The sequence below is a fragment of the Streptomyces sp. NPDC059443 genome (assembly GCF_042750105.1).
GTDB lineage: Bacteria > Actinomycetota > Actinomycetes > Streptomycetales > Streptomycetaceae > Streptomyces.
Genome location: NZ_JBHYVM010000015.1, coordinates 119,984 through 167,417, shown reverse-complemented (window position 1 = coordinate 167,417; position 47,434 = coordinate 119,984). Strand labels below are relative to the sequence as shown.

General features: G+C 70.4%; 44 protein-coding genes (1 of these 44 only partly in view). 31 read left to right on the top strand and 13 right to left on the bottom strand.

What is annotated here, in order from left to right:
• Positions 1-551: 551 nt before the first annotated feature.
• Both ACFXDJ_RS17355 and ACFXDJ_RS17350 read left to right on the top strand, forming a co-directional pair.
• Positions 552-2,156, top strand: coding sequence for an ABC transporter substrate-binding protein (locus ACFXDJ_RS17355; protein WP_384659926.1), 1,605 nt, complete (start codon positions 552-554; stop codon positions 2,154-2,156).
• 86 nt (positions 2,157-2,242) lie between these two features.
• Positions 2,243-3,820, top strand: coding sequence for an ABC transporter substrate-binding protein (locus tag ACFXDJ_RS17350; RefSeq protein WP_384659924.1), 1,578 nt, complete (start codon positions 2,243-2,245; stop codon positions 3,818-3,820).
• A gap of 88 nt (positions 3,821-3,908) precedes the next feature.
• On the opposite strand, the gene ACFXDJ_RS17345 is transcribed toward ACFXDJ_RS17350, so the two are convergent.
• Positions 3,909-4,583 (bottom strand): response regulator, encoded by a 675-nt coding sequence (locus ACFXDJ_RS17345; protein WP_384659932.1) that lies wholly within the window; start codon positions 4,581-4,583, stop codon positions 3,909-3,911.
• Between the two features lie 65 nt (positions 4,584-4,648).
• A complete protein-coding gene (locus ACFXDJ_RS17340) occupies positions 4,649-5,599 on the bottom strand; it encodes a RecB family exonuclease (protein WP_384659922.1) in 951 nt (316 codons plus the stop codon).
• Between the two features lie 176 nt (positions 5,600-5,775).
• Between ACFXDJ_RS17340 and ACFXDJ_RS17335 the strand changes: the two genes are divergently transcribed.
• The 3 genes from ACFXDJ_RS17335 (at position 5,776) to ACFXDJ_RS17325 (ending at position 8,791) form a co-directional block, all read left to right on the top strand.
• Complete coding sequence (locus ACFXDJ_RS17335; RefSeq protein WP_384659919.1) at positions 5,776-6,975, top strand: site-2 protease family protein; 1,200 nt, start codon at positions 5,776-5,778, stop codon at positions 6,973-6,975.
• An 18-nt stretch (positions 6,976-6,993) separates the two neighbouring features.
• The gene (locus tag ACFXDJ_RS17330; protein ID WP_384659916.1) at positions 6,994-7,962 is read left to right on the top strand and encodes a tRNA (adenine-N1)-methyltransferase; all 969 of its coding nucleotides are present in this window, start codon (positions 6,994-6,996) and stop codon (positions 7,960-7,962) included.
• A gap of 193 nt (positions 7,963-8,155) precedes the next feature.
• On the top strand, positions 8,156-8,791 hold the full coding sequence (locus tag ACFXDJ_RS17325) for a hypothetical protein (protein WP_384659913.1): 636 nt from the start codon (positions 8,156-8,158) through the stop codon (positions 8,789-8,791).
• Between the two features lie 4 nt (positions 8,792-8,795).
• Here ACFXDJ_RS17325 and ACFXDJ_RS17320 read toward each other — a convergent pair whose 3' ends face one another.
• Complete coding sequence (locus ACFXDJ_RS17320; protein WP_384659911.1) at positions 8,796-9,116, bottom strand: ferredoxin; 321 nt, start codon at positions 9,114-9,116, stop codon at positions 8,796-8,798.
• A 264-nt stretch (positions 9,117-9,380) separates the two neighbouring features.
• Here ACFXDJ_RS17320 and arc point away from each other — a divergent pair, with 264 nt between their 5' ends.
• The 6 genes from arc (at position 9,381) to prcA (ending at position 15,565) form a co-directional block, all read left to right on the top strand.
• On the top strand, positions 9,381-11,147 hold the full coding sequence (gene arc / locus ACFXDJ_RS17315) for a proteasome ATPase (RefSeq protein ID WP_384849421.1): 1,767 nt from the start codon (positions 9,381-9,383) through the stop codon (positions 11,145-11,147).
• Positions 11,148-11,398: 251 nt separating this feature from the next.
• Positions 11,399-12,910: a depupylase/deamidase Dop gene (dop, locus tag ACFXDJ_RS17310; RefSeq protein WP_384651362.1), complete on the top strand. Its 1,512-nt coding sequence runs from the start codon at positions 11,399-11,401 to the stop codon at positions 12,908-12,910.
• 193 nt (positions 12,911-13,103) lie between these two features.
• Positions 13,104-13,316, top strand: coding sequence for a ubiquitin-like protein Pup (locus tag ACFXDJ_RS17305; protein WP_030016348.1), 213 nt, complete (start codon positions 13,104-13,106; stop codon positions 13,314-13,316).
• A gap of 71 nt (positions 13,317-13,387) precedes the next feature.
• On the top strand, positions 13,388-13,963 hold the full coding sequence (locus tag ACFXDJ_RS17300; protein ID WP_384651372.1) for an endonuclease VII domain-containing protein: 576 nt from the start codon (positions 13,388-13,390) through the stop codon (positions 13,961-13,963).
• On the top strand, positions 13,915-14,754 hold the full coding sequence (gene prcB / locus ACFXDJ_RS17295) for a proteasome subunit beta (protein ID WP_328297773.1): 840 nt from the start codon (positions 13,915-13,917) through the stop codon (positions 14,752-14,754). Before ACFXDJ_RS17300 ends, prcB begins: the two co-directional genes overlap by 49 nt.
• 46 nt (positions 14,755-14,800) lie before the next feature.
• Entirely contained in the window at positions 14,801-15,565 is a 765-nt protein-coding gene (gene prcA, locus ACFXDJ_RS17290) for a proteasome subunit alpha (protein WP_214948085.1), read from the top strand.
• Positions 15,566-15,665: 100 nt separating this feature from the next.
• On the opposite strand, the gene ACFXDJ_RS17285 is transcribed toward prcA, so the two are convergent.
• On the bottom strand, positions 15,666-16,664 hold the full coding sequence (locus ACFXDJ_RS17285) for a LacI family DNA-binding transcriptional regulator (protein ID WP_384651359.1): 999 nt from the start codon (positions 16,662-16,664) through the stop codon (positions 15,666-15,668).
• Positions 16,665-16,809: 145 nt separating this feature from the next.
• On the opposite strand from ACFXDJ_RS17285, the gene ACFXDJ_RS17280 reads away from it, so the two are divergent.
• From ACFXDJ_RS17280 to ACFXDJ_RS17220, 13 genes are all read left to right on the top strand, one after another.
• Positions 16,810-18,084: an MFS transporter gene (locus ACFXDJ_RS17280; RefSeq protein ID WP_384849418.1), complete on the top strand. Its 1,275-nt coding sequence runs from the start codon at positions 16,810-16,812 to the stop codon at positions 18,082-18,084.
• 9 nt (positions 18,085-18,093) lie between these two features.
• The gene (gene pafA, locus ACFXDJ_RS17275) at positions 18,094-19,455 is read left to right on the top strand and encodes a Pup--protein ligase (RefSeq protein ID WP_371615091.1); all 1,362 of its coding nucleotides are present in this window, start codon (positions 18,094-18,096) and stop codon (positions 19,453-19,455) included.
• A gap of 137 nt (positions 19,456-19,592) precedes the next feature.
• Positions 19,593-20,522 (top strand): FKBP-type peptidyl-prolyl cis-trans isomerase, encoded by a 930-nt coding sequence (locus tag ACFXDJ_RS17270; RefSeq protein WP_384651355.1) that lies wholly within the window; start codon positions 19,593-19,595, stop codon positions 20,520-20,522.
• A gap of 46 nt (positions 20,523-20,568) precedes the next feature.
• Entirely contained in the window at positions 20,569-20,946 is a 378-nt protein-coding gene (locus ACFXDJ_RS17265) for an FKBP-type peptidyl-prolyl cis-trans isomerase (protein WP_384651353.1), read from the top strand.
• A gap of 151 nt (positions 20,947-21,097) precedes the next feature.
• Positions 21,098-22,060, top strand: a complete 963-nt coding sequence (locus ACFXDJ_RS17260; protein WP_384651351.1) for a helix-turn-helix transcriptional regulator — start codon at positions 21,098-21,100, stop codon at positions 22,058-22,060.
• A 114-nt stretch (positions 22,061-22,174) separates the two neighbouring features.
• Positions 22,175-23,179: a helix-turn-helix transcriptional regulator gene (locus ACFXDJ_RS17255; RefSeq protein ID WP_384651349.1), complete on the top strand. Its 1,005-nt coding sequence runs from the start codon at positions 22,175-22,177 to the stop codon at positions 23,177-23,179.
• A gap of 14 nt (positions 23,180-23,193) precedes the next feature.
• Positions 23,194-23,457 (top strand): hypothetical protein, encoded by a 264-nt coding sequence (locus tag ACFXDJ_RS17250; protein WP_384849415.1) that lies wholly within the window; start codon positions 23,194-23,196, stop codon positions 23,455-23,457.
• Positions 23,458-23,483: 26 nt separating this feature from the next.
• On the top strand, positions 23,484-23,684 hold the full coding sequence (locus ACFXDJ_RS17245) for a hypothetical protein (protein ID WP_384849412.1): 201 nt from the start codon (positions 23,484-23,486) through the stop codon (positions 23,682-23,684).
• Positions 23,685-23,902: 218 nt separating this feature from the next.
• Positions 23,903-24,199 carry a Sec-independent protein translocase subunit TatA gene (tatA, locus tag ACFXDJ_RS17240; protein WP_330295549.1) on the top strand — a complete coding sequence of 99 codons (297 nt, stop codon included), beginning with the start codon at positions 23,903-23,905 and terminating at the stop codon, positions 24,197-24,199.
• 53 nt (positions 24,200-24,252) lie between these two features.
• Entirely contained in the window at positions 24,253-25,218 is a 966-nt protein-coding gene (gene tatC / locus ACFXDJ_RS17235; RefSeq protein WP_384849409.1) for a twin-arginine translocase subunit TatC, read from the top strand.
• 36 nt (positions 25,219-25,254) lie between these two features.
• Positions 25,255-26,154 carry a diacylglycerol kinase gene (locus tag ACFXDJ_RS17230; RefSeq protein ID WP_384849406.1) on the top strand — a complete coding sequence of 300 codons (900 nt, stop codon included), beginning with the start codon at positions 25,255-25,257 and terminating at the stop codon, positions 26,152-26,154.
• 80 nt (positions 26,155-26,234) lie between these two features.
• Positions 26,235-29,087: a DEAD/DEAH box helicase gene (locus ACFXDJ_RS17225; protein WP_384651338.1), complete on the top strand. Its 2,853-nt coding sequence runs from the start codon at positions 26,235-26,237 to the stop codon at positions 29,085-29,087.
• A 90-nt stretch (positions 29,088-29,177) separates the two neighbouring features.
• Complete coding sequence (locus tag ACFXDJ_RS17220) at positions 29,178-29,828, top strand: helix-turn-helix domain-containing protein (RefSeq protein ID WP_384849403.1); 651 nt, start codon at positions 29,178-29,180, stop codon at positions 29,826-29,828.
• Positions 29,829-29,835: 7 nt separating this feature from the next.
• On the opposite strand, the gene ACFXDJ_RS17215 is transcribed toward ACFXDJ_RS17220, so the two are convergent.
• From ACFXDJ_RS17215 to ACFXDJ_RS17200, 4 genes are all read right to left on the bottom strand, one after another.
• Positions 29,836-30,810, bottom strand: coding sequence for a pseudouridine synthase (locus tag ACFXDJ_RS17215; RefSeq protein WP_384849400.1), 975 nt, complete (start codon positions 30,808-30,810; stop codon positions 29,836-29,838).
• Between the two features lie 20 nt (positions 30,811-30,830).
• Positions 30,831-32,372 carry a serine hydrolase gene (locus tag ACFXDJ_RS17210; RefSeq protein ID WP_384849397.1) on the bottom strand — a complete coding sequence of 514 codons (1,542 nt, stop codon included), beginning with the start codon at positions 32,370-32,372 and terminating at the stop codon, positions 30,831-30,833.
• Between the two features lie 48 nt (positions 32,373-32,420).
• The gene (locus ACFXDJ_RS17205) at positions 32,421-33,263 is read right to left on the bottom strand and encodes a siderophore-interacting protein (protein ID WP_384651330.1); all 843 of its coding nucleotides are present in this window, start codon (positions 33,261-33,263) and stop codon (positions 32,421-32,423) included.
• Between the two features lie 62 nt (positions 33,264-33,325).
• Entirely contained in the window at positions 33,326-34,231 is a 906-nt protein-coding gene (locus ACFXDJ_RS17200; RefSeq protein WP_384849434.1) for a 5'-3' exonuclease H3TH domain-containing protein, read from the bottom strand.
• Positions 34,232-34,460: 229 nt separating this feature from the next.
• Between ACFXDJ_RS17200 and ACFXDJ_RS17195 the strand changes: the two genes are divergently transcribed.
• Together ACFXDJ_RS17195 and ACFXDJ_RS17190 are read left to right on the top strand one after the other, a co-directional pair.
• A complete protein-coding gene (locus ACFXDJ_RS17195) occupies positions 34,461-35,084 on the top strand; it encodes a helix-turn-helix domain-containing protein (protein WP_384849431.1) in 624 nt (207 codons plus the stop codon).
• 17 nt (positions 35,085-35,101) lie between these two features.
• Positions 35,102-35,833, top strand: a complete 732-nt coding sequence (locus ACFXDJ_RS17190) for a helical backbone metal receptor (protein ID WP_384849428.1) — start codon at positions 35,102-35,104, stop codon at positions 35,831-35,833.
• Between the two features lie 16 nt (positions 35,834-35,849).
• Here the strand turns inward: ACFXDJ_RS17190 and ACFXDJ_RS17185 are convergent, their stop codons facing one another.
• Complete coding sequence (locus ACFXDJ_RS17185) at positions 35,850-36,974, bottom strand: TDT family transporter (protein ID WP_384849394.1); 1,125 nt, start codon at positions 36,972-36,974, stop codon at positions 35,850-35,852.
• A 70-nt stretch (positions 36,975-37,044) separates the two neighbouring features.
• On the opposite strand from ACFXDJ_RS17185, the gene ACFXDJ_RS17180 reads away from it, so the two are divergent.
• Positions 37,045-37,974, top strand: coding sequence for a LysR family transcriptional regulator (locus ACFXDJ_RS17180; RefSeq protein WP_384651325.1), 930 nt, complete (start codon positions 37,045-37,047; stop codon positions 37,972-37,974).
• 173 nt (positions 37,975-38,147) lie between these two features.
• Here the strand turns inward: ACFXDJ_RS17180 and ACFXDJ_RS17175 are convergent, their stop codons facing one another.
• From ACFXDJ_RS17175 to ACFXDJ_RS17165, 3 genes are all read right to left on the bottom strand, one after another.
• Positions 38,148-38,852, bottom strand: coding sequence for a gamma-glutamyl-gamma-aminobutyrate hydrolase family protein (locus ACFXDJ_RS17175; protein WP_384849391.1), 705 nt, complete (start codon positions 38,850-38,852; stop codon positions 38,148-38,150).
• Positions 38,853-38,896: 44 nt separating this feature from the next.
• A complete protein-coding gene (gene eat / locus ACFXDJ_RS17170; RefSeq protein ID WP_384651321.1) occupies positions 38,897-40,384 on the bottom strand; it encodes an ethanolamine permease in 1,488 nt (495 codons plus the stop codon).
• Positions 40,385-40,523: 139 nt separating this feature from the next.
• A complete protein-coding gene (locus ACFXDJ_RS17165; protein ID WP_384849388.1) occupies positions 40,524-41,270 on the bottom strand; it encodes a FadR/GntR family transcriptional regulator in 747 nt (248 codons plus the stop codon).
• A gap of 77 nt (positions 41,271-41,347) precedes the next feature.
• Here ACFXDJ_RS17165 and ACFXDJ_RS17160 point away from each other — a divergent pair, with 77 nt between their 5' ends.
• From ACFXDJ_RS17160 to ACFXDJ_RS17145, 4 genes are all read left to right on the top strand, one after another.
• Positions 41,348-42,727, top strand: coding sequence for a glutamine synthetase family protein (locus ACFXDJ_RS17160; protein WP_384849385.1), 1,380 nt, complete (start codon positions 41,348-41,350; stop codon positions 42,725-42,727).
• A gap of 34 nt (positions 42,728-42,761) precedes the next feature.
• Positions 42,762-44,132, top strand: coding sequence for an aldehyde dehydrogenase family protein (locus tag ACFXDJ_RS17155; RefSeq protein ID WP_384849382.1), 1,371 nt, complete (start codon positions 42,762-42,764; stop codon positions 44,130-44,132).
• A gap of 4 nt (positions 44,133-44,136) precedes the next feature.
• Positions 44,137-44,931: a 3-oxoacyl-ACP reductase gene (locus tag ACFXDJ_RS17150; protein WP_384651313.1), complete on the top strand. Its 795-nt coding sequence runs from the start codon at positions 44,137-44,139 to the stop codon at positions 44,929-44,931.
• 156 nt (positions 44,932-45,087) lie between these two features.
• Positions 45,088-46,386: a haloacid dehalogenase-like hydrolase gene (locus tag ACFXDJ_RS17145; protein ID WP_384849379.1), complete on the top strand. Its 1,299-nt coding sequence runs from the start codon at positions 45,088-45,090 to the stop codon at positions 46,384-46,386.
• Between the two features lie 21 nt (positions 46,387-46,407).
• Here the strand turns inward: ACFXDJ_RS17145 and ACFXDJ_RS17140 are convergent, their stop codons facing one another.
• A protein-coding gene (locus tag ACFXDJ_RS17140) for an amino acid deaminase/aldolase (protein ID WP_384651309.1) crosses the window boundary here: on the bottom strand, positions 46,408-47,434 show its 3' portion. 176 nt of this gene lie beyond the right edge of the window; the window shows 1,027 of its 1,203 coding nt (coding positions 177-1,203); its start codon lies beyond the right edge, outside the window; the stop codon is at positions 46,408-46,410.

The following is a 47,434-nucleotide window of genomic DNA, read 5'->3' as shown; positions in this document are numbered from 1 at the left end:
CGCCATCTAGGCGTGCGCGCCGCGACTCTGCCCCCCCACCCCCCCCCCCCCCCGGCCCCCCCACCCCCCCCCCCCCCCCCCCCCCGCCCCGCCCCCCCCCCCGGGCCCCCCCGCCCCCCGCGGGCGGATCTTTCGCGCTGTACCCCGGAGGCCGAAATTCCATCCCTCCCGGGGGAGTTGTCCCGAGTGACCTTTGTCACCCACGCGTCCCCCTTCGCACCACTCCGGGCCCCTCCACCCCACCCCTTGTGTCCGCATTGATCAGCACCTGACCGAATCTGCGAACGCCCCCGCGCTCACACCCGGTCCGCTCCCATAACGGTGCGATGACGCCCCCGCTCCAACGGGTTCAAGCCACCCCTCCACAGGCCACTAATGTCGATCCGGGCATAGCGCCGCACCTCAGCCGTCCCGGACACACACCCCTGTTCCGGAACCGCGTGGACCGATCGTCACAACACCGGCCCGATCGTTCCGCCCAGAACGGGCGACCGCCGCGATGCCCTCCACGCCGCTTTGAACAAGTGCCGGGTTGAGGGAGTACTTCCAGCATGAACCGCAAGACCATGGTGCTGACGGCCGCCGCCGGACTGCTCACCCCCGCGCTGACCGCATGCGGCAGCACCAGCGGCGGAGGAGCGGGATCCGGAGCGATCATCGTCGGAACCACCGACCGGTTCGAGGCAGCCGACTACGCCCCCGCCCCGCTCGACCCCGCGTACGCCTACGACGCCGGCAGCTGGAACATCCTCCGCCAGACCGTCCAGACGCTGATGCACACCCCGCGCGGCGGCGGCCAGCCCGTCCCCGAAGCGGCCTCCGACTGCCGCTTCACCGACAGCGGCAACGAGAGCTACCGCTGCACCCTGCGCCCGGACCTCAAGTTCGCCGACGGCACCCCCCTCACCGCGCAGGACGTCAAGTTCTCCATCGAGCGCGTGCTCGCCATCAAGGACGAGAACGGCCCCTCCTCGCTGCTCTCCACCATCGACACCGTCGAAACCAAGGGCGCCGACACCGTCGTCTTCCACCTGAAGACCTCCGACGCGACGTTCCCGTACAAGCTCTCCACCCCCGCCGCGGGCATCGTCAGCGCCAAGAAGTACGAGGCGAAGAAGCTCCGCGCCGGCTTCAGCGTCGAGGGCTCCGGCCCCTACACGATGAAGGCCGAGGTCAAGGACAACCACCTCGTCCGCGCCGTCTTCACCAAGAACCCGAACTACAAGGGCGACCTGAAGCTGCAGAACGACAAGGCCGAACTGCGGACCTTCGAAGACTCCGACGCGATGGGCAAGGCCCTGGAACAGGGCTCCATCCACCTGGTCTCCCGCACCCTGTCGCCCGCGCAGATCACCGAGCTCTCCGCCCACCCGCCCAAGGGCATCAAGCTCGTCCCGATGCCCGGCCTGGAGATCCGCTACCTCGCCTTCAACACCGACGCCCCCGCGGTCAAGGACAAGGCCGTACGCCAGGCCCTCGCCGCCGCCGTCGACCGCAGCGGCCTCATCGCCAAGGTCTACGGGAAGTCCGCGCAGCCCCTGTACTCGCTGGTCCCCACCACCGTGACCGGCCACGGCACCCCGTTCTTCGACAAGTACGGCGAGGCCAACACCGCCAAGGCCGCCGACCTGCTGAAGGCCGCCGGAATCAAGACCCCGGTCAAGCTGACCCTCAACTACACCAACGACCACTACGGCGACGGCACCGCGGCCGAGTTCGAAGCCCTCAAGGCCCAGCTGAACTCCACCCACCTCTTCGACATCACCGTCCAGGGCACCGACTGGGCCGACTTCCGGCCCGCGCAGAAGAAGGGCGACTACGCCGCCTACGGGCTCGGCTGGTTCCCCGACTACCCCGACGCCGAGAACTTCCTCGCCCCGTTCCTGGAGCAGGACAACTTCCTGGGCACGCCGTACGCCAACAGCGCGGTGCGTACCAAGCTCATCCCCGAATCCCGGCGGGCGGTCGACCGCAGCGTCGCCGTCCCCGCGATCACGGAGATGCAGGACATCGTCGCCGAAGACGTACCCGTCCTGCCCCTGTGGCAGGGCAAGCAGTACGTCGCCGCGCGCGATGGGATCACCGGAGTGGAGTGGTCGGTCAACTCCATCTCCGACCTCCAGCTGTGGGAACTCGGCCGGGGCCTCAGCGGCTGACCGGCACGGCGGCCGCCCGCGGACACCGCGGGCGACAAAAGCAAATAATCAGATCACCCAGTGAGACTGTGAAGGACGTTCGCGTGATGAGACGTAACCAGTGGTTGGTGGCCCCGCTCGGTGCGGCCACCGCGGCCGCGCTGCTCAGCGGTTGCGGGTCGACGGATGGCTCGAACGCCGGCGCCGGCAAGGGCGTGGTCATGGGCATATCCGACAAGGTGAAGGCCACGGACCCCGCCTCGGGCTACGACCCCGGCTCCTGGCTGCTCTTCAACAACGTCTTCCAGTCCCTGCTGAGCTTCCCCAAGGGCGGCACCACCCCCGAGCCCGACGCGGCGCAGGCCTGCGGGTTCGAGGGCAACGACAGCAAGGTGTACAAGTGCACCCTGCGCGGCGGCCTGAAGTTCAGCAACGGCAACAGCCTCACCTCGAAGGACGTCAAGTACTCCTTCGAGCGCACGCTGAAGATCAACGACGACAACGGCCCCGCCGTCATGCTGGCGTCGATCGCCTCCATCGACACCCCTGACGACAAGACCGTCGTCTTCCACCTCAAGACCCCCGACGCGACCTTCCCGAGCAAGATCGCCTCGGGCGCCGGCTCCATCGTCGACCACGCCGAGTACCCCGCGGACAAACTCCGCACGGACGGCAAGGCCATCGGCTCCGGGGTCTACAAGCTGGACTCGATCAACGACAAGAGCGCCAGCTTCTCCGTCAACGACTCCTACAGCGGCAAGGCCAAGCCGAAGAACACCGGCGTCACCATGAAGTTCTTCAACGAGGACCAGGCCGCCCTCAAGAAGGTCCTCGAAAGCGGCGACGTCGACTTCGCCTTCCGCGGCCTGGCCGCCAAGGACATCGCCGGCCTCGCCTCCCAGAGCGGCGACCAGAAGGTCGAGGTCGTCCAGGGCGCCGGAGCCGAAGTCGAACACCTCGTCTTCAACATGAACGACCCGGTCGCCGGAAAGCTCCCCATCCGCAAGGCCATCGCCTACCTCGTCGACCGCGAAGCACTCGTCAAGCAGGTCTACGACGGAACGGCCACCCCGCTGTACTCGATCGTCCCCGCCGGCATCGCCTCGCACACCACCGCCTTCTTCGACCGCTACGGCGGCAGCCCGAACCTGGAGAAGGCCAAGGCGCTCCTGCACACCGCCGGCATCAAGGACAAGGTGAAGATCACCCTGTACTCGACGCCCTCGCGCTACGGCCCCTCCACGGACCAGGAATTCCAGCTGATCGCCAAGCAGCTGAACGACAGCGGCCTCTTCGAAGCCACCGTCAAGTCCGTCGAGTTCGAGCAGTACGAGAAGGACATCCAGGACGGCAAGTACGGCGTCTACGTGAAGGGCTGGGTGCCCGACTACCCGGACGCCGACAACTTCACCCAGCCGTTCTTCGGCCCGGACAACATCCTGCACAACAACTACGAGAACAAGGAGATCACCGGGACGATCATCCCGTCGACCTCCTCGAAGTCCGACCGCACCGCCGCCACCGCCGAATACGGCCGGCTCCAGGAGATCGTCGCCGACGAGGTCCCGATCCTCCCGCTCTGGCAGAGCAAGCAGTACGCCGTCACCCGCCCCAACGTGACCGGCCTGCAGTGGTCCCTGGACGCCTCGACCGTCTTCCGCTTCTGGGAGATCAGCAAGGGCTGAACCGGCCCGCACGCACAAGGACGCACACGCGCAAGGGCCCGCCTCCGCACCACGCGGAGGCGGGCCCTTCCCGCGGAACAAGACCCGGCTACTGGCCGGCGCCCGGACGCACCAGACCGCTCTCGTACGCGTACACCGCGGCCTGCACCCGGTCGCGCAGACCCAGCTTCGTCAGCACATGACCCACGTGCGTCTTCACCGTGGTCTCGCTCACGAACAGATCCGCGGCGATCTCCGCGTTCGACAGCCCCCGGGCCACCAGCTTCAGCACCTCGACCTCGCGCTCGGTCAGCGTCCCCAGCGCGTCGGGGACACTGTCCTCACCCGACGGCAGATGACCCGCGTACTTGTCCAGCAGCCGCCGCGTGATGCTCGGCGCGAGCATCGCCTCGCCACCCGCCACCACCCGGATCGCCTGCACCAGCTCCACGGCGGGCGCGTCCTTCAGCAGGAACCCGCTGGCCCCCGCCCGCAGCGCCTCCACCACGTACTCGTCCAGATCGAACGTGGTCAGCACCAGCACCTTCGCCGGACCGTCCCGGCCCGGACCCGTGATCTGCCGGGTCGCCTCCACCCCGTCCATCCGCGGCATCCGGATGTCCATCAGCACCACATCGGGCTGCAGCGCCCGTACCTGCTCCAGCGCCTGCAGACCGTCCCCGGCCTCGCCGACCACCGCCAGGTCCTGTTCCGCCTCCAGGATCATCCGGAAGCCGGTGCGCAGGAGCGGCTGGTCGTCGACCAGCAGTACGCGGATCGCCACGGGGTCTACCTCGTATTCGTCGGACGCCATCGGGGGACGCCGCCCATTGTGCCCTGACGCGAAGATCAGCCTTCCGCCCGGCGGTAACCGGGGGAGATCGTCAGAGGGTAGACCGGGGGAGTACCCCCGAACTCGGGACACACCGACTGATGATCACACCAGCCGCACAGCTTCGTCTGCCGCGGCAGCCACTCGCCCGTCTCCGTCGCCTCCCGGATCGCATCCCACAGCGCGAGCAGCTTGCGCTCCATCCGCTCCAGATCCTCGATCACCGGGTCGTACGTCACCACGTCCCCACTGCCCAGGTACACCAGCTGGAGCCGCCGCGGCAGCACCCCCTTCAGCCGCCACACCACCAGCGCGTAGAACTTCATCTGGAACAGCGCACCCTCGGCGTACTCCGGCCGCGGTGCCTTCCCCGTCTTGTAGTCGACGATCCGCACCTCACCCGTCGGCGCCACGTCCACCCGGTCGATGATCCCCCGCAGCCGAAGACCCGAATCCAGCTCCGTCTCCACGAAGAACTCCCGCTCCACCGGCTCCAGCCGCGTCGGGTCCTCCAACGTGAACCACCGGTCCACCAACGCCTCGGCCTCCGACAGCCACCGCGCCAGACCCGCCCCCTCATCACCCTCCGGGAACAGCTCCGTCAACTCCGGCTTCGCCTCCAGCAGCCGGTCCCACTGCCCCGGAATCAACGCCTTCGCCCGCGGAGCCGTCCGCTCCGGCGCCGGATGATCGAAGAGCCGCTCCAGCACCGCGTGCACCAACGTCCCCCGGGTCGCCGCCGCACTCGGCTTCTCCGGCAGCTTGTCGATCACCCGGAACCGGTACAGCAGCGGACACCGCATGAAATCGCTCGCCCGCGAAGGAGACAGCGAAGCGGGCGCCACGGCCACCGCCCGGCCGGGCTCGGGGCCGCACTCAAGGCCGGGCCGAGCACCGGGCTCGGTACCGGCTGCCGCGTCGTCAATGGCTGCTGCGTCGTCCGGACCGCTGCCGGGGCTCGTCGTCATACCCAAAACCCTACGACCCGCCACCGACAGCACGCGCATACCATCGACTCACAGACCCTCGCACTGCATGATCGGAGCATCACACCGCGCTACGGCGCACCCGGACACCACCGGGAAAAAGCAGAAAAACCGCCGACGCGCCCACAGCGCCGGACAGCAGCGAACGAAGGAAAACCGTGGCAGACACCGAGGAAACCGGCGAGCGCCAGGGCCGGCGCCGAGGACCGGGCGGCGGACTCCTCATGGGCCGCCCCTTCGGCGTGCCCGTCTACGTCTCGCCCAGCTGGTTCCTCGTCGCCGCCCTCATCACCTGGGTCTTCGGCAACCAGCTCGACCGGATCCTCCCCGACCTCGGACCCGCCCGCTACCTCGTCGCCCTCTTCTTCGCCGTCGCCTTCTACGCCTCGGTCCTCGTCCACGAACTCGCCCACACCATCGCCGCCCTCCGCTTCAAACTCCCCGTCCGCCGCATCCAGCTCCAGTTCTTCGGCGGCGTCTCCGAGATCGAAAAGGAATCCGAGACCCCCGGCCGCGAATTCGTCCTCGCCTTCGTCGGCCCCCTCCTCTCCCTCCTCCTCGCCGGCGCCTTCTACCTCGGCATGAAAACCGTCGAACCCGCCAGCGTCCCCGGCGTCCTCCTCGCCGGCCTGATGATCTCCAACCTCCTCGTCGCCGCCTTCAACCTCCTCCCCGGCCTCCCCCTCGACGGCGGCCGCATGCTCCGCGCCGTCATCTGGGGCATCACCGGCAAACCCATGACCGGCACCATCGCCGCCGCCTGGGTCGGCCGCGGCCTCGCCGTCACCGTCCTCCTCGGCCTGCCGCTCCTCACCCACACCGGAGTCCTCGGCAACCCCGCCCAGGAAATCGGCGGCATGGACACCGTCATGGACGCCCTCCTCGCCGCGATCCTCGCCGCCATCATCTGGACCGGAGCCGGAAACAGCCTGCGCATGGCCCGCCTGCGCGAACACCTCCCGGAACTCCAGGCCCGCAAACTCACCCGCCGCGCCATCCCCGTCGAGAACGCCACCCCCCTCTCCGAAGCCCTGCGACGGGCCAACGAAGCCGGCGCCCGCGCCCTCGTCGTCGTCGACGGACTCGGCGACCCCACCGGCATCGTCCGCGAAACCGCCATCGCCTCCGTACCCCAGCACCGCCGCCCCTGGATCGCCGTCAGCACCCTCTCCCAGGACCTCACCGACGGCATGAAGGTTTCCGCGGACCTCACCGGCGAAGAACTCCTCGACCACCTGCGCACCACCCCCGCCACCGAGTACCTCGTACTCGAACCCGACGGCGCGATCTACGGAGTCCTCTCCACCCAAGACGTCGAAAAGGCCTTCGTGAAGGCCATGGCGCGGCCCCAGTCCTGAAGCCAATACACTGGTCACATGTCCGAACCGACCGGTGCCGCCCGCCGACGCGGGCCCTTCGAGGTCGGGGACCAGGTTCAGCTCACCGACCCCAAGGGCCGCCACTACACGTTCACGCTCGAAGCCGGGAAGAACTTCCACACCCACAAGGGTGCCTTCCCGCACGACGAGCTGATCGGCTCCCCCGAGGGCAGCGTTGTCCGTACCACGGGCAACGTCGCCTATCTCGCGCTGCGTCCCCTGCTCCCCGACTATGTCCTGTCCATGCCCCGCGGTGCCGCCGTGGTCTACCCCAAGGACGCGGGCCAGATCCTGGCCTTCGCCGACATCTTCCCCGGCGCCCGAGTGGTCGAAGCAGGTGTGGGCTCCGGCTCCCTGAGCAGCTTCCTGCTGCGCGCCATCGGCGACCAGGGCATGCTCCACAGCTACGAGCGCCGCCCGGACTTCGCCGAGATCGCCACGGCCAACGTCGAGCGCTACTTCGGCGGCCCCCACCCCGCGTGGCAGCTGACCGTGGGCGACCTCCAGGACAACCTGTCCGACACGGACGTCGACCGCGTGATCCTCGACATGCTCGCCCCCTGGGAGTGCCTGGAAGCCGTCTCCAAGGCCCTGGTCCCCGGCGGCATCCTCTGCTGCTACGTGGCCACCACCACCCAGCTCTCCCGGACCGTCGAATCCATCCGCGAGTTCGGCTGCTACGCCGAACCGCAGCCCTGGGAATCGATGATCCGCAACTGGCACGTCGAGGGCCTCGCCGTCCGCCCGGACCACCGGATGATCGGCCACACCGGCTTCCTCGTCACCGCCCGCCGCCTCGCGGACGGCGTCGAGCCGCCCATGCGCCGCCGCCGCCCCTCCAAGGGCGCCTACGGCGAGGACTACGACGGGCCGGGCAGTCAGTCCGGCAGCAAGACGGCCGCCCCGGCCTCCCCGGCCGTCACCACGGGCCCGGACGCCGCCGACGACTCCGCCGACCTCGGCTGAGCCACCCAACACACAGACGCTGTGGCGCAGTTCCCCGGTAGAACCGGGAACTGCGCCACAGCGTCTTTTCGTTGTCGTACGTATACGCCCGACCACATCCGACCGGACCGGACCGGACCCACCCGTTCCACCCCGATGTGAGGTGTGGCACGATGCTGGCTCCCCGTCACCCGTCGCACAGGAGACACCCCGCGTGCCGCACAGCCCCGCCGAGCCGGCGCCGACCGAGCAGACCCCGGCGCACCACCGGGCCCGCCCCGTCCACTGGCTCACCACGGCATCGGCCCTGGCCGCCGTCATAGCCGGCGCGGGATTCCTCCAGCCCGGACAGGCCACCGGAGCCGCAGCCGGCCCGGAGCATCCCGCGCCGCCCAGCAGCACCACGAGCCCCACGCATCCCGGAACCGGGCCCGCGGCCCCCGCTCCGGACGCGCACGCAGTCACGTACCCCCTGGACTGCCGAGGCGTCCCGCAGACCGTCACCGCCACAGCCGAAGGCGACCTCGACGGCGACGGCCGCCCCGAAACCGTGGCCGCGGTCCGCTGCGACGCCGGCTCCGGAACCCCGCCGCACGCCATCTACGTACTCACCCAGGACGCGGCCAAGGGCTCGGTACCCCGCGTCGTCGCCACCCTGCTCGAAGCCGGCCGCAGACAGACCGCGACCGACCTCACCCTGCGCGACGGGCTCGTCACCGCCACGCTCCTCGGGTACTCATCGCCCGAAGTGCCCCGCTACAGCCCCGACACCAAGCAACTCGCCAAGTGGCGCTGGACCGGTGGAAAATTCCGCCAGGAGCTTACGGACTCGACCTCTGCGGGTGTTTGAACCGTCACTCGGCGTCGGGACCGAAGACCTCGACCCTGTCCGAAACGCGCCTTACATGGATGCAGTCGCCAGGACATTCCTTCGCCGAATCCACCACGTCCTGCAACAGCACCAGCGGAACCGGAGTGGTCGCCCCCGCCTCCACGAGCAGCTCGTCGGCGGGGCTCTTCACATACGCCAGACCGTCGATGTCCAGCTCGAACACCTCCGGCGCGTACTGCACACAGATGCCGTCGCCGGTGCAGAGGTCCTGGTCGATCCAGACCTCAAGCGGCTCTCCGGCCTCGCCGGCGCCGCCTGCCGGAGCCTCCTGCTGCACGGTCATATCTCCTGCCGTTCCCTGCTCTGAGTGATCCATCCCGGACACAACTCGCGACAAGTCGCACGAGCTCTGACGGGTGTTGAACACTTCGACCTTACAACCGGCTGCTTTCCGATGTTGATGGGTGGGTATTTCCTTGACGTGAGGGAGTACGCAAGGGTGAAGATCGGACACACCCCTACCGTCTTTGTGATCTAGGGGTTTCAATCACCACCAGCCCAGGTAGGGTCAGAAAGCGTCCAGCTCCCCTTGGAGGAGGTGAGGACCGTGGCAGCCCACGACGACGACATCAACCGCGGCATCCGGCCCGCGCGAGGGTCTGAGGACCCCGCCGGCCAGGTTGCCTATCTAGAGCAGGAAATCGCCGTCCTGCGACGTAAGCTCGCCGACTCTCCGCGACACACGAGGATTCTCGAAGAGCGGATCGTCGAGCTCCAGACAAACCTGGCAGGCGTCTCCGCCCAGAACGAGCGTCTGGCGAATACCCTGCGCGAGGCCCGCGACCAGATCGTGGCCCTCAAGGAAGAAGTCGACCGGCTCGCGCAGCCGCCGGCCGGCTTCGGAGTCTTCCTGCAGTCCAACGAAGACGGCACCGTCGACATCTTCACCGGCGGCCGCAAGCTCCGGGTGAACGTGAGCCCCAGCGTCGAACCGGAAGACCTCCGGCGAGGCCAGGAGGTCATGCTCAACGAGGCCCTCAACGTGGTCGAGGCCATGGCGTTCGAGCGCGCCGGGGACATCGTCACCCTCAAGGAAATCCTCGAGGACGGCGAGCGCGCCCTGGTGGTCGGGCACACCGACGAGGAAAGGGTGGTGAGGCTCGCCGAGCCGCTCCTGGACGTCACCATCCGCCCCGGCGACTCCCTGCTGCTCGAACCCCGCTCCGGCTACGTCTATGAGATCGTCCCCAAGAGCGAGGTCGAAGACCTCGTCCTCGAAGAGGTCCCGGACATCGACTACGACAAGATCGGCGGCCTGGGCGACCAGATCGAGCTGATCCGCGACGCCGTCGAGCTCCCCTACCTCTACCCCGACCTCTTCAAGGAACACGAACTGCGGCCCCCCAAGGGCATCCTGCTCTACGGCCCCCCCGGCTGCGGCAAGACGCTCATCGCCAAGGCCGTGGCCAACTCCCTTGCCAAGAAGGTCGCCGAGGTCACCGGCCAGCCCACCGGGAAGTCCTACTTCCTCAACATCAAGGGCCCCGAACTCCTCAACAAGTACGTCGGCGAGACCGAGCGGCACATCCGCCTCGTCTTCCAGCGTGCCAGGGAGAAGGCGAGCGAGGGCACCCCCGTCATCGTCTTCTTCGACGAGATGGAATCCCTCTTCCGCACCCGCGGATCAGGCGTCAGCTCGGACGTGGAGAACACCATCGTCCCCCAGCTGCTCGCCGAGATCGACGGCGTGGAAGGCCTGGAGAACGTCATCGTCATCGGCGCCTCCAACCGCGAGGACATGATCGACCCGGCCATCCTGCGCCCCGGCCGGCTCGACGTGAAGATCAAGATCGAGCGCCCCGGCGCCGAAGCCGCGAAGGACATCTTCGCGAAGTACCTCAAGGCCTCGCTGCCCCTGCACTCGGACGACCTGTCCGAACACCAGGGCTCCTCGGCCGACACCGTCCACAGCATGATCCAGACCGTCGTCGAGCAGATGTACGCCGAAACCGAGGAAAACCGCTTCCTCGAGGTCACGTACGCCAACGGCGACAAGGAAGTCCTCTACTTCAAGGACTTCAACTCGGGCGCGATGATCCAGAACATCGTTGACCGTGCCAAGAAGATGGCCATCAAGGCCTTCCTCGAACACAAGCAGCGGGGCCTTCGCGTCGCCCACCTCCTCCAGGCTTGCGTGGACGAGTTCAAGGAGAACGAAGACCTCCCCAACACCACCAACCCCGACGACTGGGCCCGAATCTCCGGAAAGAAGGGCGAGCGGATCGTATTCATCCGCACCCTCGTCACCGGAAAGCAAGGCGCGGACACCGGACGCTCCATCGACACGGTGGCCAACACCGGTCAGTACCTCTGACGAAGCGGGCCGGCTGCGGGAGCCCGCGAGGGCACCCGCAGCCGGCCGCTTTACCGACTGCTCTTTTCAGCCGGTGACAGGTCGAAATTCAATGACTGAAATGATCTCCCCACCAGCGCGGAGTGGTCCTAGGCTCTTCCGTACCGCAGGTCGCGCAGTGCGGGGACGGGCACCGCACACGACGCACCGGAGCACCAGCGGTACTTGAGCGCCGCTCCCGAACGGGAGCGCCGCCGGGCAAGGAGGGCCGCATGACCGTACGGCGAGTAATGGGGATCGAGACGGAGTACGGGATCTCCGTCCCGGGGCACCCGAACGCCAATGCCATGCTCACCTCATCCCAGATCGTCAACGCCTACGCGGCGGCGATGCACCGGGCGCGACGCGCCCGCTGGGACTTCGAGGAAGAGAACCCGCTGCGGGACGCCCGCGGCTTCGACCTCGCCCGCGAGGCCGCCGACAACAGCCAGCTCACCGACGAGGACATCGGCCTCGCCAACGTCATCCTCACCAACGGCGCACGGCTCTACGTCGACCACGCGCACCCCGAGTACAGCTCCCCGGAGATCACCAACCCGCTCGACGCCGTCCTCTGGGACAAGGCGGGCGAGCGGATCATGGCCGAGGCGGCGGTCAGGGCCGCCCAGCTCCCCGGAGCCCAGCCCATCCACCTCTACAAGAACAACACCGACAACAAGGGCGCCTCCTACGGCACGCACGAGAACTACCTGATGAAGCGGGAAACCCCCTTCTCGGACATCGTGCGCCACCTCACCCCCTTCTTCGTCTCCCGCCTCGTCTTCACCGGCGCCGGCCGCGTCGGCATCGGCCAGGACGGCCGCGAACACGGCTTCCAGATCAGCCAGCGCGCCGACTACTTCGAAGTCGAGGTCGGCCTGGAGACCACCCTCAAGCGCCCCATCATCAACACCCGGGACGAACCGCACTCGGACGCCGAGAAGTACCGCCGGCTCCACGTGATCATCGGCGACGCCAACCTCTCCGAGATCTCCACCTACCTCAAGCTCGGCACCACCGCACTCGTCCTGTCCATGATCGAAGACGGCTACATCAACGTCGACCTCGCCGTGGACCAGCCCGTACGCACCCTGCACCAGGTCTCCCACGACCCCGACCTGCACCACCTGATCACGCTGCGCAGCGGGCGGACGCTGACCGCCGTACAACTCCAGATGGAGTACTACGAGCTGGCCAGGAAGTACGTGGAGGAGCGTTTCGGCTCCGACGCGGACGAGCAGACCAAGGACGTGCTGGCCCGCTGGGAGGACGTGCTGGGCCGGCTGGAGAGCGACCCGATGAGCCTGTCGGGAGAGCTCGACTGGATCGCGAAGCGGGAGATCCTGGAAGGCTACCGGCGCCGGGACGGCCTCGGCTGGGACGCCGCCCGGCTCCACCTGGTGGACCTCCAGTACGCGGACGTACGGCCCGAGAAGGGGCTGTACAACCGCCTGGTGGCCCGCGGCAAGATGAAGCGGCTCCTGGACGAGACGGCCGTGGAGCGGGCGCAGAGCAAGCCGCCGGAGGACACCCGGGCCTATTTCCGGGGCCGGTGCCTGGAGCAGTACGCGGACGACGTGGCGGCGGCTTCGTGGGACTCGGTGATCTTCGACCTGCCGGGCCACGACTCGCTCCAGCGGGTCCCGACGCTGGAACCCCTGCGGGGTACCCGGGCCCACGTGAAGGAGCTCCTGGACCGCTGCCGCACGGCGGAGGACCTGGTGCGGGTGCTGTCGGGGCGCTGAGCCTTCCGGATCCCCGGGCGGGGGCTGAAAGGCCCCCGGTCCGGGAATCATGAAGACATCCGGACGTTATGAAAGTACCGGGACGGATGTCGGACCCTCCTTGTAGGGTCCGAAGTAGAGTCTGATCTTGAGGGATCCCGAATTCGCGGGGTCTTTCGACGTGAGCGTGCGAACCGAGCGGGGTGAGGTAGACATGGCGACCAAGGACACCGGCGGCGGACAGCAGAAGGCGACGCGCTCGACCGAGGAGGTCGAGGAGGCGGCGGTCGAGGAATCGACCGACCTCAAGGAACGACAGGAAAAGCTCTCCGACGACGTCGACTCGGTACTTGACGAGATTGACGATGTCTTGGAAGAGAACGCCGAGGATTTCGTGAGGTCGTTCGTGCAAAAGGGTGGCCAGTAAAGGTGCTTCGCTAATTCCACCTTCAAATCGAAGGCGTGGGGGGTTGGGTGGCCGAGACGGCGCCCGAAGGTATGAAGCGGTGTTCGCGTTGTAAGCGCGTTCAGCCATTCGAGGCCTTCGCGAGTAATCGCTCGATGCGGGACGGGTTCCAGGCGTACTGCCGCGAGTGCCAGGCGGATCACTACAAACAGCGGCAGGAAGCGAAGGGGCGGACGGTACGGGCGAAGGTCCCTGTGCCGTCCGGCCACAAGCGATGCCCCCAGTGCGAGGAGATCAAGCCTCATTCGCAATGGGAGCGGAACAAAACGAGTTCGGACGGTTGGGCCAGCTACTGCCGAGAGTGCCGCGCACAACGGAACCGGGCCTCGTACTTCAAGCGGCACTACGGCATTACTGAAGCCGAGCGCGAGGACATGATCGCCGCGCAGGGCGGGGTCTGCGTGATCTGCCGAGAGGCCTCGGCAGAGCATGTTGATCACGATCATCAGACGGGTAAGGTCCGAGGCGTACTGTGCTTCAGCTGTAACGCAGCCTTGGGGCAGTTCAAGGATCGGCCGGACGTCATACGGCGTGCAGCCGCTTACGTGGAAGGAAACCTGTGGAACCCAACACTCGTAGCACAGGGCGTCTACCGGCAGCCTTCCTGACGCCGGGGTCGTCGTCCTTCATGGACTTCTTGGGCGCGCACCAGCCCGAGATGCTCCCGGGCAACCGGAAGCTGCCCGACGGGGTCATCGAGGCGCCGCACGGGACGACCATCGTGGCCGCCACCTTCCCCGGCGGGGTCGTGCTCGCCGGTGACCGGCGGGCGACCATGGGGAACATGATCGCGCAGCGGGACATCGAGAAGGTGTTCCCGGCGGACGAGTACTCCGCGGTCGGGATCGCCGGCACCGCCGGTCTGGCCGTGGAGATGGTGAAGCTGTTCCAGCTGGAGCTGGAGCACTTCGAGAAGGTGGAGGGGGCGACCCTCTCCCTCGAAGGCAAGGCGAACCGGCTCTCCACCATGATCCGGAGCAATCTGGGGATGGCGATGCAGGGGCTGGCCGTCGTGCCGCTCTTCGCGGGGTACGACGAGGCCAAGGAGAAGGGCCGGATCTTCTCCTACGACGTGACCGGCGGCCGCTCCGAGGAGCACGGGTTCGCCGCGACCGGTTCCGGCTCGATCTTCGCCCGCGGGTCGATGAAGAAGCTGTACCACTCGAAGCTGACGGAGGAGGAGGCCACCACGCTGGTCGTGCAGGCGCTGTACGACGCCGCCGACGACGACTCGGCGACCGGCGGCCCGGACCTCTACCGCCACATCTACCCCATCGTCACCGTCATGACCGAAGAGGGATTCCGCAGGCTGACCGACGAGGAGTCCTCGGAGCTGGCCCGCAAGATCACGAATCGTCGGCTGGAGCAGCCCGACGGCCCGCGCGCCGCCCTGCTCTGACCATCCGTCGCCCCGTAGGAGCCCAGAAGAAAGGGACGGACAGCCGGTGTCGACTCCGTTCTACGTTTCACCGCAGCAGGCCATGGCCGACCGGGCGGAATACGCCCGGAAGGGCATCGCCCGCGGTCGCAGCCTTGTTGTGATCCAGTACGCCGACGGCATCGTGTTCGTCGGTGAGAACCCGTCCCGCGCGCTGCACAAGTTCAGCGAGATCTATGACCGGATCGGCTTCGCGGCCGCCGGCAAGTACAACGAGTACGAGAACCTGCGGATCGGCGGCGTGCGGTATGCCGATCTGCGCGGGTACACCTACGACCGTGACGATGTGACGGCGCGTGGGCTGGCGAACGTGTACGCGCAGACGCTCGGCACGATCTTCTCCTCGGCGGGCGAGAAGCCCTACGAGGTGGAGCTGGTCGTCGCCGAGGTCGGTGCGACCGCGGCCGGTGACCAGATCTACCGGCTGCCGCACGACGGTTCGATCGTGGACGAGCACGGTTCGGTCGCGGTCGGTGGCAATGCCGAGCAGATCAGTACCTTCCTCGATCAGCGGCACCAGGACGGGATGACCCTGTCGGAGGCGCTGAAGCTGGCGGTGCAGGCGCTGTCGAGCCAGGCGAACGGTGCGGACAAGTCGATTCCGGCGGAGCGGCTGGAGGTGGCGGTGCTGGACCGTACGCGGGCCCAGCAGCGCAAGTTCAAGCGGATCCGGGGCCGGCAGCTGTCGCGGCTGCTGGAGGCGGACGTTCCGGCGGCGGCTCAGGCGGATGCCGTGTCGAACGACGAGGCTCCGGACGAGGAAGCCGAGTAGCGAGTGGAGCGAGCTCGTAGCGAGTGCGCGTAGTGAGTGCGTGAGAGTGCCCCTGGCCTTCGGTCGGGGGCGCTTTCGCGTTCCGGGGGTTCCTGGGCCGTCAGGCGGTCGGTGCCGGGCCCGTGGAGTCGCGGACGACGAGTCGTACGGGGATGTCGGTGGCGGTCCAGGGGGTGCCTTCGAGTACGGCGAGGAGGGCGGTCATGCCCTGTTCGCCGACGCGTTCGGCGGGGAGGTGGACGGTGGTGAGTTCCGGTTCGACGGCGGTGGCGAGGGCGAGGTCGTCGAAGCCGGTGACGGAGAGGTCTTCGGGGATGCGCAGGCCGAGGCGGCGGGCGGCTTTGCAGGCTCCGGCGGCGAGGATGTCGTCGTCGCAGACGATGGCGGTGGGGCGGCCGTCGGGGGCCGTCAGGGCGGCTTCGGCGGCCGTACGGGCGGCGTCCACGCTGAGGGCGGACCGTACGGTGCGCAGCTCGGTGGTGGGGCCCAGGAGGGCGGCGAGGGCTTGGGCGCGGATGTCGAAGGTCCAGGAGTCGACGGCCGAGGCGAGGTGGAGGTAGCGGCGGTGGCCGAGGGTCTGGAGGTGTTCGGTGATCTGGCGCATGCCGTCGGCGATGGCGAGGTTGATGTGGGCGGCGGCGGTGTCGGCGGTGGGGTCGCTGTCGAGCATGACGAGGGGGAGTCCGTCGCCGCCGAGGGCTTCGAGGGCGCCTGCGGCCATGGAGGAGGCGATGACTCCGTCGAGGGCGGCGCGGGCGGAGGCGAAGGGGTCGCGGGCGGGTCCGGTGCCGTCGGGGGAGGGGTAGAGGACGACGCCGAAGCCGTGTTCGGCGGCGATGCGGGCGGCGCCGGTGTAGACGCGGGCGAAGAATTCGTTGGTGAGGGCGGGGACGACGAGGAGGGCGGTGCGGGTGGAGCCGAGGCGGAGGTTGCGGGCGGCGAGGTTGGGGCGGTAGCCGAGTGCGGTGGCGGTGTGGCGGACGTGGTCGGCGGTGCGTTCGGAGACGCGGCCGCGCCATTTGTTGCCGAGGACGAGGGAGACGGTGGCCTGGGAGACTCCGGCGGCGGTGGCCACGTCGCGGCTGGTGGGTCTCGTCACACGGTGCTCCTGTAGTGCGAGGTCGCGGGGGTTCTTGGGGTTCGGCGGGTGGACCGGCCGTCTGTGGCCATGGTACGTATGACCTCTCACGTTATACGTATTACTTGGGCTACTCCCGGTGGGATCCGGGCAGGAGGGGGCGGAGATGGCCGCGGGTTACGCAGAGCTGCTCAGGACCCGGCATGCCGCGAGGCTGCTGGTGGGCACGCTCATAGGCAGGTTGCCGAACGGTGTCGCGCCGATCGCGATCGTGCTGTTCACCCGGTCCGAGGGGGGCAGCTACAGCCTCGCGGGGGCGCTGGCGGCCGTGTACGGGGTGGCCAACGCGGTCGGGCAGCCGCTGCTGGGCCGGGCGGTGGACCTGTACGGGCAGCCGCGGGTGCAGTTGCCGGCGGCGGTGGTGTCGGCGCTGGGGATGGTGTGGTTGGCGTTCGCGGGCACGGGTTCGGCGGTGGCGGCGTACGGGGCCGTGGTGGTGGCGGGGTTGTTCACGCCTCCGCTGGAGGGCGGGCTGCGTGCGCTGTGGCCGGGGGTGCTCGGCGGCCGGGAGGAGCGGGTGCATGCCGCGTACGCGATGGACGCGGTGGCGCAGGAGGTCATGTTCACGGTGGGTCCGCTGCTGGTGACGCTGTGCGTGGCGTTGTGGGATCCGGCGGTGGCGCTGCTGGTGATCAATGCGGTCGGTGTGCTCGGTGCGCTGTCGGTGGTGGTGTCGGAGCCTTCGCGCACGTGGCGTTCGGAGCCGCGTGAGGCGCATTGGCTGGGGGCTCTGCGCTCGCGCGGGCTGCTGGCGCTGCTGGGTGCGTTCTTCTTCGTGGGGACGGCGCTGGGGTCGATCACGGTGGCCGGTGTGGCGTACGCGGACGACCACGGGAACCAGGCGGTGTACGGCTGGCTGATGGCGGCGCTGGGTCTGGGTGCGCTGGTCGGCGGTCTGGGGTACGGGGCGCGGCAGTGGGCGGGTGTGGCGGAGCGGCGGCTGCGGTTGCTGGTGGCGTTGCTGGCGGTGTGTTATCTGCCGTTGATGCTGGTGCCGGGTCCGTGGGCGATGGCGGCGCTGGCGGCGCTGGCCGGGGTGTTCCTGGCGCCTTGTCTGGCCTGTGCGTTCATCGTGGTGGACCGGCATGCTCCGGTGGGCACGGTGACGGAGGCGTTCTCGTGGCTGGTGACGTTCTTCGGGGTGGGTGCGGCGATCGGTACGGGTGTGGCGGGTCCGGCGGTGGAGGCGGGCGGTACGGCGGCCGGGTTCGCGGTGGCGGGTGTGGCGGGTGCGGCGGCGCTGCTGGTGCTGACGGTCACTCGGAAGGTGCTGGAACGACCCGGTGTGACCGGTCCGGTGAAGGAGCCGGTGGACGGTTCTCGGGAAAATGATCGAAACGACGCTCGCGAACTCGGTTTCAGAACAGAGCAGAAGGCGTAATGTTCAGTCATGGACCGCCGCATTTTCGGGCTGGAGAACGAGTACGGCGTCACGTGCACGTTCAGGGGACAGCGCCGACTGTCTCCTGACGAAGTGGCGCGCTACCTCTTCCGCCGTGTTGTGTCATGGGGCCGCAGCAGCAATGTCTTCCTGCGGAACGGCGCCCGCCTCTACCTCGACGTGGGTTCGCATCCGGAGTACGCAACTCCCGAATGCGACAACCTGATCGAACTGGTCACCCACGACAAGGCCGGCGAGCGCATTCTCGAAGGCCTGCTCGTCGATGCCGAACGCCGCCTGCACGAGGAGGGAATCGCGGGCGACGTCTATCTGTTCAAGAACAACACCGACTCGGCGGGAAACTCGTACGGCTGCCACGAGAACTACCTGGTGGCCCGGCACGGGGAATTCTCCCGGCTGGCGGACATTCTCATCCCGTTCCTCGTCACGCGGCAGTTGATCTGCGGTGCGGGCAAGGTGTTGCAGACGCCGCGGGGTGCGGTGTACTGCGTGAGCCAGCGGGCGGAGCACATCTGGGAGGGTGTCAGTTCCGCCACGACGCGTTCGCGGCCGATCATCAACACGCGTGACGAGCCGCACGCGGACGCGGAGCGGTACCGCCGTCTGCACGTGATCGTGGGCGACTCGAACATGTCCGAGACCACGATGCTGCTGAAGGTCGGGGCGACCGATCTGGTGCTGCGCATGATCGAGGCGGGCACGGTGATGCGGGACCTGACGCTGGAGAACCCGATCCGGGCGATCCGTGAGGTCAGTCACGACATCACGGGTCAGCGCAAGGTGCGTCTGGCGAGCGGCCGGGAGGCCTCGGCGCTGGAGATCCAGCGCGAGTACTACGACAAGGCGGTGGACTTCGCCGAGCGGCGGGGCATCCGTGAGGGTGTCGTGGACCAGGTGCTGGAGCTGTGGGGCCGGACCCTGGACGCGATCGAGGCGGAGGACCTGGATCGGATCGGGACCGAGATCGACTGGGTGATGAAGTACCAGCTGATCGAGCGGTACCGGGCCAAGCACAACATGACGATGTCCAATCCGCGGGTGGCTCAGATAGACCTCGCGTACCACGACATCCACCGCCGGCGCGGGCTGTACTACCTGCTGGAGCGCAAGGGGCAGGCGGCGCGGATCTGCAACGACCTCAAGATCTTCGAGGGCAAGTCGGTGCCTCCGCAGACGACGAGGGCGCGGCTGCGCGGTGACTTCATCCGCCGCGCGCAGGAGCAGCGGCGGGACTTCACGGTCGACTGGGTGCATCTGAAGCTCAATGACCAGGCGCAGCGCACGGTGCTGTGCAAGGACCCGTTCCGGTCGGTGGACGACCGGGTGGAGAAGCTGATCGCGGGGATGTAGGGCGTGGCGGGGCGCGGTGTGGGATGCCGCTGATCTGCCGCTGATCTGAGACAGGGCCTCGTGCGGATCTCGTACGGGGCCCTGTGCACGCCTTAGAGTGGCGGCGACCTATGTGCCGTCTGAGATCTGAGGAACACGTGCGCCGACTTGCCGGCCTGCTTGTCGTACCCCTTCTGCTGCTTTCGACAGCGGCCTGTGGCGACAGCGGCTCCGAGATGAAGAACGGGGTGCCCTCGATCACGAAGGGCGCCAAGTTCGGTGAGGCTCCGACCCTGGCGAAGGGTTCGGGCAACCCGCCGAAGGAACTGAAGGTGGTGACCATCAGCGAGGGCGACGGCCCGGCGCTGAAGAAGGGCGACGCCGCCCAGGTCAACTACCTCGGCCAGGTCTGGGACGGTACGAAGCCGTTCGACCAGAGCTTCGGCAAGGGCAAGCCGTTCGATGTGACCATCGGTGCGGGCCAGGTCATCAAGGGCTGGGACCAGGGCCTTGAGGGCAAGAAGGTCGGCAGCCGTCTGGAGCTCGTGATCCCGCCGGACCTCGGTTACGGGGCGCAGGGTCAGGGCGCGGACATCAAGCCGAACGCCACGCTGGTCTTCGTCGTGGACATCGTCAAGGGCACTTCCATCCCGGCTTCGGCCAAGGGCAAGGAGGTCCCGCAGGACGACAAGGACCTGCCGAAGGTCGGTACGAACACGGACGGCAAGGAAGTCTCCGTGACCGTTCCGAAGGACGTCACGCCGCCGGCGAAGCTGGTTTCGAACTACGTGCTGGAGGGTGACGGCGCCGTCGTCAAGGACACCGACAACGTCGTGGTCAAGTTCAACGGCAAGACGTGGAAGGACGACAAGACCTTCGAGAGCACGTACGCCACCGACCAGTCGGTGACCTGGCCGATGGCTCAGCTGTCGGTCAAGGGTCTGAAGGAGGGCCTGCTCGGCAAGAAGGTCGGCAGCCGTGTGCTGCTGGTCATCCCGCCGGACGCGGGCTTCGGTGACAAGGAGCAGGGCACCATCCCGGCCAATTCGACGCTGGTCTTCAGCCTCGACATCCTCGCCGTGGTGTAAGACTGTCCCGGTTGTCCCCCTGTTCGTACGTTTGAGGAGCAGTACCGTGAGCGACAAGCTCGAGAAGCCCGAGATCGACTTTCCCGAGGGCGATGTCCCGGCCGACCTCGTGATCGAGGACATCTGGGTCGGTGACGGCGCCGAGGCCAAGGCCGGTTCCCGCGTCTCGGTCCACTACGTGGGCGTGGCGTTCTCCTCCGGCGAGGAGTTCGACGCTTCGTGGAACCGCGGCGCCCCGCTGCAGTTCCAGCTGGGTGTCGGCCAGGTCATCTCCGGCTGGGACCAGGGCGTCCAGGGCATGAAGGTCGGCGGCCGTCGCAAGCTGACGATCCCGGCCCACCTCGCGTACGGCGACCGTGGCGCCGGCGGTGCCATCAAGCCGGGCGAGACGCTGATCTTCGTGTGCGACCTGATGGCCGCCTGACCGGTCGGTCGCGCAAGTCGTTGGGCCCCTGCCGTGCGGCGGGGGCCCTCGCTTTTGCCCAGGCGGACCTGGGCGGTACGGTCAGCGGTCACGAGGGTGTACGCGGCCGGGGTGTGAGGTGCCGCGCGGCGAGAAGGGCGGATGGGGCTCGATGGCGATTGCCAAGGCCGAGCGGCTGATGAATCTGGCGCTGTGTCTGCTGGGGACCCGCCGGCCGCTCAGCAAGCGCGAACTGCGCGGTTCCATCGAGGCGTACATGGAAGCCGGGAACGACGACTCCTTCAACCGGATGTTCGAGCGGGACAAGGACGATCTGCGGGAACTCGGGCTGGTCATCGAGACGGTCGAGAACCTGGAGGGCGAGACCGGTTATCTGGCCCGCCGCGACAGCAACCGGCTTCCGCCCGTGGCCCTGGACGCCGAGGAGGCCGCGGCGCTGGGGCTCGCGGCGAAGGTGTGGCAGCAGGCCCGGCTGGCCGGAGCGGCCAGCGGCGCGTTGCAGAAGCTGCGTGCCGGGGGGATGCCCGAGGCCGGGGATCCGTACGAGGGCCAGCACAGTGCCATCGAACCGCGGATCCCGGTCCACGAGGCGGCTTTCGAGCCGCTGATGCTGGCCTGCCGCGACCGCCGTCCGGTGGTCTTCGACTACCGCAGGTCCAACGCGGCCCGTCCCGAGACCCGTCAGGTCGAGCCGTGGGCCCTGGAGTGCTGGCGCGGTCACTGGTACCTGGCCGGTTTCGACCGCGACCGCGGGGCGGAGCGGGTGTTCCGGCTCTCCCGGATCACGGGGAAGGTCCGTTCGCGCGCGGCCAAGTACACCGCCGAGGTCCCCGACGTGGTGACCGTACGGGAGACCGTGGCGAGCTGGGCCGGGGAGGGCGGGGAGCGCTCCGCGCTGATCCGGCTGCGGGCCGGTGCGGGGTATCCGCTGCGGGCCAAGGCCACCGCCGTGCGCGAGAGCGCGGGCGGGGAGGGCTGGGACGAGCTGGAGATCCCGTACGGGCACGGGCTCGACGCCTGGCTGGTGGAGTTCGGCCCCGACGTGGTCGTGGTGGAGCCCGCCGATCTGCGGGCCGACGTGGTCGACCGGCTGCGTGCCGTGGCCCAGGGCTGACCCGGCCCGTTCGCACGGGCCCGGCCCGATTCGGTGGCCCGGCCCGGTTCCGCGGGAGGTCCCGCGGGTTTGTCCCGTCCCGTAGCACGTGCCCTGAGGGGGAGACGTACCAGCATGGCTGCCAACGCCATCGACCAGACGCGCCGGATGCTGTCCCTGGTGACCTATCTGCGGGAGCGGCCCGGCGCGCACGTCGCCGACGTCGCCCGCGCGTTCGGGATCACCGAGGACGAGCTGATCTCGGACCTCGACGTGCTCCCCATGTGCGGGACCAGTTTCCGCGGCGGGGACCTGCTCGACATCGACACCGACGGGGAGCGCATCTGGTGGCGCAACCCCGACGCCTCGGGGGAGTCCACCGCGGAGCCGCTGCGGCTGGCCGCCGACGAGGCGACGGCGCTGCTGGTCGCCGCCCGCGCGGTGGCCACCCTGCCGGGGCTGCGCGAGAGCGACCGGGACGCCCTGCTGCGGGCCACCGCCAAGCTGGAGGCGGCCGCGGGCGAGGTCGCCGGGGCCAGCTCCCGGCTGTCGGTGACCTTCGAGTCCGAGGGCGGGGTCTTCGCCGATGTGGACCGGGCCATCGCGGAGCGGCGGCGGCTGTGGCTGCGCTACTACTCGCCGGCCCGCGACGAGCTCACCGAGCGCAAGGTGGATCCGATCCGGCTCTTCGCCGTCGGACACACGTACATGGAGGGGTGGTGCCACCTCTCCGAGGCACGGCGCACCTTCCGGCTGGACCGGGTCGCCGAGATCCGGCTGCTGGACGAGCGGGCCGATCCGCCCGCCATCGAGCCACGCGACCTGTCCGAGGGGCTGGTCCAGCCGGCCGCCGAGGACCCGGAGGTCGTGGTCGAGGTGGGTCCCGGCGGGCGCTGGGTCGCCGAGTACTACCCGCACGACAGCGCGGAGGAGCTGCCGGAGGGGGGTCTGCGGATCACCCTGCGCAGCCCCGACCCGGCTTCGCTGCGCCGGCTCGCGCTGCGGCTGGGCCGCGAGGGGCGCATCGTGGCCCCCGTGGAGCTGGCGGACAGTGCGCGCCGGGCGGCCCGGGAGGCGCTCGCCGCATACGAGGACGGGGCCGCCGGGGACGGGGCTGCCGGGGCCGGGGAACGGGTCTGAGGGGGCTGGGCACGATGTCGCCGACGCCACCTGGACCGCCGGACGTGCCGGCGTCGACCACCCCGGGGCCGGTCGCCTTCACCGCGGCCTGTCCCGACTGCCGGGCCCGCTTCGAGCTGGACGCGGGCGCCCTGCGCCTGGCGATCGGCGGCAGCAGGCGGACCACGTTCTACTCCTTCACCTGCCCCGAGTGCGGGGCGGCGGTCCGCAAACCGGCCGGTGAACGCATCGTGGAACTGCTGACCGGGGGCGGCGTGAGCACCCTGCGCAGTGTCTGAGCCGGTCGGTGGCCTAGGCTCTGGTCATGCTGTGGCCGATGTTCGCAATCGTTCTGGGCTTCCTCGGGCTCGCCGTCCTCGCCGTGCTCGCCGTACGGGTCTTCGTGGAGGTGCGCAGGCTCTCCGGGCAGGTGGCGGACGCCGGAAGACGGATCGCGGACGCCTCGAGCGATCTGGAGCGGGCCGCGACGGACCTGGCCAGGTCCGGGCGGGCGGCGGGGCTGTAGTACGGGGCGTCGGTCCGGCCGTTTTCGCAGGCCATGGCACGGAGCCATAGCCATGGTGGGGCAACCGTCGTACTGTCTGACCACGCAACCGGCGATGCCCTGGGGGATTGCCGGGCGTTAACCCCCGGGGGTTACGATCCTTGTCTGAGCGGTTCGCGGATCTCGGTCCGAGCCGTCCGTGACCACAACCAGCCGTTTCGGTGAGAAGGAAGACACACATGATCGGCAACCTGAAGCCCCTCGAAATCCTCCTGATCGTCGCCGTGATCTTCCTGCTGTTCGGTGCCAAGAAGCTTCCCGACATGGCCCGCTCGCTCGGCAAGTCCGCCCGCATCCTCAAGAGCGAGGCGAAGGCGATGAAGAAGGACGGCGAGGCCGAAGACGGCACCGCCGCTTCCGTTGCCGACCCGGCTCCGCAGCAGCAGGCGGCCGCCCCGCGCACCATCCAGGCCTCGCCCGGTGACGTCACCAGCGCCCGGCCCGTCAACGAGACCAACCACACCACCCAGAGCTGACTCGGGCCGGCCACGGCCGGGCCAGTCGTCTGCGACGAGACAAGGGACGTGGGTTGCTCAAGTCTGCCCGCAAGCAGGAGAAGACGGATCAGAAGGCGAAGGACGCCGAAGGGCGGATGCCTCTCGTCGAGCACCTGCGTGAGCTGAGAAACCGTCTGCTGAAGTCGGTCCTCGCGGTCCTCGTGATCACCATCGTGGCCGCGATGTACTACAAGAACATCATCGACTTCATGCTGAAGCCGATGCTGGACTCCGTCGGCTGCACCAACGGCGTGGTCGAGCAGCGCAATGGCCGTCCGTGTGCCGACATGACGGTCAACGGTCTCATCGCGCCCTTCTCCATCGCGCTCAAGGTCTCGCTGACGGCCGGTGTGGTGCTGTCCGCCCCGGTGTGGCTGTACCAGCTCTGGGCCTTCGTGGCCCCGGGCCTGCACAACAACGAGAAGAAGTACGCGATCGGCTTCGTGGCGGTCGGCGCCCCGCTGTTCGGCGCCGGCGCGGTCCTCGCGTACAAGATCCTTCCGCAGACCGCGGTGATCCTGCTCGAATTCACCCCCGCCGACGCGCGCAACCTGCTGCCGGTGGACGATTACCTCGACCTGGTCACGCGCATGGTCATCGTCTTCGGCCTGGCCTTCGAGCTGCCGCTGCTGCTGATCCTGCTCAACTTCACCGGTGTCCTGACCGCGAAGCGGCTGGCCAGCTGGTGGCGTGCGATGGTGCTGGGCATCACCATCTTCGCGGCGTTCGCGACTCCCACCGGTGACCCGCTCACCATGATGTCGCTGGCCTCCCCGATCATCGCCCTGTACTTCATCGCGCTCGGCATCTGCCTGCTCAACGACCGCAGGCGCAAGAAGGCCAACCCCGACGCGGACCTCGACGACGACGAGGCCGCCGAGCTGGACCTGACCCCTGCGAAGCTCGGCGAGATCGAGCCCGCTCCGGCCCCCAGCGCCCTGCCCGAGCAGGCCGACGGCGGACGCCGGCAGATCAACGGCTACGACGACGCGACGTGATCGACGCGGGCTGTTCCTGACAGGTACATTCCCGGAGTGACCGCCGAGATCACCCTCTTCGTCAATCCCACCGCCGGACGCGGCCGGGGCGCGCACGCCGCGCAGCCGGCCGCTTCCGCGCTCCGGGACGCCGGTTTCTCCGTGCGGACCGTCGTCGGCGCCGATGCCCCGGACGCGCTGGCCCGTCTGCGGGCCGCCGTCCGCGGGGGCACCGGCGCGGTGATCGCGGTGGGCGGCGACGGCATGGTCTCCCTCGCGCTCCAGGCGGTGGCCGGGACCTTGGTCCCCCTCGGGGTGGTCGCGGTGGGCACCGGGAACGATTTCGCGCGCGCCACGGGACTGCCCGTACGGGATCCCGCGCGGGCGGGGCGGCTGGCGGCCGAGGCGCTCAAGGGGGGCCGGATCCGCGAGATCGACCTGGGCCGGGTCGAGGGGGCCGGCGCGGGCCGCTGGTACGGGACCGTGCTGTGCTCCGGCTTCGACTCGCGGGTCAACGACCGGGGCAACCGGATGCGGCTGCCGGTGGGCAAGTTCAAGTACGACCTGGCGATGATCGCGGAACTGGCCGCCTTCCGGCCCTTCCCGTACCGGATCACCCTGGACGACGGCCCGGTCATCGAGACCGAGGCCACGCTGGTGGCCGTCGGCAACGGGTCCTCGTACGGGGGCGGCATGCGCATCTGCGCGGACGCCGAGCCGGACGACGGGCTGTTCGACGTCACGGTCGTCGGGGACTGCGGCCGCGCGACCCTGCTGAAGGTGTTCCCGCGCGTGTACCGGGGGACCCATCTCTCGCACCCGAAGGTCACCGTCCACCGGGCCGCGAAGGTGACCCTGGAGGCGGCGGGCATCACCGCCTACGCGGACGGGGAGCCGCTGGGGCCGCTGCCGGTGAGCGCCGAGTGCGTTCCGGGGGCCCTGCGGCTGCTGTCGTAGCCGGTGCTTTCGCAGCCGGTCCGACCTCGTCATAAAGACCGCGACTGTTGTCAGAAGCGGCGGGTAGGCTCGATGACAAGATGACCGAAGAACTTTCACCCGCCGAGCGGTACGCCGCTGCCCGGATCCGCGCCGCCGAAGAGGCCACCGCCCTGGCGCCGTTCCGCGAGATGTACGAATTCGATCTGGATCCGTACCAGATCGAGGCCTGCAAGGCACTGGAGGCCGGCAAGGGAGTCCTCGTCGCCGCCCCGACCGGCTCGGGCAAGACGATCGTCGGCGAGTTCGCCGTACACCTGGCGCTCCAGCAGGGCCGCAAGTGCTTCTACACGACGCCGATCAAGGCCCTGTCGAACCAGAAGTACGCCGACCTCGTCAAGCGCTACGGCGCCGACAAGGTCGGCCTGCTCACCGGCGACAACAGCGTCAACTCCGAGGCTCCGATCGTGGTCATGACCACCGAGGTGCTCCGCAACATGCTGTACGCGGGCTCGCAGTCGCTGCTGGGCCTGGGCTACGTCGTGATGGACGAGGTCCACTACCTCTCCGACCGGTTCCGCGGAGCCGTCTGGGAGGAAGTGATCATCCACCTCCCCGAGTCGGTGACCCTGGTCTCGCTCTCCGCCACCGTCTCCAACGCCGAGGAGTTCGGCGACTGGCTGGACACGGTGCGCGGCGACACCCAGGTGATCGTCTCCGAGGAGCGGCCCGTACCGCTGTGGCAGCACGTCATGGCCGGCCGACGGATCTACGACCTCTTCGAGGAGGAGTCCGACCACGGCGGCCGCGGCTCCGCGCGCCGCGAGGTCAACCCCGACCTGCTGCGGATGGCGCGCGAGGAGAACACCAGCCGCTACAACCCGAAGGACCGGCGGCGCGGAAAGATGGTCCGCGAGGCCGACCGCGAGCGCGAGCGGCGCTCCCGCGGCCGGATCTGGACCCCTTCGCGTCCCGAGGTCATCGCCCGCCTGGACGGTGACGGGCTGCTGCCCGCCATCAACTTCATCTTCAGCCGGGCCGGCTGCGAGGCCGCCGTCCAGCAGTGCCTGTACGCGGGGCTGCGGCTCAACGACGACACGGCGCGGGTGCGGGTGCGCGAGATCGTCGAGGAGCGGACCGCCGCCATTCCCGCCGAGGACCTGCACGTCCTGGGGTACTACGAGTGGCTCGAAGGCCTGGAGCGGGGCATCGCCGCGCACCACGCGGGCATGCTGCCCACCTTCAAGGAGGTGGTCGAGGAGCTGTTCGTACGGGGCCTGGTGAAGGCGGTCTTCGCCACCGAGACCCTGGCGCTGGGCATCAACATGCCCGCGCGCACGGTCATCCTGGAGAAGCTGGTCAAGTGGAACGGCGAGCAGCACGCCGACATCACCCCCGGCGAGTACACGCAGCTCACCGGCCGGGCCGGGCGGCGCGGCATCGACGTCGAGGGCCACGCGGTGGTGCTGTGGCAGCGGGGCATGGACCCGGCGGGCCTCGCCGGGCTCGCGGGTACCCGTACGTATCCGCTGCGCTCCAGCTTCAGGCCCTCGTACAACATGGCCGTCAACCTGGTCCAGCAGTTCGGGCGGCACCGTTCGCGCGAGCTGCTGGAGACCTCCTTCGCGCAGTTCCAGGCCGACCGGTCGGTCGTCGGGATCTCCCGGCAGGTGCAGCGCAACGAGGAGGGGCTGGACGGCTACCGGGAGGGCATGACCTGCCACCTGGGGGACTTCGAGGAGTACGCGCGGCTGCGCCGTGCCCTGAAGGACCGTGAGAACGACCTGGCCAAGCAGGGTGCGGCCCAGCGCCGGGTGCAGGCGGCCTCCTCGTTGGAGAAGCTGAAGCCGGGCGACATCATCCACGTGCCGACCGGCAAGTTCGCCGGGCTGGCCCTGGTCCTGGATCCGGGCGTGCCGGCCGGGCGGTCCAACGGGCACCGCGGGCACGAGTACACCGAGGGCCCGCGTCCGCTGGTGCTCACCGTGGAGCGGCAGGTCAAGCGGCTGGCCGCGATCGACTTCCCGGTCCCGGTGGAGGCCGTCGAGCGGATGCGGATCCCCAAGACGTTCAACGCGAAGTCCCCGCAGTCGCGCCGGGACCTGGCGTCCCAGCTGCGCACCAAGGCCGGGCACATCACGGTGGAGCGGCACCGCGGCGGCCGGGCGGCCGCGGCGGACGACCGGGAGATCTCGCGGCTGCGCACCGAGCTGCGGGCGCACCCGTGCCACGGCTGCGACGAGCGGGAGGACCACGCCCGTTGGGCGGAGCGCTACCACCGGCTGCAGCGGGACACGCAGCAGCTGGAGCGGCGCATCGAGGGGCGGACGAACACCATCGCCCGCACCTTCGACCGGATCCACGCGCTGCTGACCGATCTGGACTACCTGCGCGAGGACGAGGTCACCCCGCACGGACGGCGGCTGGCCAGGCTCTACGGAGAGCTCGACCTGCTGGCTTCCGAATGCCTGCGGGCGGGCATCTGGGAGGGGCTGAGCCCGGCCGAGCTGGCCGCCTGCGTCTCGGCGCTGGTCTTCGAGGCACGGCAGTCCGACGACGCGGTCGCGCCGAAGGTGCCGGGTGGCGCGGCGAAGGCGGCGCTGGGCGAGATGGTCCGCATCTGGGGCCGGCTCGACGCCCTGGAGGAGGAGCACGGCATCAACCAGGCGGAGGGTGTGGGCCAGCGCGAGCCGGACCTCGGCTTCGCGTGGGCGGTGTACCAGTGGGCTTCCGACAAGACCCTGGACGAGGTGCTGCGCGAGGCGGAGATGCCGGCGGGTGACTTCGTGCGCTGGTGCAAGCAGGTCATCGACGTCCTGGGGCAGGTGGCCGCCGCGGCGCCCTCCTCCTCGGCTCCGCCGTCCTCGGCGGGCGGCAGCACGGTGGCCCGCAACGCCCGCAAGGCCGTGGACGCGCTGCTGCGCGGTGTGGTGGCCTACAGCTCCGTGGGCTAAGGGGAATTGGACCTTCCTCCAGAACCGGTCATGGCCGGATCTGACCTCTTGCCATGATCAATTCGGCGTGCTTTGTGCGACGATCGGACCATGACTGGGGGAACGGACGAAGGTCCGAGACGGGTCGGTCGGCCGCGCGCCGACCGGCTGCGGCCGGACAGTGGCCGGCCGCCGCGGGAGGAACTCCTCTACGCGGCGGCCGAGCTGTTCACGGTCAAGGGGTACGCGGCCACCACCACGCGGGCGGTGGCCGAACGGGCCGGAATGCGCCAGGCCACGATGTACCACTACTTCACCGGCAAGGAGGAACTCCTCGCCGAACTCCTGGAGTCCACGGTCGCGCCCTCGCTGGTACTGGCCCGCCGGCTGCTCCTGGAGACCGACCGCCCCGCCACCCGCCGACTGTGGGAGCTGTGCCGCGCCGACGTGATGCTGCTGTGCGGCGGTCCGTACAACCTCGGCGCGCTCTACCTGCTGCCCGAGGTCGGCGGCTCGCGGTTCGCCGACTTCACCCGGATGCGCCTCGAACTCAAGGACGCCTACCAGGAGTTGCTCGACGGGACCTGCGTCGGCACCGAACTCGCCGCTGACCGGGACGGGTTGGTGCTCCGCAACGACCTGGTCTTCGGCCTCATCGAAGGGGTCATGCTGATCCACCGCTCCGATCCCGCGCGCCCGGTGGCCGCCTTCGCGGAGGCCACCGCCGACGCGGCGCTGCGGATCGCGGGGACCGGCGGCTAAATTCGGCCTAGGCCCCGTTCGCGGGGCCCGTCTCCCAGCCCGCCCGGTCCTCCCAGGCCCGCAGGGTGAGGCCGCTCTCGATCCGGTGGGCGATGCCGGTGACGGGATCGGTGAACTCCAGGGTGCGGGCCAGGAGCTGGAGCGGGCGGCGGTAGTCGTCCGGCGCCGGATCGCCGACCACCGGATAGACCGGGTCGCCCAGGATCGGCAGGCCGAGGCTGTTCATGTGCACCCGCAGCTGATGCGTGCGCCCGGTGTGCGGAGTCAGCCGGTAGCGCCCCAAGTCGCCCTTGGTCTCGATGAGTTCGGCCAGGGTCTCGGCGTTGGGCTCGGCGCCCTCGACCTCCACCGCCGCCATCACCCCGCGCACCTTCTCGATGTGGCTGCGCAGCGTCCGGGGGAACTCCACCGCCGGGTCGTGGGGCGCGAGCGCCTCGTACTCCTTGCTGATCCGCCGCTCCTGGAAGAGCAGCTGGTAGGCGCCCCGGTCCTCGGGGCGGATGCTGAACAGCACCAGCCCGGCCGTCATCCGGTCCAGCCGGTGCGCCGGGCTCAGCGCGGGCAGGCCCAGCTCCACCCGGAGCCGGGCCAGGGCCGTCTGGAAGACGTGGCTGCCGCGCGGGGTGGTCGCCAGGAAATGCGGCTTGTCGATCACCAGCAGGTGCTCGTCGCGGTGGACGACCCCGATCGGGAAGGGAACCACCGGCTCGGTGGGCATGTCCCGGTGGAACCAGAGGAAGGCCCCCGGCTCGTACGGGTCCGCCGGCCGCAGCACCCGCCCGCCGACGCCCAGCACCCGGCCGCCTTCGAGCAGGCGGGCCATGGACTCGGAGCCGCGCGTGCCCTCGTAGCGCGCCCTGAGGTAGGCGCCGAGATCCGGCCACATCCCGTCCGGGTCGGGGGGCAGCCGCATGCGGACCGGGTCGATGCCGGACACCTGGGGCAGGGGCGATTCGGGGATGTGGGATCTGCTGCGCTTCATCGGGGTACAGGCTAGGCCGTCTATCCGCGGGTGAAGGTGCCCAGGTGGTTGGCGTCCAGGTATTCGACGCGCAGGGCGCCGTCGGTGAAGAACACCCCGGTGCGGCCCACCGCGTTCTCGCCCGCGGTCTCGAAGCTGAAGGTGTCGCCGTCGTAGTGGGTGAGCGGGTAGCGCTGGGGCCCCGGGCCCAGCGAGAGGGTGAGCCCGCCGCCGGGGTCCGCGGTGACGGTGGCCTTGCCGTAGTACGGGCTGGCGTACGTCCCCGTGTACGCGGTGTCGGCCTTGGCCGGCTTCGCGCCGCCCGGCGGACGGGCGTAGTCGGTGGGGGAGCGGCCGGCGCCGAGGAGCTGGGCGTAGAGGGAGGACATCAGGGGGAGCCAGTCGGCGGTGGCCCTGCCGTGCTCGGCGAAGTCGAAGAAGTCCAGGGCCACGGCGTCGGCCACGCCGATCGGGGCGCCGTTGGTCAGGACGACGATGCCGAGCTTCTCCAGGGGGAGCATGGTGACGTTGGTGTTGGCACCGAGCTCGAAGGCCCCGGAGTGGCTGAGGCGGACCCGGCCCGAGCCGTCGTAGGAGACGTTCCAGCCGAGCCCGTAGAAGTCGCTCCTGCCCTGGGCGTTGCGCGGCTGCGACACGATCTCGGGGAGATGGGTGCGGGCGAGGTTGTCGGCCGGGATGATCCGCTTGCCGTCGAGCGAGCCGTCGTCCAGCTGGAGCCGCAGCCACTGGGCCATGTCGCGGGCGGTGGAGCTGACCCCGCCGGCCGGTGCCTGGGCGTCCGGGTCGCGGACGTAGCGGGGGCTCCAGGTGCCGTCGGGGTTCTTGACGTGCGTGGCGGCGTGGTCGGGCGCCCGGTCGAAGGCGGAGAACTCGGTGCTGGTGTGCGTCATGCCGGCCGGCTTGAAGAGGGTGTCGTCGGCGAGCTTCTGCCAACTGACGCCGTGGGCCCTGGCGATGGCCTCGGCGGCGGCGGTGAAACCGAAGTTGGTGTAGGCGTAGCTCGCGCGGAACGGGGTCAGCGGCTCCAGGCGCAGGTGGTCCAGGATGTACGACTGGTCGTAGCCGAGGTCTTCGAGAAGGTCCCCGGCATGGTCCGGGAGGCCGCTGCGGTGGGACAGCAGGTCGGCGGCGGAGAGGTGGCCGGTCACCCAGGGGTCCTTGAGCGCGAAGCCGGGCAGCTCCACGTGGCGGTCGAAGTCGCCGGGGGCCTTGAGGGCGCCGGCGAGGACGGTGGAGGTGACCGGCTTGGAGAGGGAGGCGATCTGGAAGACGGTGTCCGGGTCCACGTCGCCCTGTTCGCCGACGCGGCGGACGCCGAAGCCCTTGAGGTAGACCACGTGGTCGTCGTGGACGACGGCGACGGAGACGCCGGGGACCCCGGTGTCGCGCATCATGTCCGTGACGGTCCGGTCGAGGCGGCTGACCGCCTTGTCGACCTGGGCGTCGGTGATGACCGGCACTGGCTGGGGAGGCGGGGTGGGCGCGGTGGCCGCCGTCGCCGTCCCGGTGGTGACCAGGAGCGCGGTGGCCGTGGCCGTGCCGAGTGCGCGGAGCGTAGCCATGCGGTCATTGTCCCGCCGGCCCGGTGAACCCGCCCGGCGGGACGGCGGTCAGGACGCCGCGGCGAGGAGTTCCTGTTCCGCTTCGACTTCCGCGTTCCAGTCGCGCTTGATCGCGCGCCAGCCCTCGTCGGTCTCGCCCAGGCGCCAGTACCCGGAGATCGACAGCCGCTCGCGGGGGATGCCGCGTTCGAGGCGCAGGTGGCGGCGGAGCGACTTCACGAAGCCGGCCTCGCCGTGTACGAAGGCGTGGACGTCCGAGGAGGGGAAGGACAGGGCCCGGACGGCTTCCGTCAGGGCCTCGCCCACGGGACGGGAACCGCGGTGGATCCAGACCGGGACGACACCGTCGGGGGTGGCGATCCGCTGCTCGTCCGACGGGCCCTCGACCTCCACCAGCGCGCGGACCTCGGCGCCGGCCGGCATCCGCTCCATCGCCGCGCCGATCGCCGGCAGCGCGCTCTCGTCGCCGACGAGGAGGTGCCAGCCGGCCACCGGGTCGGGGGCGTAGCCGCCGCCCGGCCCGAGGAAGCGTACGAGTTCACCCGGCTGGACGCGGGCCGCCCAGGGCCCGGCCAGTCCTTCGTCCCCGTGGACCACGAAATCGAGGGTCAGCTCACGCCGCACCGCATCCCAGGCGCGCACCGTGTACGCCCGCTGGCGCGGCCATTCCTCGCGCGGACGGGTCGTGCGGATCCGGTCCAGGTCCCACGGGGAGTCGTAGGTGACTCCCTCCGGCGGGAACAGGATCTTCACGTAGTGGTCGGTGTACGCGCCCGCGCCGAAACCGGCCAGCCCGTCACCGCCCAGCACGAGCCGCACCATGTGCGGGGTCAACCGCTCGGTGCGCACGACGACTGCGGTGCCGACCGTGCGGACGCGTCCTTCTGCCACGACGTCTCCTTGACTCCCTGACCCTGACTTCCGTGAAGCTTAGGATTACCTAAGTTAGCACCTCAGTGGCGCAGCGCGCTGCTCAGGCGTTCAATCGCTCCACCCAGACCCCACCGGTGGGCCAGCGCGGCGACCTGGTCGGGGTGGGCGGGGGCGGCCGGGAGGGCCGGATCGAACGGGGGCAGCTGGACGTCGCGGGCCACCTGGACGACCTTGGGGGCCACCGCCAGGTACGGCCGGGACTCGTCCAGCCGCTTGCGCTGGGTGGGGGTCAGCTTCGACTTCGGATCGTCGATCGCGGCGATGATTCCGGCCAGGTCCCCGTAGGCGTCCAGCAGCTTCGCCGCGGTCTTCTCGCCCACGCCGGGCACGCCCGGCAGGCCGTCGCTCGGGTCGCCCCGCAGCAGCGCCAGGTTCGCGTAGCCGGGGCCGTCGACCCCGTACTTCTCGCGCAGCCAGGCCTCGTCGGTCACCTGGAGGGTGCCGACCCCCTTCAGCGGGTACAGGACGCGCCGCTCCTTCGCGTCGTCGACCAGCTGGTACAGGTCGCGGTCGCCCGTGACGATGTCCACCGGGCCCGTGGCGCGGGTGGTGAGGGTGCCGATCACGTCGTCGGCCTCGTAGCCGGCGACGCCCACCCGGGCGATCCCGAAGGCGTCCAGGGCCGCCTCGATGACCGGTACCTGCGGGGCGAGGGTGTCCGGGGTCTCCTCGACGTCCGGGCCGGTCTCGGTCTCCTGGGCTACCCGGTGGGCCTTGTAGGAGGGGATCAGCTCCACCCGCCAGTGCGGCCGCCAGTCGGCGTCCATGCAGGCCACCAGATCGTCGGGCCGGTGGTCCTGCACGAGGCGGCCGATGAAGTCGAGCAGGCCGCGCACGGCGTTGACGGGGGTGCCGTCGGGGGCTTTCACGGAGTCCGGCACACCGAAGTACGCGCGGTAGTAGAGGGAAGCGGTGTCCAGGAGCATCAGGCGTCGTGTCGTCGTCACGATCTCGATGATGCCTTGAGCCCTGGTGGAAAGTGCGGGAGGTTCGGTCTCCTCGGCTCTTGAGCGCGAAACCGGGGCCGGTTGCTGCGTAAGGTGCTTACAGCACACCGATGTGCGATGTGTGATGTGCGACGGACCAGGACAAGGGGAGGGCAGCCCCGCCATGGACGACAGGGATGGCACCGACGGCAAGAACGGCACGAGCGGCATGAGCGGCACGAGCGCGGTGAACGGCGGCGCGGACGACCGGGACCGGGACAAGGACTCCAAGGAACCGCTCCGGGTGGGAGTGGCCGTGCGCAAGAGACGCCGGGCCCTGAGCCTCACCCTCGCCGCCGTGTCGGCGCGCAGCGGCCTTTCGGTTCCCTTCCTGAGCCAGATAGAGAACGAACGGGCCCGGCCCAGCATGCGGTCCCTGGAGCGGGTCGCCGACGCGCTGGAGACCACGGCCGTCGAACTGCTCGCCGCCTCCGACACCGCGCGCACCGTGGACCTCGTACGGGCCGGTGACGATTCGGGGCTCACCCCCGTTCCCGGCGTACGGCCCCTCGTGCGCGGGCACCACCAGCTGCACGCACTGGAGTTCACCGGGGACCAGGACGCCGGCCGCGAGTACCAGCACCGCAACGACGAGCTGATGTACGTGGTCTCGGGCGCCTGCCAGGTGGAGGCCGAGGGGCGGGCGTACCGGCTGGAGAACGGCGACGCGCTGTTCCTGTCCGGTGGCGTACGGCACCGCTGGCGGGCCGTCACCGAGGACACCCGGATCCTGATCGTCGCGGTCGGCGACCACATCCACGCCACCTCCGAACCGCCCTCGCCCGGACACTGAGCGGGATGCGGGCCCCGATGCGGGTCGTCTCGCTCGTGCCGTCCCTGACCGAGGCGGTCGCGGTCAGCTCGCCCGGAGCGCTGGTCGGCGTGACCGACTGGTGCACCCACCCGGACCCCGCCGAGCTGGGGGACGTGGCGCGCGTCGGGGGCACGAAGAACCCGGACGTGCGCCGGATCGCGGAGCTGCGCCCGGATCTGGTGATCGCCAACGAGGAGGAGAACCGGGCCCCCGACCTCGCGGAGCTGCGGGCGGCCGGGCTGCGGGTGCTGGTCACCGAGGTACGGGACCTCCCGCAGGCCTTCGGGGAACTGGATCGGGTCCTGGTCGGGGCCTTGGGTCTGGAGCGGCCCGGGTGGCTGTCGGACGCCGAGGCCGCGTGGGCCCGGGTGACACCGGCCGGGGAGCCGCGCCTGGCCTTCGTACCGGTCTGGCGTCGGCCGTGGATGGTGCTGGGGCGGGACACCTTCGCGGGGGACCTGCTGGCCCGCCTCGGGGTGCGCAACGCCTACGCCGCGCACGCGGAGCGGTATCCGAGGATCCCGGCGGCCGAGCTGGCCGCGGCGGGCTGCGATCTCGTGGTGCTCCCGGACGAGCCGTACCGCTTCACCGCCGGGGACGGGCCCGAGGCCTTCCCCGGACTGCCCGCCGCACTCGTCAGCGGACGCCACCTGACCTGGTACGGGCCCTCGCTGGCCGAGGGCCCGGCGGTGCTGGCGGCGGCCCTGCGCGCGGCGGGCCCGGTCTGAGCGGTGCCGGTCGGCCCTAGCGGGGCGCGGCCAGCAGTCGGCCGGTGTACAGGCCGCGCAGGGTGTTCGCGGCGGCGGCCAGCCAGGCGGTGACCAGGGCCAGGAACAGGGCGGCGGCCAGCCAGTCGAAGGCGATGAGGCCGGTGTGGCGGGCGAGCCCGGCGGCGCCGGTGACGCAGGTGCCGACGGGGAAGGTCAGCGCCCACCAGGTCATGGCGAACCCCATGCCGTTGCGGGCGGCCCGCACCAGCATCGCGCCGGCCAGGGCCAGCCACAGGAGGGCGAATCCCATCACGGGGAGCCCGTAGACCACGGCGAAGACCCCGAACCCGCCGGCGTAGGGGGCGGCTATCGACTGGGGGGCCATGTCCGCGAGCGCGTTCACGGCGGTGGTGGACTGGCCGAGGGGGCCGAGGACCAGGAACAGGGTGGGGGTGAGCGCCAGGGGGAGGGGGCCGCTCACGATCAGCCGGCCGAACACCAGGGGCAGCATCAGCAGGGTCGCGAGCAGGCTGATCCCGAACATCGCGTAGCAGGCGAGCAGCATGGCCTCGCGGGCCTGGCCCTCGGGCAGGTGGGGGATGAGCAGGGGGCCCAGCGCGGCGGAGACCATGGGGGCGACCACGGGGAGCAGCCAGACGGGGGTGGCCTGGTGGGCTTCGACCTTGTGCCGGACCACCATCAGGTAGGGGATGCCGGCGGCGGCCAGGAGGCCGATCGCGGTGCCGGCGGTGAACAGGACCGTGTCGACGGCAACGGCGGCGGGGACCCCGATGAGGTCCTTGCCGACGATGAGGGTGCCGCCGCCGACGGCCAGCAGGGCCATCGAGAGGCAGCCGTAGAAGGGGGCCACGGCGGGGTCGAGGAGGTGGGCGCGGGCCTGGTCGCGGTGGTGGAGCCAGTGTCCGGCCCGGGCGGTCAGCAGTACGGCGAGGGCGGTGGCGGCCAGGACCCAGAAGATCTGGCAGACCACGCGCTGGCCGGGGAGCTGGTAGGGGAGGGTCGCGCCGGCGTTGGCGATGATCCCCGTGCCCATGACGGAGGCGTACCAGTTGGGGCCGAGGTGGCGCAGTGCGGGGGCCTTGTGGGCCCGGGAGATCCCAGGGGTGGTGGGGCGGGGGCGTACGAGGGTGGTGGCCATGGATCCAGAGTCCCGCCGGGCAGGGCCGAAGGGCAGGGACCACGTTCCTATGAGGGCATAAACTGAGGTTATGGGTAATGAGCAGTGGGCCGAGGAACAGATACCGCTGGCGCACCGGGTCCCGGACCTCGGCGCCATGGAACTGCTGCTGGCCGTGGCCCGTGTCGGGAGCCTGAGCGGGGCCGCCCGGCGGCTCGGGATCACCCAGCCCGCCGCCAGCAGCCGGATCCGGGCGATGGAGACCCGGCTCGGGGTGGCGCTCGTGGACCGCTCCCCGCGGGGATCGACGCTGACGGCGGAAGGCGCGCTGGTCACGGACTGGGCGCGGCGGGTGGTGGAGGCGGCCGAGGCCTTCGACGCGGGCGCGCAGGCGCTACGGGGCCGTCGCGACTCCCGGCTGCGGGTCGCGGCCAGCATGACCATCGCGGAGTACCTGCTGCCCGGCTGGCTGATCGCGCTGCGCGGGCAGCGCCCCGGCACGGCGGTGTCCCTGCACGCGGGGAACTCGGCGGTCGTCGCCGAACGCGTCCTGGCGCACGAGGCGGACCTCGGCTTCGTGGAGGGGCTCAGCGTGCCGGAGGGGCTCGACTCGGTGGTGATCGCCCAGGACCGCCTCGTGGTGGCGGTGGCTCCGCGGCACCCGTGGGCGCGGCGCTCGAAGGGGGTGGAGGCGGCGGAGCTGGCGGCGACCCCGCTGATCCTGCGGGAGCGGGGGTCGGGAACCCGGCAGGTCCTGGACGCGGCGCTGGCCGGCTGCGGGGGGCTGGCGGAGCCGCTGCTCGAACTGGCCTCCACCACGGCGGTGAAGGCGGCGGCGGAGAGCGGAGCCGGGCCGTGCGTGCTGTCGGAGCTGGCGGTGGGGGACGAGCTGGCGGCGCGCCGCCTGGTGTCCGTGCCGGTGGTCGGGGCGCCGCTGGACCGGGCGCTGCGGGCGGTCTGGCCGGCGGGGGCCCGGCCGGCGGGGCCGGCGCGGGATCTGCTGTCGCTGACGCGGCACTGACCGGGCGCTGACGCGGCGCTGGCCGGGCCCTGACGCGGCGCTGGCCGGGCCGGAGCCGGGCCGGCATCCCGGACCCGGACCCGGGAGGCCGGAGGCCGGGCGGGGGCTGCCCTGCGGGGCTGGTCCCCTACCCGCCCTTCCGCCGTTCCCCGGGCTCTGCCCGGACCCGCGCCTCAAACGCCGGCGGGGCTGACCTTGCAGGCCGCCGTGATCAGGGCGGACATGACTCGGGTGTCCTTGTCGCGTTCCGGGTGCCACTGGACGCCCAGGGTCCAGTGGGACGAGTCGTCGAGTTCGATGGATTCGATCGTGCCGTCCACCGCGTGCGATGAGGGGATCAGGCCCGTGCCCAGGCGGTCGACGGCCTGGTGGTGGTAGGTCGGGACCTCCGACTCCTCCGGGACCAGGGCCGCGTACCGGGTGCCCGGGACCGGGCGGACCGGGTGCCAGGAGACGATCCCCTCGCCCGCGGAGTGCCCGTCGATGTGCTGGATCAGCGTCCCGCCCAGGGCCACGTTCAGTGCCTGCATGCCCCGGCAGATCCCGAGCAGGGGGGTGCGGGAGGAGAGCGCCGCGGTGATGAGGGCCAGCTCCCATTCGTCGCGCAGGGTCGCCGCCGGGCCCGTACGGGGATCGCGCGCGGCCCCGTACCGGACCGGGTCCACGTCCGGGCCGCCCGCGACGACCAGGCCGTCCAGCCGGGCCAGCACCTCCGGCGCCGCCTCCGGATCGTCCGGCGGGAGCAGGACGGCCGTGCCGCCCGAGGCCTGGACGAGTTCGTAGTACCCGGTGGGGACGAGGGCCGTCGGGACGTTCCACACCCCGTAGCGGGTGGATGCCTCGACGTAGGTGGTGATGCCGATGAGCGGCCTGGGCACGGTTCTTGCCTCCAGAGCGAAGGGGAAGGGGCGGGGATGGGGGATCAGTCGCGGGACAGCTCGGCCTCGGCTTCCGCCAGCGCCGCGAACTCCTCCTCCGGCGCGGAGGCCACCAGGTGGTGCCGACTGTAGAACGCGAAGTAGGCGAGGGCGACGGCGTACACGGCCAGCGCGATGAATGCGGCGTCCTTGTCCACCAGGAAGGTGGCGACCAGGGCCGAGAGGGCGAGGACGAAGGCCGTGGTGGAGGTCGCGATGCCGCCCGGGGTGCGGTACGGGCGCTCCAGGCCGGGTTCGCGGCGGCGCAGCACGATGTGGGAGAGGGCCATCAGGGCGTAGGAGATGGTCGCGCCGAACACGGCGATGTTCAGCATGCGCGGGCCGTTGCCGGTGGCGGCGGCGAGTGCGAAGCCGATGGCGCCGGGGATGAGCAGGCCCAGGTACGGGGCCTTGCGCTTCGAGGTCAGGGACAGGAACCGCGGCAGGTAGCCCGCGCGGGAGAGGGCGAAGAGCTGGCGCGAGCCGGCGTAGATGAGGGAGAAGAAGGAGGCCACCAGGCCTGCGAGGCCCGCGTAGTTGACGAAGGTCTTGAGCCAGGAGAGGCCGGGGTCGCCCTCCAGGGCGACGACCAGCGGGTTGCCCGCGTCCTTGATCGCGTCGGCCCCGCGGGCCCCGGTGGAGGCGAGGAAGGTGATCAGGGCGAGGAGGATGAGGACGCCCATGGAGATCGACAGGGCGCGCGGCATGGCCCGGACCGGGTCCTTGGCCTCCTCGGCGGCCAGCGGGACGCCTTCGACGCCGAGGAAGAACCACATGCCGAAGGGGAACGCGGCCCAGATGCCGAGGAAGCCCAGTGGCAGCCAGGAGCTCGCGCCCGCGGCCGTGGTGTCGACGGCGATGTTGTCGAGGTTGGCGGGGTCGAATTCGGTGAAGGCGCCGACCGCGAAGACGATCAGGGCGGTCACCGCTATGGCGGTGACGACGAAGGAGAAGGTCAGGGCTTCGCCGACGCCCCAGAGGTGGATGCCGATGAAGACCGCGAAGCAGGCGAGGTAGACGGGCCAGCCGGAGGTGAGGCCGAAGAGGTTCAGCGATTCGACGTAGTCGCCGATGAAGATGGCGATGGCGGCCGGGGCCAGGATGTACTCGATGAGGATCGCGGTGCCGGTGAGGAAGCCGCCCCAGGTGCCCAGCGCGCGGCGGGCGAATCCGTAGCCGCCGCCCGCGGTGGGCAGGATCGCGGACAGTTCGGCGAGGGAGAAGACCAGGCACGCGTACATCGCGCCCATCAGGACGGTGGCGATGGCGAGGCCGCCGAAACCGCCCTGGGCGAGGCCGACGTTCCAGCCGGAGAAGTCGCCGGAGACGACGTACGCGACGCCGAGGCCGGTCAGCAGCAGCCAGCCCGCGCTGCCGCGGCGCAGCGTACGGCGTTCCAGGTAGCCGTCACCGCCGTTCGCGGGGGCCGCGTCGTCCAAGGGCGTGGTGGGTTCGGGCACGGCTGCGAGCCGTGCGCCGGTGTCGTCGGCCATGTGCGCTCCTGCCTAGGGCAATGGTTGTGGGGCGTACCTTTGCCGTTGGGGAGTGGCGGGCGCAAGACCCCTGCGTTAAACGGGGGTTACGAAAGCCTCTCTCTCGGCCCTCTCGGCTCCCTTGCCTCCCTCGCCCCTCTCAGGCCAGGAACCCCCTCAGCAGCGCCGCCGTGCCGCAGCAGTGCTCGCGCATCACCTCGCGCGCCGCGTCCGCGTCCCGCTCCAGAACCGCCTCCACCAGCACGCTGTGCTGCTGCTGCGAGTGCTCCAGGTTGCGCACCAGCAGCGGGATGCAGTCCAGCAGGTCGTTCACGGTGGCCCGGACGGCCGCGTACTGGGCCGTCAGCGTGGCCGATCCGGCGAGTTCGCACAGGGTGAGGTGGAAGAGCGTGTCCTGGCGGCGGTAGTCGGGCAGCGGGGCGTCATGGGTGGCGGTCAGTGCGGCCAGCAGCCGGTCGGCGTCCTTCTCCGACAGCCCCTGGGAGGCGCACAGGTCGGCCGCGCCGACCTCCAGGACCTCGCGGAAGCGCAGCACGTCCTCGATGTCCACGCCGGCGACCCGCCGCCTCAGCTCCTCCTCGGCTCCCCCGGCCGGGGTGTCGGGGCGGTGCAGCACAAACGTTCCGCCGTACCGCCCGCGCCGGGCCTCCACCAGGCCCTGGTCCTGGAGCACCTTCAGCACCTCGCGCAGCGTCACCCGGCTGATCCCCATCCGCTCGGCCAACTCGCGCTCGGGCGGCAGTCGTTCCCCGCCCGGCACCAGTCCGAGCCGGACCACCTGGAGGATCTGCTCCAGTGCCTCCTCGAAACCGTTGCCCGCCCGTACCTGTCGCAGTACGGGATTGAGCCGCGCGATCGCGCCGCCTTCGCTCGCCGTATCGGTCATGTGGGCTCCTCCCCTTCCCAAGCAATGGTTCTGTTCAATACCTTAGGCCTCCTCGGCTCACCGAAGGAGAGATTCCCGTGGTAGACCGCAAGCCGCCGCTTTCGACCGAGGAGCTCCGTGCTCTCGTCGCCAGCGGTGAGATCGACACAGTGGTCCTGGCCTTCCCCGACATGCAGGGGCGGCTCCAGGGCAAGCGGTTCGCCGCACAGTTCTTCCTCGACGAGGTCCTCGCGCACGGCACCGAGGGCTGCAACTACCTCCTCGCCGTCGACACGGACATGAACACCGTCGACGGGTACGAGATGTCCTCCTGGGACCGGGGCTACGGCGACTTCGCCATGCACCCCGACCTCGCCACTCTGCGCCGGATCCCCTGGAACCCGGGCAGCGCCTTCCTCCTCGCCGACCTCGCCTGGAACGACGGCTCGCCCGTGGTCGCCGCGCCCCGCCAGATCCTGCGCCGCCAGCTGGAGCGGCTCGCCGGGCACGGCTACACCGCGATGGTGGGCACGGAGCTGGAGTTCATGGTCTTCCAGGACACCTACGAGCAGGCCTGGAACTCCAACTACCGCGGCCTGACCCCCGCCAACCAGTACAACATCGACTACTCGGTCCTCGGGACCGGACGCATCGAACCCCTGCTGCGCCGCATCCGCAACGAGATGCAGGCCGCCGGCCTGATCGTGGAGTCGGCCAAGGGGGAGTGCAACCTCGGGCAGCACGAGATCGCCTTCCGCTACGACGAGGCGCTGACCACCTGCGACCAGCACGCCGTCTACAAGACCGGGGCCAAGGAGATCGCCTCCCAGGAAGGCGTCTCGCTCACCTTCATGGCCAAGTACGACGAGCGCGAGGGCAACTCCTGCCACATCCACCTCTCGCTCAACGATGCCGACGGACGCAACGCGATGGCCGGGGAAGGCCCCGACGCGCACGCTCACGGCGGTATGTCACCCGTTATGCGCCACTTCCTGGCCGGCCAGCTCGCCGCGCTGCGCGACTTCTCCCTTCTCTACGCCCCCAACATCAATTCGTACAAGCGTTTCCGGCCGGGATCCTTCGCGCCGACCGCCGTCGCCTGGGGCGTGGACAACCGGACCTGCGCGCTGCGCGTCGTCGGCCACGGCCGTTCCATGCGCTTCGAGAACCGCCTCCCCGGCGGCGACGTCAACCCCCACCTCGCCGTCGCGGGCCTGGTCGCGGCCGGGATCTACGGCATCGAGAACCGCCTGGAACTGCCCGATCCCTGCGCCGGCAACGCCTACACCGCCGACTACGCGCACGTCCCCACCACCCTGCGCGAGGCCGCCGAGCTCTGGGAGAACAGCGAGATCGCGAAGGCCGCCTTCGGCCCCGAAGTCGTCGCCCACTACCGGAACATGGCCCGCGTCGAACTGGACGCGTACGACTCCGCGGTGACCGACTGGGAGCTGCGCCGCTCCTTCGAACGCCTGTAACTCCCTTCGGAACGAGAAGTCTGTGAGGCATAGCGTGACCGCTGTCGATGCGCTGGAAGTCCTGAATCCGGCCACCGAGGAAATCGTCGCCGTCGTCCCGGCCGCCACACGGGACGACGTGGACGCCGCCGTCGTACGGGCCGCCGCGGCCCAGCGGATCTGGGCGGCCGCCGCCCCCGCCGACCGGGCCCGGCTGCTGCGCCGCTTCGCCGCGGTCGTCGACGGCCACATCGAGGAACTGGCACGGCTGGAGGTCCGCGAAGCCGGTCACACCATCGGCAACGCCCGCTGGGAGGCGGGCAACGTCCGCGACCTGCTCGACTTCGCCGCCGGCGGAGTGGAACGGCTCTCCGGCCGGCAGATCCCCGTCGCCGGCGGCATCGACGTCACCTTCCTCGAACCCCTCGGCGTCATCGGCGTGATCGCCCCGTGGAACTTCCCCATGCCGATCGCCGCCTGGGGCCTGGCCCCGGCCCTGGCCGCCGGCAACGCCGTCATCCTCAAGCCCGCCGAGACCACCCCGCTGACCGCCCTGCGCCTCGCTGAACTCGCCCTCGAAGCCGGGATCCCCGAGCACCTCTTCCAGGTGCTCCCCGGCCGCGGGGACGTCGCGGGCGACGCGCTCGTCGAACACCCCGGAGTCGCGAAGATCGTCTTCACCGGGTCCACCCGGGTCGGCAAGCAGATCATGGCCAAGTGCGCCGACCGGGTGAAGCGCGTCACCCTCGAACTCGGCGGCAAGAGCCCCAACATCGTCTTCGCGGACGCCGACCTCGAAGCGGCGGCCGCCGCGGCGCCCATGGCCTTCCTGGACAACACCGGGCAGGACTGCTGCGCCCGTACGCGGATCCTCGTACAGCGCTCCGCCTACGACCGGTTCATGGAGCTGCTGGCCCCCGGGATCGAGAACGTGGTCGTCGGGGACCCGCTCGACGAGAAGACGCAGATGGGCCCGCTGATCTCGCGGACCCAGCTGGACCGCGTACGGTCCTACGTCACCGACGACCTCACCGCGATCCGCGGCACCGCCCCCGAGGGCCCCGGCTTCTGGTACCCCCCGACCCTCATCACCGGCGTCGCCCCCACCGCGCCCGTGGCCGCAGAGGAGGTCTTCGGCCCGGTCGCCGTCGTCCTGCCGTTCGAGGACGAGGAGGACGCCGTACGCCTGGCCAACGCCACCGAATACGGCCTCTCCGGATCCCTGTGGACCCGCGACATCGGCCGCGCGCTGCGCGTCTCGCGCGCCGTCGCCGCGGGCAACCTGTCGGTCAACTCCCACAGCAGCGTCCGCTACTGGACCCCCTTCGGGGGCTACAAGCAGTCCGGGCTCGGCCGCGAGCTCGGACCCGACGCCCTCACCGCTTTCACCGAGACCAAGAACGTCTTCATCAGCACGGAGGCCTGAACCCATGTCCACTGAGCACACCGAAGAGATCGTCTGCCGCCGCCTGGTCGGCCGTACCGCCGTCATCACCGGCGCCGGCAGCGGCATCGGCCTCGCCACCGCCCGCCGGCTGGCCTCCGAGGGCGCCAACGTCGTCTGCGGGGACATCGACGAGACCGCGGGCAAGGCCGCGGCCGAAGAGGTCGGCGGCACCTTCGTGAAGGTGGACGTCACCAGCCCGGAGGAGGTCGAGGCCCTCTTCAAGACCGCCTTCGACACCTACGGCTCGGTCGACATCGCCTTCAACAACGCCGGCATCTCGCCCCCGGACGACGACTCGATCCTCACCACCGGCCTGGAGGCCTGGAAGCGGGTCCAGGACGTCAACCTCACCTCCGTCTACCTGTGCTGCAAGGCCGCACTGCCCTACATGCGGCGCCAGGGCCGCGGCTCCATCATCAACACCGCCTCCTTCGTGGCACGGATGGGCGCCGCCACCTCGCAGATCTCGTACACCGCCTCCAAGGGCGGCGTGCTCGCCATGTCCCGCGAGCTCGGCGTGCAGTTCGCCCGTGAGGGCATCCGTGTCAACGCGCTGTGCCCGGGGCCGGTCAACACCCCGCTGCTCCAGGAGCTGTTCGCCAAGGACCCGGAGCGGGCCGCCCGCCGGCTCGTGCACATCCCGCTGGGCCGGTTCGCCGAGCCCACCGAGATCGCCGCCGCCGTCGCCTTCCTCGCCAGCGACGACTCCTCCTTCATCAACGCCACCGACTTCCTGGTCGACGGCGGCATCTCCGGCGCGTACGTCACGCCCCTGTAGGCAGCACGGCACCACCACCAGCATCACCAGCACCATCAGCATCACCGGGCATTCACCCGGAAGCCATCCCCACGACAGCCGGGCGTCGCACGACGCCCGGCTGTCGTGCTCTAGCGTCCGAGATGATCTTCGTAGGAATCAGGAGTGTCCACCGCAGTGACCCGACCCGACACCGTGCGACGGCTCCAGGCCGTCGGCGCCGCCGTCGCGATAGCCGCCGGCACCCTCGTGGCCGCCGCGCCCGCAGCCCAGGCGGCCCGCACCGGCGCCCCGTGCACCACCCCCCAGCTCAAGGCCGGCTGGTACGGGGAAAACCAGGCCCGGCTCCAGCGGCTCATCGACGAATACGGCAAGTGCAACCCGTACCGGCCCGGCCGCGCCAAGCCCGTCGCCGTCTTCGACTGGGACAACACCGTCGTCAAGAACGACGTCGGCGACGCGACCATGTACTGGCTGCTGCGCAACGGCAAGATCCGCCAGCCCGCCAAGGGCGACTGGACCACCACCAGCCGCTACCTGACCCCGGCCGCAGTCAAGGCCCTGGCCGAGGCCTGCGGCGCCCTCGCCGAGCCCGGCGCCCCGCTGCCCACCGGCGCCCCTGAAGGCGTGGGCTGCGCCGACGAGCTGAACGCCGTCTACGGCGCCGCCGCGACCCGCGCGGCCGCGCCCGCCTTCGCCGGCTGGGACCACCGGACGATCGAGCCCGCCTACGCCTGGCTGCCGCAGCTCATGCAGGGCTGGACCGCCCGCGAGATCCGCGGCTTCGCCGCCGCCGCGCAGACCGAGAACCTGGCCGCGCCGGTCGATGCCAAGCAGCAGGTCGGCTCCACCACCGCCACCGGCTGGGTGCGCTACTACGACCAGCAGAAGGACCTCATCAACGGTCTGCGGAAGGCCGGCTTCGACGTCTGGATCAGCTCGGCCTCGCCGCAGCCGGTCGTCGAGGTGTGGGCCAAGGGCGTCGGCGTGGACCCCTCGCACGTCATCGGCATCCGCAACACCACCACGGACGGCGGGAAGTTCACCTCCCACCTCCAGGGCTGCGGGTCCGTCAAGGACGGCGAGGACACGCTGATCACGTACGTGGACGGCAAGCGCTGCTGGATCAACAAGCAGGTCTTCGGGGTCCGCGGCGCCGCGGCCGAGAAGGTCCAGCCGGCCGCCCGCCGCCAGGTGTTCGCCGCGGGCGACTCCGACACCGACGTCACGTTCCTGCGGGACGCGACCGCGCTGCGGCTCGTCGTCAACCGCAACAAGAACGAGCTGATGTGCCGCGCCTACGACAACAGCGACGGCAAGTGGATCGTGAACCCGATGTTCATCCAGCCGAAGAAGCAGAAGGCGGCCGCGTACCCCTGCGCCACCACCGGCTTCACCGGCCGCGACGGCACCCCGGGGCCCGTCCTGCGGGGCGACGCGAGCGTCATCCCCGACCAGACGGACACCGTCTTCTAACCGTCTTCCGAGCCGGACCGGTCACAGGAAGGTGCGGCCCTCGCCCCGGTAGGTCGGCGCGGTGGCCGTCACCCGGTCGCCCTCGACCAGGTGCAACTCGTCGAAGCGCTCGCACAGTTCGCCGGCCTTCGCGTGCCGGAACCAGACCCGGTCGCCGATCAGCAGATCGTCGGCCGGGCTGCCGAGCAGCGGGGTCTGCACCTCGCCCGCCCCCTCCTGGGGGTCGTAGCGCAGGCCCTGGGGGAGGTAGGGAACCGGCAGCCGGTCCGCGCCGGGCGCCCCGGAGGCCGGATAGCCGCCACCGAGCACCGTCACCACCCCGACGCCGGGCCGGCGCACCACCGGCTGGGCGAACAGCGCCGCCGGACGGCCGCTGAACGAGGTGTAGTTGTCGAACAACCGCGGTACGTAGAGCCCCGAACCGGCGGCGATCTCCGTGACCGCGTCCTCGGCGGCGGTCTGCTGCACGCTGCCGGTGCCGCCCCCGTTGACGAACTCCAGGTCCGGGACGACGGCGCGCACGGCCCGTACGGCCTCGGCCCGGCGGGCGGCCAGCTCCTTGCGGGCGGCGCTCTGCATCAGCTGGATGACCCGCGAGCGCACCGGACGCCCGGCGAGCGAGTCGCCGACCCCGGCCACGTGGCCCTCGTAGCCCATCAGTCCGACGACCCGGAAGCCGGGCCGGGAGACCACCGTACGGGCGAGTGCGGCGAGTTGGGCCGGCTCGCGCAGCGGGGAGCGGCGGGCGCCGACGCGCATCCTGCCGCCGAAGAGCTGCAGGGCGGTGTCCAGCTCCAGGCAGACCCGGATCTCCTGGGTCCCGCCGTCCCGGGCCCGGTCGATGAGCTCCAGCTGGGCGGGGTCGTCGATCATCACGGTCACCGCGCCGGCCAGCTTCGGATCGGCGGCGAGCTCGGCGAAACCGGCCCGGTCGGCCGACGGGTAGGCCAGCAGCACGTCCTCGAAACCGGAGCGGGCCAGCCAGATCGATTCGCCGAGGGTGTACGACATGATCCCGGCGAACCCGGGCCGGGCGAGGACCCGTTCG

Bases quoted from the DNA above. Each gene is read 5' to 3' on its own strand.
- ACFXDJ_RS17195 (WP_384849431.1), top strand. From the start codon at position 34,461: ATGAGCGGCACGAGCGCGGTGAACGGCGGCGCGGACGACCGGGACCGG.
- ACFXDJ_RS17165 (WP_384849388.1), bottom strand. From the start codon at position 41,270: ATGACCGATACGGCGAGCGAAGGCGGCGCGATCGCGCGGCTCAATCCC.
- eat (WP_384651321.1), bottom strand. From the start codon at position 40,384: ATGGCCGACGACACCGGCGCACGGCTCGCAGCCGTGCCCGAACCCACC.
- ACFXDJ_RS17260 (WP_384651351.1), top strand. From the start codon at position 21,098: ATGGCGATTGCCAAGGCCGAGCGGCTGATGAATCTGGCGCTGTGTCTG.
- ACFXDJ_RS17210 (WP_384849397.1), bottom strand. From the start codon at position 32,372: ATGGCTACGCTCCGCGCACTCGGCACGGCCACGGCCACCGCGCTCCTG.
- ACFXDJ_RS17320 (WP_384659911.1), bottom strand. From the start codon at position 9,116: ATGACCGTGCAGCAGGAGGCTCCGGCAGGCGGCGCCGGCGAGGCCGGA.
- ACFXDJ_RS17190 (WP_384849428.1), top strand. From the start codon at position 35,102: ATGCGGGTCGTCTCGCTCGTGCCGTCCCTGACCGAGGCGGTCGCGGTC.
- ACFXDJ_RS17355 (WP_384659926.1), top strand. From the start codon at position 552: ATGAACCGCAAGACCATGGTGCTGACGGCCGCCGCCGGACTGCTCACC.
- ACFXDJ_RS17255 (WP_384651349.1), top strand. From the start codon at position 22,175: ATGGCTGCCAACGCCATCGACCAGACGCGCCGGATGCTGTCCCTGGTG.
- ACFXDJ_RS17305 (WP_030016348.1), top strand. From the start codon at position 13,104: ATGGCGACCAAGGACACCGGCGGCGGACAGCAGAAGGCGACGCGCTCG.
- tatA (WP_330295549.1), top strand. From the start codon at position 23,903: ATGATCGGCAACCTGAAGCCCCTCGAAATCCTCCTGATCGTCGCCGTG.
- ACFXDJ_RS17250 (WP_384849415.1), top strand. From the start codon at position 23,194: ATGTCGCCGACGCCACCTGGACCGCCGGACGTGCCGGCGTCGACCACC.
- ACFXDJ_RS17280 (WP_384849418.1), top strand. From the start codon at position 16,810: ATGGCCGCGGGTTACGCAGAGCTGCTCAGGACCCGGCATGCCGCGAGG.
- ACFXDJ_RS17245 (WP_384849412.1), top strand. From the start codon at position 23,484: ATGCTGTGGCCGATGTTCGCAATCGTTCTGGGCTTCCTCGGGCTCGCC.
- ACFXDJ_RS17340 (WP_384659922.1), bottom strand. From the start codon at position 5,599: ATGACGACGAGCCCCGGCAGCGGTCCGGACGACGCAGCAGCCATTGAC.
- dop (WP_384651362.1), top strand. From the start codon at position 11,399: ATGACCGTACGGCGAGTAATGGGGATCGAGACGGAGTACGGGATCTCC.
- ACFXDJ_RS17200 (WP_384849434.1), bottom strand. From the start codon at position 34,231: ATGCTCCTGGACACCGCTTCCCTCTACTACCGCGCGTACTTCGGTGTG.
- ACFXDJ_RS17185 (WP_384849394.1), bottom strand. From the start codon at position 36,974: ATGGCCACCACCCTCGTACGCCCCCGCCCCACCACCCCTGGGATCTCC.
- ACFXDJ_RS17350 (WP_384659924.1), top strand. From the start codon at position 2,243: ATGAGACGTAACCAGTGGTTGGTGGCCCCGCTCGGTGCGGCCACCGCG.
- ACFXDJ_RS17220 (WP_384849403.1), top strand. From the start codon at position 29,178: ATGACTGGGGGAACGGACGAAGGTCCGAGACGGGTCGGTCGGCCGCGC.
- ACFXDJ_RS17330 (WP_384659916.1), top strand. From the start codon at position 6,994: ATGTCCGAACCGACCGGTGCCGCCCGCCGACGCGGGCCCTTCGAGGTC.
- pafA (WP_371615091.1), top strand. From the start codon at position 18,094: ATGGACCGCCGCATTTTCGGGCTGGAGAACGAGTACGGCGTCACGTGC.
- ACFXDJ_RS17225 (WP_384651338.1), top strand. From the start codon at position 26,235: ATGACCGAAGAACTTTCACCCGCCGAGCGGTACGCCGCTGCCCGGATC.
- ACFXDJ_RS17180 (WP_384651325.1), top strand. From the start codon at position 37,045: ATGGGTAATGAGCAGTGGGCCGAGGAACAGATACCGCTGGCGCACCGG.
- ACFXDJ_RS17150 (WP_384651313.1), top strand. From the start codon at position 44,137: ATGTCCACTGAGCACACCGAAGAGATCGTCTGCCGCCGCCTGGTCGGC.
- ACFXDJ_RS17300 (WP_384651372.1), top strand. From the start codon at position 13,388: ATGAAGCGGTGTTCGCGTTGTAAGCGCGTTCAGCCATTCGAGGCCTTC.
- ACFXDJ_RS17215 (WP_384849400.1), bottom strand. From the start codon at position 30,810: ATGAAGCGCAGCAGATCCCACATCCCCGAATCGCCCCTGCCCCAGGTG.